Origin of the sequence: Pseudoalteromonas sp. MMG024, assembly GCF_021654175.1 — a bacterium.
In the GTDB taxonomy this organism is placed as follows: Bacteria; Pseudomonadota; Gammaproteobacteria; order Enterobacterales; family Alteromonadaceae; genus Pseudoalteromonas.
Genome location: NZ_JAKFZO010000027.1, coordinates 1 through 51,275 on the forward strand (window position 1 = coordinate 1; position 51,275 = coordinate 51,275).

The 51,275-nt window shown below is 41.2% G+C and carries 37 protein-coding genes and 3 pseudogenes; 17 read left to right on the forward strand and 23 right to left on the reverse strand.

The window, feature by feature from the left end; translation table 11 throughout:
* Both L1068_RS19115 and L1068_RS19120 read left to right on the forward strand, forming a co-directional pair.
* Positions 1-251, forward strand: a pseudogene (locus L1068_RS19115) (AMP-binding protein); the annotation flags it as partial.
* An 80-nt stretch (positions 252-331) separates the two neighbouring features.
* Positions 332-595: pseudogene (locus tag L1068_RS19120) on the forward strand (DUF1275 family protein); the annotation flags it as partial.
* A gap of 49 nt (positions 596-644) precedes the next feature.
* On the opposite strand, the gene L1068_RS19125 reads toward L1068_RS19120, so the two are convergent.
* From L1068_RS19125 to L1068_RS19145, 5 genes and pseudogenes are all read right to left on the reverse strand, one after another.
* Positions 645-959, reverse strand: coding sequence for a hypothetical protein (locus L1068_RS19125; protein ID WP_054981276.1), 315 nt, complete (start codon positions 957-959; stop codon positions 645-647).
* A gap of 192 nt (positions 960-1,151) precedes the next feature.
* A complete protein-coding gene (locus L1068_RS19130) occupies positions 1,152-2,858 on the reverse strand; it encodes a GspE/PulE family protein (protein WP_237131498.1) in 1,707 nt (568 codons plus the stop codon).
* A gap of 2 nt (positions 2,859-2,860) precedes the next feature.
* Positions 2,861-3,283, reverse strand: a complete 423-nt coding sequence (locus L1068_RS19135; RefSeq protein WP_237131499.1) for a hypothetical protein — start codon at positions 3,281-3,283, stop codon at positions 2,861-2,863.
* A gap of 843 nt (positions 3,284-4,126) precedes the next feature.
* A pseudogene (locus tag L1068_RS19140) lies at positions 4,127-4,270 on the reverse strand (prepilin-type N-terminal cleavage/methylation domain-containing protein); the annotation flags it as partial.
* Between the two features lie 266 nt (positions 4,271-4,536).
* Positions 4,537-5,754: a glucose/galactose MFS transporter gene (locus tag L1068_RS19145; protein ID WP_237131529.1), complete on the reverse strand. Its 1,218-nt coding sequence runs from the start codon at positions 5,752-5,754 to the stop codon at positions 4,537-4,539.
* 479 nt (positions 5,755-6,233) lie between these two features.
* Here L1068_RS19145 and L1068_RS19150 point away from each other — a divergent pair, with 479 nt between their 5' ends.
* From L1068_RS19150 to L1068_RS19160, 3 genes are all read left to right on the forward strand, one after another.
* Positions 6,234-8,888, forward strand: a complete 2,655-nt coding sequence (locus tag L1068_RS19150) for a glycoside hydrolase family 16 protein (protein WP_237131500.1) — start codon at positions 6,234-6,236, stop codon at positions 8,886-8,888.
* A gap of 60 nt (positions 8,889-8,948) precedes the next feature.
* Positions 8,949-11,906, forward strand: coding sequence for a TonB-dependent receptor (locus L1068_RS19155; protein ID WP_237131501.1), 2,958 nt, complete (start codon positions 8,949-8,951; stop codon positions 11,904-11,906).
* Positions 11,907-11,996: 90 nt separating this feature from the next.
* Positions 11,997-15,704, forward strand: coding sequence for a two-component regulator propeller domain-containing protein (locus tag L1068_RS19160; RefSeq protein WP_237131502.1), 3,708 nt, complete (start codon positions 11,997-11,999; stop codon positions 15,702-15,704).
* Between the two features lie 49 nt (positions 15,705-15,753).
* On the opposite strand, the gene L1068_RS19165 is transcribed toward L1068_RS19160, so the two are convergent.
* Both L1068_RS19165 and L1068_RS19170 read right to left on the reverse strand, forming a co-directional pair.
* Entirely contained in the window at positions 15,754-18,237 is a 2,484-nt protein-coding gene (locus L1068_RS19165) for an exo 1,3/1,4-beta-D-glucan glucohydrolase (RefSeq protein WP_237131530.1), read from the reverse strand.
* 46 nt (positions 18,238-18,283) lie between these two features.
* Positions 18,284-19,510 (reverse strand): sugar MFS transporter, encoded by a 1,227-nt coding sequence (locus L1068_RS19170; RefSeq protein ID WP_237131531.1) that lies wholly within the window; start codon positions 19,508-19,510, stop codon positions 18,284-18,286.
* Between the two features lie 208 nt (positions 19,511-19,718).
* On the opposite strand from L1068_RS19170, the gene L1068_RS19175 reads away from it, so the two are divergent.
* Genes L1068_RS19175 through L1068_RS19185 form a run of 3 tightly spaced genes read left to right on the forward strand, consistent with a single transcriptional unit; the run spans position 19,719 to position 23,667 of the window.
* Positions 19,719-21,059, forward strand: a complete 1,341-nt coding sequence (locus L1068_RS19175; protein WP_237131503.1) for a GH1 family beta-glucosidase — start codon at positions 19,719-19,721, stop codon at positions 21,057-21,059.
* A gap of 42 nt (positions 21,060-21,101) precedes the next feature.
* Positions 21,102-22,112, forward strand: coding sequence for a LacI family DNA-binding transcriptional regulator (locus tag L1068_RS19180; protein ID WP_237131504.1), 1,011 nt, complete (start codon positions 21,102-21,104; stop codon positions 22,110-22,112).
* Positions 22,102-23,667 (forward strand): sugar porter family MFS transporter, encoded by a 1,566-nt coding sequence (locus L1068_RS19185; protein WP_237131505.1) that lies wholly within the window; start codon positions 22,102-22,104, stop codon positions 23,665-23,667. The genes L1068_RS19180 and L1068_RS19185 overlap by 11 nt, the downstream gene beginning before the upstream one ends.
* A 4-nt stretch (positions 23,668-23,671) precedes the next feature.
* On the opposite strand, the gene glsB is transcribed toward L1068_RS19185, so the two are convergent.
* The 4 genes from glsB to L1068_RS19205 all read right to left on the reverse strand — a co-directional run bounded on the left by glsB (position 23,672) and on the right by L1068_RS19205 (position 26,205).
* Positions 23,672-24,589, reverse strand: coding sequence for a glutaminase B (gene glsB / locus L1068_RS19190; RefSeq protein WP_237131506.1), 918 nt, complete (start codon positions 24,587-24,589; stop codon positions 23,672-23,674).
* Between the two features lie 116 nt (positions 24,590-24,705).
* Positions 24,706-25,569 carry a DNA alkylation repair protein gene (locus L1068_RS19195; RefSeq protein ID WP_237131507.1) on the reverse strand — a complete coding sequence of 288 codons (864 nt, stop codon included), beginning with the start codon at positions 25,567-25,569 and terminating at the stop codon, positions 24,706-24,708.
* Positions 25,570-25,800 (reverse strand): hypothetical protein, encoded by a 231-nt coding sequence (locus L1068_RS19200; RefSeq protein WP_105172516.1) that lies wholly within the window; start codon positions 25,798-25,800, stop codon positions 25,570-25,572.
* An 84-nt stretch (positions 25,801-25,884) separates the two neighbouring features.
* Complete coding sequence (locus L1068_RS19205; RefSeq protein ID WP_237131508.1) at positions 25,885-26,205, reverse strand: hypothetical protein; 321 nt, start codon at positions 26,203-26,205, stop codon at positions 25,885-25,887.
* A 34-nt stretch (positions 26,206-26,239) separates the two neighbouring features.
* On the opposite strand from L1068_RS19205, the gene L1068_RS19210 reads away from it, so the two are divergent.
* From L1068_RS19210 to L1068_RS19225, 4 genes are all read left to right on the forward strand, one after another.
* Positions 26,240-26,716 (forward strand): GNAT family N-acetyltransferase, encoded by a 477-nt coding sequence (locus L1068_RS19210; protein WP_237131509.1) that lies wholly within the window; start codon positions 26,240-26,242, stop codon positions 26,714-26,716.
* Positions 26,713-27,021, forward strand: a complete 309-nt coding sequence (locus tag L1068_RS19215; RefSeq protein ID WP_237131510.1) for a DUF2007 domain-containing protein — start codon at positions 26,713-26,715, stop codon at positions 27,019-27,021. The genes L1068_RS19210 and L1068_RS19215 overlap by 4 nt, the downstream gene beginning before the upstream one ends.
* 288 nt (positions 27,022-27,309) lie before the next feature.
* Positions 27,310-27,942 (forward strand): hypothetical protein, encoded by a 633-nt coding sequence (locus L1068_RS19220; protein WP_237131511.1) that lies wholly within the window; start codon positions 27,310-27,312, stop codon positions 27,940-27,942.
* 368 nt (positions 27,943-28,310) lie between these two features.
* Positions 28,311-28,904: a hypothetical protein gene (locus L1068_RS19225; RefSeq protein ID WP_237131512.1), complete on the forward strand. Its 594-nt coding sequence runs from the start codon at positions 28,311-28,313 to the stop codon at positions 28,902-28,904.
* Positions 28,905-28,942: 38 nt separating this feature from the next.
* Here the strand turns inward: L1068_RS19225 and fghA are convergent, their stop codons facing one another.
* Entirely contained in the window at positions 28,943-29,782 is an 840-nt protein-coding gene (gene fghA, locus L1068_RS19230) for an S-formylglutathione hydrolase (RefSeq protein WP_237131513.1), read from the reverse strand.
* A 66-nt stretch (positions 29,783-29,848) separates the two neighbouring features.
* The gene (locus L1068_RS19235) at positions 29,849-30,997 is read right to left on the reverse strand and encodes an S-(hydroxymethyl)glutathione dehydrogenase/class III alcohol dehydrogenase (RefSeq protein ID WP_237131514.1); all 1,149 of its coding nucleotides are present in this window, start codon (positions 30,995-30,997) and stop codon (positions 29,849-29,851) included.
* Between the two features lie 176 nt (positions 30,998-31,173).
* On the opposite strand from L1068_RS19235, the gene L1068_RS19240 reads away from it, so the two are divergent.
* Positions 31,174-32,049 (forward strand): LysR family transcriptional regulator, encoded by an 876-nt coding sequence (locus L1068_RS19240; RefSeq protein WP_237131515.1) that lies wholly within the window; start codon positions 31,174-31,176, stop codon positions 32,047-32,049.
* Between the two features lie 81 nt (positions 32,050-32,130).
* Here L1068_RS19240 and L1068_RS19245 read toward each other — a convergent pair whose 3' ends face one another.
* From L1068_RS19245 to L1068_RS19265, 5 genes are all read right to left on the reverse strand, one after another.
* A complete protein-coding gene (locus L1068_RS19245) occupies positions 32,131-32,550 on the reverse strand; it encodes a chemotaxis protein CheW (protein WP_237131516.1) in 420 nt (139 codons plus the stop codon).
* A gap of 12 nt (positions 32,551-32,562) precedes the next feature.
* Positions 32,563-34,569, reverse strand: coding sequence for an asparagine synthase (glutamine-hydrolyzing) (asnB, locus tag L1068_RS19250; RefSeq protein WP_237131517.1), 2,007 nt, complete (start codon positions 34,567-34,569; stop codon positions 32,563-32,565).
* A 14-nt stretch (positions 34,570-34,583) separates the two neighbouring features.
* Positions 34,584-35,657 (reverse strand): aspartate carbamoyltransferase, encoded by a 1,074-nt coding sequence (locus L1068_RS19255; RefSeq protein ID WP_237131518.1) that lies wholly within the window; start codon positions 35,655-35,657, stop codon positions 34,584-34,586.
* Between the two features lie 120 nt (positions 35,658-35,777).
* On the reverse strand, positions 35,778-37,190 hold the full coding sequence (locus L1068_RS19260; protein WP_237131519.1) for an urea transporter: 1,413 nt from the start codon (positions 37,188-37,190) through the stop codon (positions 35,778-35,780).
* 601 nt (positions 37,191-37,791) lie between these two features.
* Entirely contained in the window at positions 37,792-38,241 is a 450-nt protein-coding gene (locus L1068_RS19265) for an RDD family protein (RefSeq protein WP_237131520.1), read from the reverse strand.
* A gap of 458 nt (positions 38,242-38,699) precedes the next feature.
* On the opposite strand from L1068_RS19265, the gene L1068_RS19270 reads away from it, so the two are divergent.
* On the forward strand, positions 38,700-40,781 hold the full coding sequence (locus tag L1068_RS19270) for a S8 family serine peptidase (protein ID WP_237131521.1): 2,082 nt from the start codon (positions 38,700-38,702) through the stop codon (positions 40,779-40,781).
* A gap of 117 nt (positions 40,782-40,898) precedes the next feature.
* Here L1068_RS19270 and L1068_RS19275 read toward each other — a convergent pair whose 3' ends face one another.
* Entirely contained in the window at positions 40,899-42,905 is a 2,007-nt protein-coding gene (locus L1068_RS19275; protein WP_237131522.1) for a winged helix-turn-helix domain-containing protein, read from the reverse strand.
* Positions 42,906-43,022: 117 nt separating this feature from the next.
* Between L1068_RS19275 and L1068_RS19280 the strand changes: the two genes are divergently transcribed.
* Both L1068_RS19280 and L1068_RS19285 read left to right on the forward strand, forming a co-directional pair.
* On the forward strand, positions 43,023-43,904 hold the full coding sequence (locus tag L1068_RS19280) for a prolyl oligopeptidase family serine peptidase (protein ID WP_237131523.1): 882 nt from the start codon (positions 43,023-43,025) through the stop codon (positions 43,902-43,904).
* 1 nt (position 43,905) lies between these two features.
* On the forward strand, positions 43,906-44,721 hold the full coding sequence (locus tag L1068_RS19285; RefSeq protein WP_237131524.1) for a hypothetical protein: 816 nt from the start codon (positions 43,906-43,908) through the stop codon (positions 44,719-44,721).
* A 79-nt stretch (positions 44,722-44,800) separates the two neighbouring features.
* On the opposite strand, the gene L1068_RS19290 is transcribed toward L1068_RS19285, so the two are convergent.
* Both L1068_RS19290 and L1068_RS19295 read right to left on the reverse strand, forming a co-directional pair.
* Positions 44,801-47,854, reverse strand: coding sequence for an efflux RND transporter permease subunit (locus tag L1068_RS19290; RefSeq protein ID WP_237131525.1), 3,054 nt, complete (start codon positions 47,852-47,854; stop codon positions 44,801-44,803).
* A gap of 11 nt (positions 47,855-47,865) precedes the next feature.
* Entirely contained in the window at positions 47,866-48,966 is a 1,101-nt protein-coding gene (locus tag L1068_RS19295) for an efflux RND transporter periplasmic adaptor subunit (RefSeq protein ID WP_237131526.1), read from the reverse strand.
* Between the two features lie 108 nt (positions 48,967-49,074).
* Between L1068_RS19295 and L1068_RS19300 the strand changes: the two genes are divergently transcribed.
* On the forward strand, positions 49,075-49,698 hold the full coding sequence (locus L1068_RS19300; RefSeq protein ID WP_237131527.1) for a TetR/AcrR family transcriptional regulator: 624 nt from the start codon (positions 49,075-49,077) through the stop codon (positions 49,696-49,698).
* A 43-nt stretch (positions 49,699-49,741) separates the two neighbouring features.
* On the opposite strand, the gene L1068_RS19305 is transcribed toward L1068_RS19300, so the two are convergent.
* Both L1068_RS19305 and L1068_RS19310 read right to left on the reverse strand, forming a co-directional pair.
* Positions 49,742-50,653 (reverse strand): DUF2268 domain-containing putative Zn-dependent protease, encoded by a 912-nt coding sequence (locus tag L1068_RS19305; RefSeq protein ID WP_237131528.1) that lies wholly within the window; start codon positions 50,651-50,653, stop codon positions 49,742-49,744.
* Positions 50,654-50,830: 177 nt separating this feature from the next.
* Positions 50,831-51,202: a hypothetical protein gene (locus tag L1068_RS19310; protein ID WP_042766364.1), complete on the reverse strand. Its 372-nt coding sequence runs from the start codon at positions 51,200-51,202 to the stop codon at positions 50,831-50,833.
* Positions 51,203-51,275 lie beyond the last annotated feature (73 nt).

A 51,275-nucleotide genomic window follows, 5' to 3' on the forward strand; every position in this document is an offset into this window, starting at 1 on the left:
TTACGATACCTGAAGGGACGCAAAAAGTTACTTTTACCTCTGGTTCAACCGGTACTCCAAAAGGTGTGTGTTTAAGCCGTGATAATCAGTTAACCGTTGCCAAAAGCTTAATTGATGTGATTGGTTTAAGTAATCCAAAGCACCTGAGCTTACTGCCATTTAGCACCTTGCTTGAAAACATAACTGGGATTTATGCGCCACTACTGTGCGGTGGTACGGTCAAAATGATTTGTGACAGTAAGCGTGGTTTTTAACCAGTGGCTCACACAATGGTTACTATTTTGCGTCAGCCGCGTGTGGCTTACAAAACGCGCTAGCAACAACCTACAGCGGCGCTATTATTCGAACGACGCATGTAACGGGTATTTTTACAGATTTGGGTATTATGCTAGGTGCCATCTTTAGAGGAGACAGACTTGATAAGCGAAAAGCGAAACTCTTCGGTTTTATTATTCTCGGCTTTATCTTTGGCGGGGTATTAGGCGCGTTATGCTTTTCTCGCTACCAATTTATGGCGTTACTATTACCTGCTACTTTATGTTTATTGCTATCAGTTGCGTACCGCACATATTTAAACAGAACATCAAATAGTTAGTGATTTTTAAAATCACTAACTACAGTTAAAATACACAAATTTTTTTTCGTTAGTGCACTGTAATAGCTTGATCGTTTACCACAAGAGACTGACCATTTTTTTGCGCGCGATTAAAGCTAGAAATCAATACACTATTGGATAGCGAGTTAATATCCTCTACTTCTTCCACCATGCAAAACATAATAGATTCCCAGCCTTTTTGCTTAATAAAGCTTTTGTGCTGTTTGATATTTTCTTGATAGTTTTTATCGGTAGTTAACAGGCCGATAGAGTGTTTATTACCAAGTTTGTACTTATCATTGTTTGAAGTTGCGCATTTTGCATAACCGCTCAATACATACACTATACTTTCTTGTTTGTTCATGGTGATAACTTTTGAAATTTGTTAAATGCATACAGCGTTTTGTATGCATTTTTTAAACCAAATCACCCAAGAACGTTAAAATCATCTGATATGCCTTTAAAAGCGGCTAAATGAAATTACTTTATGTGGATTCAATAGGCAATATGCCCATAAATCGTCAATTTTTTGTTGTGATTTAAAATGCACTTGCAGTTATGGCTTTTCACTGCATGCTTTCCAAAAGGATTCTCCTAATACTCTATTAATTTCTTCAGCAGAAGTGTGCCCCTTAGAAATAGCCTCAATAGCTACTTGGTAGAGGCTTCTAGCACCGTTTTTAGATGCCATCTCTCTGAGCGCACTTGAACTTTCGCCAGCTCTGACTGCATCAGCTAAGTTTTGGTCCATCGTGATGATTTCAAATAAAGGCATACGGCCTTTATAGCCAGTTTGGTTACATTTATCACAACCGACGGGGGTCATAATATTAAGTTTTGGAAAAATGCTTTTAAGGCGTTTGCCATATTCATCTTCGGTACTTTCTTTACAACAGCAAGAACAAAGTTTTCGTACAAGTCTCTGCGCTGCCACACCTTTTAAGGAATCAGCTAGGATAGGCCGGGAGACACCTAATCCAATCAGCCTCGGGATAGTTGTGATGGCATCACTGGTATGCAAGGTGGTCATGACAAAATGCCCAGTTATAGCTGCTCTAAAAGTTATTTCTGCTGTTTCTTCATCACGCACCTCGCCCATTAAAATGACATCTGGATCTTGTCGTAAAATACTTCTAAGCGCACTCGAAAAAGTAAGATTTTGACTTGGGTTGATATTAACTTGGGCAATACCTTCAATCTCATATTCTACAGGGTCTTCAACAGTGACAAGGCATTTTTCTGGGGCATTTATTTCTTTAAGAGCAGAGTAAAGTGTGCTGGTTTTGCCTGATCCCGTAGGGCCTGTTATGATAAAAATCCCCTCGCTGCTATGGAGTAAGTTTTTAAACGTTTTGAGCTCTTTGTCTTGAAGGCCAATCTCATCTATTTGATTTACAGCTGATTTTATTAGAAGTCGAATGACAACTTTTTCTCCGCCTCGCACCGGTAATGTGGATACACGTAAATCAACATCTTGGCCCTTTAATTCCAAACTTACACTACCATCTTGAGGAACCATCTTCTTAGCCAAATTTAGATGGGAAATTGCTTTAATACGCTGAATAATGGGAATGAATACTTGAGAAGGTAACTCTGAAATAACACGCAACATACCATCAATGCGATAACGAACTACGCCACCTCCCTGAAAAGGCTCAATGTGTATGTCACTCGCTTTTAGAATAAATGCTTCCAAAAGCATCTCAGACACAATTTTAACTATGGCTGAGTTTGCAGAAATAGATTCTGCCACTGAGGATGATGTATTTGCTTGATTGGATTTTATAACAAGATCATTCTGCGATAATGCATCGTCTTCATAAAATAGCTCTGTCCACTTTGCAATAACACTAGGATGAGCCAATTGAGACGAGACATGAAGACTTGTTAAAAATTCAACCATTGATTCCATGTCTGAATCAAATGGGTGAGGTGAAGCTACTATGAGTTGACCATCGGTTAAACTTAGCGGAAAAATACCATATTCTTTGGCTACTTTAAGAGGCACGAAATGCAACAGCTCTTCAGTTATATTTTGTGGGCTATCGGCAATATCCAACTCAAAATGCTTTGCGACCATGCTCGTTAGTGTATTCGCATCAACTTGGAGAATTGATTCTGCACTTTCCCAAGCATTGAGAGCACCATTGTTTTCAAAGAGCTCGTCAATATTAAGCTCTTTATTATTTATATGCTCATTGCAAAAACGATGAAGCCAATGAAACGTTTGATTACTTCGATGAATTTCATTATTTTCAGCCATAGTTAGTCCATGTAAATTTTATCGTCTTTGGCATCAAATGTAATCGTTGAATCGCCATGAGGCATGGTTAAACGAAAATGATCCTTGCTAATTTTCTGATATGAAACATCGATTACTGAAGCAATAGGACTCGGTAATTCGTCGGGAAGCTTGCCATAGTTTGTTTTATAGTGCTCTACGTCTTCAGCTACCATTAATAAAGCAACAGAACTGCCGGTTTGGTAATCCCTGTCATAGTTTGTTTGATGTGTTTGTACCCCAGTAACAGCGGTTTTAGCAATTAAAAATCCGAATACAATGCACACTGCGTATGTTATCCAGCTTGGTAACATAATTGTTGTGTTATTATTCACTGGTTGTTTGTTTTGAGTTTCATTCATTGCTTCAGCAATATTCTCTTTCCAACGTTTGTTTGTAGAATCCATTTTTAGCTCTCCAATTAATTAATGATTACCATGAAGTTGACCCTGATGTTTATCAGGATGTTTCACCCAACCCGGAGGCCAATTTAAGTGAGAACCTGCATTACTTTGACTGCCTGTATTTGATTGACTATTAGCACTACTTGATGAGCTAGAACTGCCAGCATTGGTTTGGCTGTTGGAGCTACTCGATGAACTTGATTGGCTTCCAGAGTTGCTTGCGCTAACACCATTACTTGCTGGCAGTGGCTTTGTTTGGACTGGAGTTGCACTTTGGCCGTTATCACTACTCCCTCCACTGTTAGTTGTAACACTTGGTGGAGGTGATGAATGACACGTTCCATATTGTTGCCCTTGCTCGGGTGGCCAAAGATAAAATCCTGGATTACAAGGAGAGTTATGTGGTTTTTGTGTTGTGATTGGGTCGGGCTGTGGTTGACTCGTTGTGGTTGCTACAGTTTGCCCACTTGTTTGGTGTGTTTCAAATGGAGTTGCTAATGCAATAATCATTATATTTGGTGTCACAAAAGAATGTTGTAACTTAGTGACATGATCGAGGGCATTAAGCACATTTTTTCCGTTTTGGTCATTGGCTTTTAAAAACAAAACAGGGAAAGCTTCATGGCCCGTGTAGTGAAAATAGCCAGAGTGATTAACCAACTGGGCAGAAAATTCAATATTAAACTCTTCTGTGAACTGACTCGCTAAGCCTGGTAAGTAGGCAGGAGGTGCCCCAAATTTCTCACTGGATAGCTCATCCGGCTTTGCTAATGCGCCTGGAGCTGTAGCAATAACATCTTGGTAGGCAAGGCCTATAGAGTGAACTCGGTATAAAAGAGAGGCGGCTTTTGATTCATTCACATAGCCTTGGTAATTAGGAAGCGCAACCATTGCTAAAATACCGATAATCGATATAACCAACATTATTTCGATTAACGTAAAGCCCTTATAGTTATTTATTAGGGGCTTATGTGAAAAGTTTAATCTCATTAATACTGTCCATTGTTGAAACAAATAATTCCTTAAAGTTTAGACAACATTAGCTAACTTTCTTCTTTGTGGCTGATTTTTAGTCAAATAATACCTAGATCTCGGTAATAGATCATAATTCTGATTTGCAGAAAAGTAAGAAAGCTAATTTGGTGGCGGTTAGACTAGAGAGTCTTATTTATTATTAAAACTGCTCACGTGTTAACCATAATCTAGATAAAAAAGGCCACATTATGTGGCCTTTAAAATACTGGATTTTTGAACGCCTAAGCGTCTGTTTTATGTCCTTTCACACCGTAGAATACGATAAACACGTAACAAACGGCAGGAATAATAAATGAGCGCGTCAGGCCAATGGTATCAGCGGCCATACCTTGGAGCACAGGGATAATTGCACCGCCCACGATAGCCAAACATAAAATGCCCGAGCCTTGTGAGGTGTGCTCTTTTAAGTTGTTAATCGCAAGACTAAAAATAGTTGGGAACATAATTGAGTTACATAAACCGACAGCGAGCATGGTCCACATGGCGATAGGGCCAGAACTTAACATTGATACCACAATCAATACGATAGCAAGGGCCGCATTAAAGGCTAATACTTTGCCACCAGATACTTTTTGCATCACAGCAGCACCAATAAAGCGACCGACCATGGCACCGCCCCAATAATAAGCGATGTATTTGGCAGCGGTGGCTTCAGTCATTTGCGTTGCACTGGCACTTGAAATGTAATTGATTAAGGTACTGCCAATCGCTACTTCGGCACCCACATAGACAAAAATACCGATAGCACCGAGCACTAAATGCTTGTGTTGCCATGCAGAGCCTTGAGTAACTTGAGGCGTTTCTTGATTAGCGATTTTAGGTAACTTTAATACTAAAAAGATAAGCGCTAATACCAATAACGACGCGGCTAAAATTAAATAGGGTAGCTGTACGGCGGTACCGTCATGACTTTGATTAGCGCTATCAGCTGAGAAAAACAACGCGGCCCCAAATAATGGCGCTACAGTGGTACCTAATGAGTTAAATGCCTGAGTTAATGTTAAACGAGAAGGCGCTGTTTTAGGGTCACCTAACGCACTGACATAGGGATTTGCAGAGACCTGTAAAATCGTAATACCACTGGCTAATACAAATAGCGCCATTAAGAAAAGCGCATAGATGCCAGAAGTTGCCACAGGGTAAAATAACAAACAGCCCACACAGGCAATGGCTAAGCCTGTCACAATGCCTTTTTGATAACCGATTTTCCCGACTAACTTACCGGCAGGTAGCGAGATAATAAAATAGGCACTAAAAAAGCAAAACTGAATAAGCATTGCTTGAGTGTAATTAAGGGTAAAGGCCTCTTTTAGATAGGGAATTAAAATGTCATTAAGACAAGTAATAAAACCCCACATAAAGAAGAGGCTAGTTAAAGCAACGAGTGCAAACTGAGTGTTTGAGGTGTTGCCAACATCAACCTGAGCGGTTTGATTAATTGGGTTAGGTGAGCTCAATGTTATTTCCTTTAATATGTTGTCAGTTTTTTGTAATTTTTAATATTAAAACGCTAAAGTATACAATATAAAACAAGCTGAAAAGCATTACATACGATTGCATTAATTTTATAAACACAACAATTGATTAAATAGTGTTTTATTGTGCTAAGTATCATTAAATTACAGGTTCCTTTAATTCCATTTAATTCATCTTTTATAACGTTTGCTCTATTTTTGACCGGAAAATGCTGATTTTGGGCTAAAAGAATGATGCAATAAATGCATTAAAAAAGAAGCATTGTTTAACTTAATTGTAAAAAAATTTGATCTTTTGTACGCAGTGACTTAATTTAAATGAAAGCGCTTACATTTCCGTGCTTTTATTTTTAACTAAAAATGAAAGCGCTTACATTTGTTTTTACAAAATGTACGACAACTAAACTATATTAAAAATAAAATCCTCTATCGGGGCGAAGATCATGAAACACGCAGCGAGACATATAGCTTCCTATGCGTTGGGATTATCGGCAATAGCTTTAACGGGCTGTGGTGGTAGTACCAACACGGATACAGATCTTACCAAAGTTGACCCAAGTCAGCCGGTAAGTGATTGGGTAATGGTTTGGAATGATGAATTTGACGGTACTAGTATTGATGCCAATAAATGGCGTCATGAAGTAAATTGTGCCGGTGGTGGCAACAACGAAAAGCAATGTTACACCGACAGTGACGAGAACTCCTTTGTCGCGGATGGCATGTTGCACATAGTGGCAAAACCTGCCCCAGAAGGAAGCGAAAAACCTTATACTTCAGCGCGTCTAAATACGCGCTACAAAGCTGATTTTAAATATGGCCGTTTTGAAATGCGTGCGAAACTCCCAGCTGGGCAAGGCGCATGGCCTGCGTTTTGGATGATGCCAACCGATGAAGTTTATGGTGGTTGGCCGCGTTCGGGTGAAATTGACATTGTTGAGTCGGTCAACCTAAAAGCAAACACCGCTGAGGGGCAATCCGAGGCCTATGTGCATGGCACGCTCCACTACGGTCGAGAATGGCCTAACAATGCAAGTTCAGGCAAAGCCTACTTACTACCCGATGGTATGAATCCCGCTGACGATTTCCATGACTACGCTATTGAATGGCAAGAAGGTGAAATTCGTTGGTATGTTGATAACTATCTTTACGCAACACAGCGCCAGTCTGAGGTGCGCTATAACAGTAAAGATGAAGCGGTAGGACTTGCGCACAAAGGTTGGTTTACTGAATATTTTGATCAAGTAACCGGTGAGTTAAAAACGTTCTGGACAAGCGCACCGTATGATCAGCAGTTTTACATGATTTTAAATTTTGCTGTAGGTGGTGATTGGCCTGAAAATGTAAACGATCTTGGTATTGATGAAGCGGCGTTTGCAAACGGCAATAGCTTTGAAATTGACTATGTACGTGTATACGAATGTGCAGCAAATCCAGATACTGGTAAAGGGTGTGAAACGGTACGTCCGGGTTATGATAAGTTAGACGATGCACTCGTTGAAGGTGCAGCGCCAACGCCGACATTACCTCCCGTTGGTGGCAATACAAATGTGATGATTTTTGATGGTGTACTTAACCCTAACTGGCCTGCATGGGATTGTTCTGGTGGCTCAACGCCTAGCATTATGAGCGATGAAGAGCGTGGTGACGTAATGCAGTTTACTGTGGGCAATCAGCCAACAGTAAATGGTTTTATTTCGCGCGATGAATTTATTACTGATGCTGAAGGTAAGGCATCACCGTTTGACGCCTCAGGTGTGATTGAAACGGGATCTGTTAGTTTTAAAATGAAAGTGACCAGTGCACCAAGTAATCCAGATGCAACCTGGATGTTTAAAATAGAAAGTGTTGGTGCAAGCACCGCCTATGAAGTGCCACTTAACACCAGCGTTGAAGGTGTTGACCCAGTTGTTGGTCAATGGCAAGACTATACTTTCCCAATCAGCGTGCTGGCTGAGGCCGGAATGGATATTAGCGCTTTAGATGTAATTATGATCTTCCCAGCATGGGGCACAGGTGAAGGCGCTGAATACCTTGTTGACGAAGTACAAATCGGTGCACCAAGCACCTCACCAGAGTTAGTACTGTTTGCTGATGGTGAAAACCCTGATTGGCCGATGTGGGACTGTTGTGGTGGCTCAACGCCTACTGAAGAACTTGACGACGATGCCCATGGTTTAGTCGCTGAATTTAAAATTGGAGCAAGTCCAACAGTAATGGGCTTTATTACCCGCTCAGCAAATGGTGGCAGCGATAAACCTTTCGATGCATCAACAATTATTGAAAATGGTGTATTGAGCTTTGAAATGAAAGTAGTGGATGCACCGCTAAGCCCAGACGCTTCTTGGGTAATCAAACTAGAATCTGATAATGCAGCCAGTGCAGTTGAGTTGCCAATTACTGATGCAATTGAAGGCGTGGCGCCAACAACAGGGCAATGGCAAACATACACATTCCCAATTAAAACATTAGTGTCGAAAGGCCTTGATGTTAGTGCGATTGACGTGGTGATGATTTTCCCTGCGTGGGGCACAGGCGAAGGTGCAATTTATCGTGTTGATAATGCAAAGATTCACGACCCAACAGCGACAAAACCTGCGGGCGGTGAACTCACTTTATTTATGAATACCGTTGCTGACAATTGGAGCATTTGGGATTGCTGTGGCGGTTCTACACCGACTGAGGAACAAGATGATGATGCACATGGCACGGTAGCACAGTACGTAATTGGCGCACAGCCAACGGTGATGGGCTTTTTTGCCGAAGATAGTGTGTATTTTGATGCCGCTAACTTACTTGAAGCGGGTGTAGTTCGCTTTGAAATGAAAGTGGTTGATATGCCGATTAATCCAGATACTCAGTGGTTATTTAAAATTGAGTCTGGTGATGCATCCACTGCCGTTGAATTACCACTATCAGCCAGTCTAGAAGGCGAGATGCCGCGCACAGGCGAGTGGCAAACGTATACCTTTACGATGCAAGAGCTGTTTAGCCGTGGCTTAGATATTAGTGCTATCGATGTGGTCATGATATTCCCTGCGTGGGGAACGGGTGAAGGTGCGGTTTATCGCGTTGATAACGCAGTAATTGCAAATCCGTAACGATTATTGGTGGCAAGCGTTTCGCTTGCCTAAAGTCAAATCAAGATAAGTAGAAAGATTATGAAAACAACAAGCTATAAGAAAAGCCAAGTAGCAATGTTAGTGGCTGGCTTACTAGGTACAAGTCTTGCGACGCCAATATACGCAGAGCAACTAGCGCAAAACAAAAATGCGGAAAAAGGCGTTGAAGTTATTGAAGTTAAAGGGATCCGTGGCAGCTTAATTCGTGCAATGGACCTAAAACGCGAAGCGTTTGGTGTAATGGATGCGATCAGCGCTGAAGAGATGGGTAAATTCCCAGATACAAATTTAGCGGAATCACTCCAGCGCATTACCGGCGTATCGGTTAGCCGCTCAAATGGCGAAGGCAGTGAAATTACAGTGCGTGGTTTCGGGCCGAGCTTCAACTTGGTTACACTTAATGGCCGTCAAATGCCTGGTACGGGTAACTCGCGTTCATATAAACTTGAAAACCTCGCCGCAGAGGGTGTTAGCACGTTAGAAGTGTATAAAACCGCGCGCGCTGAAAAGCCAACTGGGGGGTTAGGGGCAACGGTAAATATTGTTACCGCTAAACCATTCCAACGCCCAGGACAGCAAATAACTGCAACTGTAAAGGGGATTTACGATAGCTCAAATGAAAACGGTGATGATGTAACACCAGAAATTTCCGGCATTTACAGCAACACCTTCTTTGATGATAGATTCGGCTTTGGTGTGTCGTTTTCACGTCAAGAACGAGATTTTCAGCGTCAAGTAGCCAATATTCAAGGTTGGCAAGCTAATGTTGACTTACCAACGTTAGAAGAGGGGTCGTTTGTTGATCCGCGAGCGTTAGACAGCAAAGGCAACCGCATTGGCAACCATTTCTTTCCAAAAGATATGAACTACAGCATTGCTGATGTAGAACGTGAACGCAGCAATGCACAAGTGACCTTCCAATATGAACCTATAGACGGCTTAGTTGCGACGCTAGATTACACATACACCAATGCTATTACGGCAACAGAAATTGCAGGCTGGGGCATTTGGAATGAGTTTGGCGGCAATATTAACGGCTATGAGTTAGACCAAAATGGCACAGCTGTGTTTGCCGATATCAGTGGTAACGATGGTTCGTTTACGGCAAGTAAAGACACCACAGAAGTCGATTCTAAATCAATTGGTTTAAATCTTGTTTGGGAAATCAGTGATGATTGGAAAGTAGAACTTGATTATCACGATTCAAGTAATGAAACCGACAATGGTAAAGACAAAGGGTTAGGTAGTTCTGGCCAAGTTATTCTCGGCTCAGATCAGCTGGTTAACAAAATATATGACTACCGCACTGGTGATATTCCGCATGCAATGATCAACTGGCGAAATGGATCAAACGAATTACTACCAAGTGAAATAGATTCTAACTTTAGCCAATTTATTCACTCGCCAGGCAAGTCTGAAATCGAGCAATTGCAACTGCATACAACTTGGTTTAACGACACCTTTGATATTCCACTCGTCACGGTTAAGTTTGGCGGTACATTTACCGACCAAACTATGAGTGGCTCTAACGCATGGAGTGGTTTACGAGGTGGTCCAGGCTTTAATCCATCGTTTAGCGAAATTTTCCCAGACAGCATGTTTACACGTCATGATACCAGCGACTTACTGGATGAATTTGCTGGCGGTGGCAGTGATTTAAACCCGCATTATTTCTACCGTTACGACTTCGATGAAGCGGTTGCGCGCCAGCTTGCTTATTTAACTGAAGATATTATGGGTGGCGATGTTTATTCAATTGACCCGTATTTTGACGGTATTGATGCACAAGGTGCTGTTACCGAAGAAACCATGGCATTTTACCTACAAAGTGATTGGCAATTTGAGATAGCAGACTACGAAGCGCAGCTAATTGTTGGCGTACGCTACGAAGATACTGACGTAACTAGTAATGTTCGTCAACGCGTTGAAACACAGGTGAATTGGGAAAGTGCCTCTGAGTGGATTATGCAGTATGAAGCCGGTGGCAGCGATAACTTCCTTGAGAAAACAGGCGGGTACGATGTATGGCTACCTATGATGGATTTACGTGTCAATCTGACTGATGATTTAGTCACACGTTTTTCTTGGGGTAAAACGATGTCTCGTGCGCCACTTGGCGATTTAGCTGGGGTTCGCTTACTAAGTGGTAGTCCAAAACCTGGTGCTCGCACAGGTTCTCAAGGTAACACCAACTTGTTACCGTTTGAGTCAACAAATTTAGATCTATCGCTTGAGTATTACTATGGCGAAGGCAGTTATGCATCGATTGGCTATTTTAGAAAAGATGTGGATAACTTTATTCAAACCACGATTACCGAAACGACTATCGACGGCTTAAACGATATTTACAATGGCCCACGTTATTTACAGGCGATTGCCGATATAGAAGCCCGTGGTGAGCAAGCAACCAGCACCGCAATTTTTGAGCAAATGTTGGCAAATGGTCATGGTAATGCAGATGGTAAAATTGAACCAACTGCAGGCGACCCACTAATTGTGTGGAATATTAGTCAGCCAACCAATACCGATAGTAAATCTGTTGATGGTATTGAATTGGCGGTTCAGCATTTAATTGGTGATACCGGCTTTGGTTTAGGTGTAAATGCCACTTTTGTTGATGGTGATGTTGAGTTTGACGTTAACAGCCTAGTGCAGCAAGCGCCGCTAACAGGCTTAAGCGACTCGGCAAACTTCCAAGCGTTTTATGAAAAACACGGTCTGTCGGTGAAACTCACTTATGCATGGCGTGATGCATACTTAATTGGTGTTGGCCAAGCACAAGGTTCATCGGATGCGCCACCGCAATTTGCGAAAGAATTCGGTCAAATCGATATGAGTGTGAACTACGACATTAATGAAGACTTCACCGTGTTTTTTGAAGGCATTAATTTGAACAACGAAACCGAGCAAGGCTATGGTCGATATGAAGAGCAATTCTTATTTGCTCGTCAATATGGTCCGCGCTACACCTTTGGTATGCGTTATTCATTTAACTAATACTCCCTTGTTGTCAGCAAGCCGCATTTCGATGCGGCTTTTTTGTGGCCAAAATTTGACGGATTTTGTAACGCTAACCATTATTAATTAATGAAAAAAATTGTGATTACGCGCCTGCAACGCGCTTCAAAACAAGACCTTTTCGCACACATTGCTGGCGTTACTTTGCTGCTATTAAGTTTACTGCCAACGTTACTAAGCGCTGCGCCAAAACATACGGTAGTATTTGATGATATTGCCCAAGTAATGCAGCAATATGATTTTGATAATGGCCTCAGCCAAGCTTCCGTTACTGCAATCACGCAAGATAAATTTGGTTATATTTGGCTCGGCACGCAATCAGGGCTAAATCGCTTTGACGGTAAACGCTTTAAGCACTTTTTCCCCGCACAACCACTTTCCAATAAACTCGCAGGTGGGTTTATTACATCGCTTTGTAGCCAAACAAACTATTTATGGATAGGTACACAAACAGGGCTGTCACGATATCATCTCGAAACCAGTGAGTTTGAACGAATCAGTATTAATAAAGAAGGTGAGTCTGTTGAGCGCATTAAAAGCCTATCGTGTAATGATGATAGTTTAGTGATCACCAGTGATGACGGTGAGTTATATGTGTATCAAACTGAAAAAGGGTTGCTGTTAGGTAAAGACATTTTTGATGAGTCGAATGTTAGAGCTATTCATCTAGCACAATCTCAATGGTTTGCAGTTACAGACGAAGGTATTGTTACTAAACAAATTGGTGCAGCAAAAAGTGAGTTGTTACTGCCAGGTAAAATAGAACAAATCGCAGTAAAAAATAACGCGTTAGTGTTATTAGATAATGCGTTGCAGGTTTGTTTCTATCAGTTAGCGCCATTACAAAACATGTGGTGTAAGCCGTTGCCTATTTCTCATATGGCCGAGGTATTTCAGTTCAGTTTACTCGACCATGATTTACTAATCGCATCAAGCCAAGGTGCTTTTCAGTTATCGCACTCAGGCGAGATTTTACACCACTTCAAGCGCCAAGCGGGTAACCAAAAGGGATTGGCTGAAAACACGATTCTAGCTATATTTAAAAGCCAAGAAGGTGACATTTGGCTTGGTACCGAAACCCAAGGCTTGTATCACTATCGTGAGTTAAGTAATGCATTTGGCCATGTTTATAATTTTAAAGATACTGCTCGTAGCAGTGATTTTTATGATGTGAGAAGTTTTGAATTTGATGCTAGCGGCACCCTATGGATTGGCACATCTAAAGGCATTTATTTGTATTCAAATAAGCGATTTTTTGCCGCTGAGAGTATTTACCCATCTTTAAAAACTTTTAATAACACCTTTATTACCGACTTAACCATTTTTAACGACAATGTGTGGATCACCAGTCGTGGTGCGGGCTTGGCCAAGTTTGATTTAACCACAGGGCAAACTTGGTTGGTGAAACCTAAAATAAACAACCAAGAAGTCGAAAGCTTTAACTCAGTGATTAGTTATAAAGGCGAGCTAGTTTTTAGCTCTCGTAGCCAAGGTTTGCTCACTTTTAACCCCAACACCAAGCAGTTTAGCCATTTTATTAAAAATAACGAAAATGCGCCCGAACACGCAACAGGGCTATACACCGATGGGGAACATTTATGGTTTGGCAGTATTGGCATGGGGTTATTTAAATATGACGGCGAAACACTGGTGTCAATAAATCAAGCGCAAGGGTTGAGCTCTGATTTGGTGTTTATGATCGACAAAGATGCGCAAAATCGCATATGGGCCGCTACCGATAAAGGTCTCAGTATTGTAAATCCAGATATGACATTAGCGCGCATTGTTGAGCGTAAACATGGTCTTGCCAATAATGCCATTTGGGCACTTGTAAAAGACAATAATGGTAATTTTTGGGCAGGAACCAGTGGCGGGTTAAGCCATATTCAAAGTGATGATTTTACGATTCGCAATTATTTACGTAATGATGGCATTCAATCAAACGAATTTAACTTTAATGCGGCATTAAAAACCCAAGAGGGTCGATTATTTCTCGGCGGTTCAAACGGTTTTAATCAGTTTTATCCAAATGCAATTGAAAGCGCCCGTAAAAAACCAAATGTGCAATTAAGCGCAATCAAGGTGCTTGAAAATGAGCTCACGCCGAATAACGCCAAAGAACTCTCCTCTGTGCCTGAGCTGACGCAATCCCTTACGCTAAAAGCTAAGCAAAACATTCTCTCGCTTGCGTACTCATCAACAAGTTTAGCGTCTGATCGCCTTTCCCATCTTTATTATCGCGTGATTGGTTTAAGCGATAAATGGATCAAACTGGAACAAGGGCGTAATCAAATTGATTTAATTAACCTCACGCCGGGTAATTACACAATTGAAGCCTATTTGGTGGACCGTTTTAATAATGCCTCTGCTGCGCACCAGCTAAAACTGACTATCGTGCCGCCGTGGTGGGCGTCGAATGTTGCGAAAGTAAGTTACCTGCTTTTTGCATTGTTAATTGGCTCGTTAATTGTGTATTCACGGGTTAAACGCTATCGCCAAGTGCTAAGTGATAACAACAAAATGAAGCAATTGAACGAACGTTTTGAAATAAGCCTTTGGGCCAGTGGTGATGATTTATGGGATTGGCATATTGCCAACAATACCATTCATCGTTTTAGTGTAAGTAGCCAACTTGATTTCGGTGAGTTAACCGATGCCGTGCTGTTAGATGAGTTACATCGTTATGTGCATCCGAAAGACTGTATTTTATTGGAAGATAAGCTAGAGCGGTGTATCTCGGGTGAAATTGATAGCTACGAAATAGCGATTAGAATTAAAGAAAAATCAGGTAAATTTCGCTGGGTACGCGACCGTGGAAAAGTCGTAAGCAGAAGCAGTACCGGTGTTGCTGAGCGTATTGTAGGCGGAATTCAAGACATTCAAAAGTTGAAAGAAAATGAGTTTGCCCTTGAGAAACTGAATCAGTCGCTAGAAGAGAAAGTGCAAGAGCGTACATTGCAACTTGAACAAAATAATCAGCAATTGCTGCAAACCTTAGATGAGCTCGAAAAAATGCAGCAAGACTTAATTGAAAGCGAAAAAATGGCGTCGCTGGGTAATTTAGTGGCTGGTGTTGCCCATGAGATTAACACGCCACTTGGTATTGCGATTACCGGTGTATCATCAAATCAAGAAAGCATTGAACTGATCGAATCGCAACTGAACAATAAAACCCTAAATCAGGCGACGCTAATAAACGAAATTGCAAAACAGCGCGAAGTGTACCAATTGGTGCAACGCAATTTAGAGCGCGCCGAAGCGCTTATCGCTAACTTTAAACAAGTGGCGGTTGATCAGTCTTCAGAGCAAATGCGCGAAGTGCATGTACGTGAATACCTTGAACAGTTGCGTACATCGTTAGCACCACTGACTAAAGGAAAAGATATCACTGTATCGATTGCATGCTCCGAGAGTCTAGTCGTGGAAACCTATCCCGGCGCTTGGTATCAAGTGATGTCTAATCTTATACAAAACTCGGTAACTCATGGTTTTGAAGGTATAAATAAAGGCAATATTGCGATTTCCATAACACTTAATAACGGCAAGCTTGTTGTACTGTATCAAGATGATGGTAAAGGTGTTTCAGAAGACGTTCGGGAGCGTATGTTTGAACCTTTTGTTACCACTAAGCGTAATCAAGGTGGCAGTGGCTTGGGAATGCACATCGTTTATAACTTAGTAACTCAGTTACTTAATGGCGAAATCACTAGCCGACGCGTTGAGAATCAAGGCGCGGTATTTGAAATTGAGTGTTTTGTGAATGTCATAAATGAATAAAGCCCCTTTCACGTCACTTGAAAAGGGCTTTAATGTGGGGGCAGTTAACCTACTGACACATTTGCATTGCAGGTGTCTCTGATTGTGTAATCTTAATGTTAGCAAGGGATAGCGTGAGTGCACTCGATGAACCAATTTCGAACGGCACAACTAGCTGATTAAACTTAATGCCTTGCTGAGTAAAGCACGCTAAATCAACGGAAAGGGTATGCCATTGACCATCTGCTTTGGCGCTTAGTAAGTGAGTAATATCCATTTTGCTATGGCAGCTTCCCGGTACATCTGCAGTGCCTTCGCAGTTCATGGTTAGCCACACATTTTTAATGTTTTGGCTATCAACTTTTATATCAAACACAAGTTGTGCTGTACCTGATACTAAATTGCTTAAGTCTTCACGGAAATGGCTTTTACTGGCAAAGCGCAGACCTGCAGGTTGCTCGCCACTGATTGAAATTTTGCGCGCATCTTCTTGAATTACTTTATCAATGGTACGGTAATTAATACCGTCAAGATTCAAAGTGCTTGAGGTGATTTGTTCGCTGTTGTCGCCTGAGAACAACCAAGCTTGCCATGGCTTTTTCACTTCACCCTCAAGAATAGACACACTCTTAATATCGCCCGCTTTACGCTCAAATTGTTCAGGTAAATCGTTTGCTAGAGTAGTATTTGATTTTGATGTTAATCCATAGCCGTAAGCAAAAAGCGGTTTTTCATTACTGTTTTTATAAAAATCTACATGCTGATTTGGATTCATTGGCCAACTAAAGGGTAGTTTACCTTTAAAATCAATATTAATACTGTCATCTGCCTTACGAAGCAGTACATCGGCAATCGCTGCACCTTCCGAGCCAGGTAGCCAAGCTGCAACAAATGCAGTTGATGCATTGAGTTCAGCATTAACCCACATAGGGCGGCCGCTAATAAACACGGCGACAACTGGAATACCGGCAGCTTTAAATTTGTTTAATAGGGCAAGATCGCGTTTTTCACCCGCTTGGTACTCAAGGGTTGCGCGGTCGCCATGGCCTTCAGCATAAGGCTCTTCCCCAAATACCACAATCGCGACATCGGGCTTCGCTGAGTAACTGCCATCAAGGCTGTAATCGAGTGTACCGCCTGCAGCAGTTACTTGACTGCGTAAGCCATCCAGAATTGATGAACCATCTGGGAAATCACTATTTTGGTTATTCGTTCCTTGCCATGTAATTGTCCAGCCGCCTGATTGTTTACCAATATTATCGGCTGCATCACCAGTCACTAAAATGCGCTGTTTAGGTGATAACGGTAAGAGTTGCTGGTTGTTTTTCAACAATACCAGCGATTCGCGCACTGCTTGTGCAGCAACGTCACGATGCGCTTTTTGGCCAATTAACTCTGTTTTGCCTGAAAGTGCTCTGTCTTTTGGGCGTGGCTTATCAAATAAACCCGCGCGGAATTTTACGCGTAAAATACGGCGCACGGCGTCATCAACACGCGATTGTGCAATTTCGCCTGCGTTTACTTGTGCGATGGTATTTGCCATTAAAGCTTTCCAATCAGAAGGCACCATAAAAATATCAAGGCCGGCATTAATTGATTGTGCGCAACTTTCATTGCTACAACCAGCCACTTGCCCATGACCATTCCAGTCGCCCACAATAAAGCCATCAAAGCCCATTTTTTCTTTTAGCACATTGGTAAGTAGGTATTTATTCCCATGTACTTTTTCGCCATGCCAGCTGTTAAATGATGCCATTACAGATTGCGCACCAACATTTAAACCGCCAACATAGCCTTGCGCGTGAATATCAAATAAGTCTTGTTCAGACGATAAGTTATCGCCTTGGTCGTCACCATTAACGGTGCCACCATCACCCACAAAGTGTTTTACGGTACTAATTACGCGCTCATTGCCTAAAAAGTCTTTACCCACTTCGCCTTGTAAGCCTTTTACCACTGATGCTGCGTAACTTCTCACAAGCGCTGGGTCTTCAGAGTAGCTTTCATAGGTACGGCCCCAGCGGTCGTCTTGCACAACGGCAACCGTTGGTGCAAACACCCAATCAATACCGGTAACCATCACTTCTTTTGCTGTGATAGCCGCGATTTGTTCCATCAATTTGGGGTTATTTGCCGCCCCTAAACCAATATTATGTGGGAATAACGTTGCCCCAATTACATTGTTATGGCCGTGCACTGCGTCAGTGCCCCACATAGTTGGGATCGTAGACCCATCAAGTGAGTCATCAATTGACGCCACATACATATCGTCGGCGAGCTTAATCCAGTCTTCTGGTGTAGCGTGTTTATCGCCATTAGGGAACGAACCGCCCCCATTTAGATAAGACCCAAAACCATAACGACGCATATCTTCAACAGTGATATTGCGGATTTCAGGTTGGATCATCTGCGCGATTTTTTGCTCTAGCGTCATTTGTGCTAGCAGCGCTTCAACCTTACTTTCAAGCGTTGCATCGTATTTCACAGGGCTTGTGATTTTTGGCCAAATATCGTTTTTAGTGTTTGTTGGTTTGGCATTATCATTGCCCGACATACAGCCGCTCAGAGCCAAACAAAGTGCTGAGAGCGAAAATAGCTGTTTATTCATTGTTTTGTCCTTGAGTAGTTGATGGCACATGTCCTTTCACACCGTAGAATACGATAAATACGTAACATACGGCAGGAATAATAAATGAGAGTGTTAAGCCAATGGTATCAGCAGCGATACCTTGGAACACAGGGATAATTGCACCGCCCACGATAGCCAAACATAAAATGCCCGAGCCTTGTGAGGTGTGCTCTTTTAAGTTGTTAATCGCAAGACTAAAAATAGTTGGGAACATAATTGAGTTACATAAACCGACAGCGAGCATGGTCCACATGGCGATAGGGCCAGAACTTAACATTGATACCACAATCAATACGATAGCAAGGGCCGCATTAAAGGCTAATACTTTGCCACCAGATACTTTTTGCATCACAGCAGCACCAATAAAGCGACCGACCATGGCACCGCCCCAATAATAAGCGATGTATTTGGCAGCGGTGGCTTCAGTCATTTGCGTTGCACTGGCACTTGAAATGTAATTGATTAAGGTACTGCCAATCGCTACTTCGGCACCCACATAGACAAAAATACCGATAGCACCGAGCACTAAATGCTTGTGTTGCCATGCAGAGCCTTGAGTAACTTGAGGCGTTTCTTGATTAGCGATTTTAGGTAACTTTAATACTAAAAAGATAAGCGCTAATACCAATAACGACGCGGCTAAAATTAAATAGGGTAGCTGTACGGCGGTACCGTCATGACTTTGATTAGCGCTATCAGCTGAGAAAAACAACGCGGCCCCAAATAATGGCGCTACAGTGGTACCTAATGAGTTAAATGCCTGAGTTAATGTTAAACGAGAAGGCGCTGTTTTAGGGTCACCTAACGCACTGACATAGGGATTTGCAGAGACCTGTAAAATCGTAATACCACTGGCTAATACAAATAGCGCCATTAAGAAAAGCGCATAGATGCCAGAAGTTGCCACAGGGTAAAATAACAAACAGCCCACACAGGCAATGGCTAAGCCTGTCACAATGCCTTTTTGATAACCGATTTTCCCGACTAACTTACCGGCAGGTAGCGAGATAATAAAATAGGCACTAAAAAAGCAAAACTGAATAAGCATTGCTTGAGTGTAATTAAGGGTAAAGGCCTCTTTTAGATAGGGAATTAAAATGTCATTAAGACAAGTAATAAAACCCCACATAAAGAAGAGGCTAGTTAAAGCAACGAGTGCAAACTGAGTGTTTGAGGTGTTGCTAGCCTCGACTTGCATAGTCTGATTTATTGGATTGGGTGAGCTCACGATGATCTCCAGTTGATTTTTTTGTTGTAAGCGCTTACATTTAAATTATGTAAGCGCTTACATTTATAGTTTGATAATTGCAGAAAGCATTTAAAATATCAAATATAAATCAGGTTTTGATTCGCTTTTAGGTAAGTGCTAACAAGTAAAGTAGCCATAAAACAAGGTGTTAAATACCATGAAGCATTTTCGCTTAGCCACAACGAGTAATATGATGCAGCCAGATTTCATTTTTGGTGTGGCAACATCGTCGTATCAAATTGAAGGTGCTCGAAATACTCGATTAAAGGCAAACTGGGATTCCTTTTGCGAAAAAGATGGCGTGATTGCCGATAGCAGTAATGGTGATCTAAGTTGCGAACATATTGCGCACTGGCAACAGGATGTCGCAATAATGACCGATATTGGTGTTGATGCATATCGCTTATCATTGTCATGGTGTCGCGTTATGTTGGAAGACGGTACGGTAAATCTTGAGGGTGTTAAGTTTTATATCAACTTGTTTCAAGCGTTAAAAGCGCAAGGTATGAAGATTTTTGTTACCTTTTATCACTGGGATTTACCAGATTACCTTGATAGCCAAGGGGGTTGGTTAAATCGTCAAACAGCCTATGAATTTGCCCATTATGTAGAAACAATCACCCCTTACATTTCACCGTATGTTGATTCTTTTGCAACCTTAAACGAACCTTTTTGTTCAGCGTATTTAGGCTATGAACTAGGCATTCATGCGCCTGGGCATACCAGCCAAAAGGCCGGTAAAATTGCTGCGCACAATTTACTGTTAGCACATGGCTTAGCGATGGAAGTATTAAACCGTTTAAGCCCAAGTACTGAAAACGGTATTGTGCTTAATTTCTCGCCGTGTTACCCATTAACCAATTCAGACCAAGATGCACTTGCCTGTCGTCATGCCGATGAATATTTGAACTTGTGGTATTTAATGCCGCTACTTGAAGGGCGATATCCAGATATTGCTGACGTATTGCCTGACGATGTAAAACCAGAAGTTACTGAAGGCGATATGGCAATTATCGCTGCACCACTCGATTTTATAGGTATTAACTACTACACCCGCAAGGTGTACCAAGCGGGAAACAATGTGCTGTTTAAAGAAGTAAATACAAATGAATACGCAAAAACAGCAATGGGTTGGGAAATTGTTCCAAGTGCATTTTTTGATTTACTGACCGACTTAAACAACCGATTTGAATTACCAAATATCTATATCACTGAAAATGGCGCGGCGTTTGATGATGAAATTTTGGATGGTGAAGTGAATGACTTGGCACGTATTGATTACATTGACGAACATTTATTGGCGGTTGAACAAGCAATTCAGCACGGGGTGCCAATAAAAGGCTATTTTGTGTGGAGTTTATTAGATAACTTTGAGTGGTCAGAAGGGTATACTAAGCGCTTTGGCATAGTGCATGTTGATTATAAAACGCAAAAACGCACACTAAAGCAAAGCGCACTTGCGTACAAAGCACTAATAAACGCTAGAAATTCAAACTAATAACCATTAAATTTATTGAATGTAGACACAGTTTTCTTTTTTATGGCAACTATTTACGAAGTATCAAAAGCCGCTGGCGTATCATTAGCGACCGTTTCACGAGTGATTAACGGTAACGCCCGAGTTAGCGAGCGCACAAAAGAAAAAGTGCACAAAGCAATGGATGCGCTTGGCTACAAACCTAATGCGATTGCACAGTCACTCGCCTCTAATCGCACTAATAGTGTGGGATTATTGGTGTCAGAGCTGCATGGTTCATTTTTTGGCGACATGATGAGCTCAATTGAATCCATGCTGCGTGATGCCGGAAAACATGTGGTGATCACCGCAGGCCACAGTGAAGCTGAAAAAGAAAAACAAGCCATTGAGTTTTTGATTAGTCGCCGTTGCGACGCGTTAATTTTAAACGCTGAGGCAGTATCTGAAGACTATCTAAAATCGTTACTCGAAAAAAACATCGAGATCATTCTGATCAACCGTGATATCGAATCTCTAAAAGAGCGTTGCATTGTACTTGATAACCAATTAGGCGGTTATTTAGCGACCAAAGCGGCAATTGCACAAGGGCATACTGAAATCGCCTACATCAGTGGTCCTCATTTAAAAGAAGATGCACAGCAACGTTTAGCAGGCCATAAACAAGCGCTACAAGAAGCAAACATCCCATTCGATAGTGACTTATGCTTTGAGGGTGGTTATCACGAATCGGAAGGTCAAGCTGGATTTAATGTGCTGCGCTCAGCCAATCAATCATTTACAGCACTGGTTTGTGCAAATGATGAAATGGCCTCTGGCGCAATGACGGCGGCACGTGAAAATGGGCTCAGTATTCCTGACGACTTATCGATTATTGGCTTCGATAATGTGTTATTTGCCCGCTATTTATATCCAAAACTGACCACGGTAGATAACCCAATTGCAAAAATGGGTGAAATGGCAGCGAATTGGGTACTTAGTAATATTTATCAGCAAAAAATTAATACAGAAATCACACATTTGTTTAAACCTGAATTAGTGATTCGCGACTCGCTAGGAGCCGTGCGTGCTGGCTAATCGGATCTCTCCCTCAGCCAAATTTGCGCTTATTGCGTCGTTTGGTGGGTTTGTATTTGGTTTTGATGCTTCGGTTATTTCCGGTGCAATTGGCTTTATTTCAGAACAGTTTTTTCTCGATGAATGGCAACAAGGCTTAGTAGTGAGTGCGCCAACCTTAGGTGCAATTATTGCCAGCTTTTTTGCCGCGTTTTTAAGTGACCATTTTGGTCGCCGTAATACCTTAATTGCGGTGGCCTTGTTATATATTGTTTCCGCTTATTTCTCTGCAATAGCCAGTGATTTTGAAAGCTTAGTGTTGGCGCGCTTTATAGGTGGATTGGCGTTTTGCTCATTGCTTATTACGCCAATGTACATTGCGGAAATTAGTTTAGCCAAATCGCGTGGTAGATTAGTGTCGATAAACCAATTAAATATTGTGATTGGTTTATCGGTATCGTATTTCTCAAATTACGTATTGTTACAGCTAGGGCATGCCGAGGGGAATACATTAAGCTTGTTAGGCATACATGCTGAAACATGGCGCTTTATGCTGGCACTCGAATTAGTACCCGCTATGGTGTGGTTTTTCGCTTTATTTTTGCTGCCAAAAAGCCCGCGTTGGTTAGTGCTTAAAAATCATCAAGCCGATGCGAAAGCGGTACTTAATCGGTTGTTTTCTAAAACGGAAGTGGATGCGCAGCTACAAGAAATCAGCGTAATTGAAAATCAGCAGAGCGCGTTTTTTACCCGTTTTAAAGGGCTTTTCACAAGTAAGGTGCGATTGGCTTTGTTAATGGGAATTACCCTAGCCATTGCGCAGCAGATATCAGGTATTAACGTTATCTTTTTTTATGCGCCTGTGATATTTGAGCAAAGTGGTATTGGCACTGATGCCGCATTTTTACAAGCAAGCTGGATTGGTGCGATTAATGTGTTGTTTACCCTTGTAGCGCTGATCACTATTGATCAATTTGGTAGAAAGCCATTACTTACCGTTGGTTTGGTGGGGGTATGTATCAGCATGTTTATTTGCAGTTATGGTTTTAAGCAGGCAACGTATCAAATTAATAATAAAGATGTTGCTGCGTTAGTGGCAACCCATCAGAACCTAAATACCTCACGTTTTTCACCTCTTTTATCTAAAGTCTATACATCTGACATTGCGTTTAAAAATGCAGTTGTCGAAGCCATTGGCGAGCAGCAATTTAGGCAAGTGGGCAGTGAATTGTTAATGCGTGCGACCGACATCAATGCAGGTCTTGTGCTTTTTGGTATCACTGCCTTTGTTGCATCGTTTGCAATGTCGTTAGGACCTGTGATGTGGGTGTTCTTTTCCGAAGTATTTCCGAGCGAATTACGCAGTGTTGGCATTTCGCTTTTGGCACTAATCAATGGGTTTGTGAGCTTTTTAGTGCAGCTGGTTTTCCCGTGGGAGCTAGCAACCTTAGGAGCGGCAACCACATTTTTAATTTATGGCGTGTTTGCGTTCTTGGCGCTGGTAATCATTATACGTTTTTTACCAGAAACAAAAGGCCAGTCGTTAGAGTATTTGAGCCAGCCAAACAAGTGCTAATCGCCTAAAAAAGCTGTATTTCCATTTCTTTTGCAAATAGCTCTAGGGCATGTAAGCCAGCCACCGAGTTACCATATTGGTTTAATTCAGGTGACCATACCACCACAGTGTAACGCTCAGGTACCACGGCTAAAATTGCACCACCGACACCTGATTTACCTGGCATACCAATACGATAAGCGAAATCGCCTGCTGCATCATACAAACCGCTGGTAAACATTAAAGAGTTCATTTGTGAGTTTTGCTTACGTGAAATAAAGGTCTCTTTTGTGGTTTGTGAAACCCCTTTATTGGCCAAAAAGCTGAATGTTTTAGCCAGTTCTACTACGTTCATTTCGATGGCGCAGTATTTACAATAATTACTGAGCACGGCGTCTACATCGTTATCAAAGTTATTAAATGACTTCATTAAGTTAGCCATTGCGGCATTACGAAAACGGTGCTTAAACTCTGATTTTGAAACTGACTTATTAAAATTGATTTTACTGTTGCCTGAGAGCTGACGCACCGTTTCTAAATAATGATGCAATGGGGCACTTACACGTGATTGTAGCGCGTCACATACGGCAAGCGCGCCTGCATTAATAAATGGGTTGCGCGGTACGCCGTTTTCCATCTCAAGCTGAATAAGCGAGTTAAACGCAGTGCCTGATGGCTCTTTGCCAACACGTTGCCACAGTGATTCGCCATAGCGTTGCAGTGCGAGCGAAAGGGTTAATACTTTTGAAATAGACTGAATGCTAAAGCGTGTTTTGGCATCGCCAGTAGTGTAGATTTCACCACCGACAGTGAGTACCGCCATGGCAAATTGCTGAGGTTTAATTTTGGCAAGTTCAGGAATGTAATTTGCAACTTGGCCTTGACCAAACAAGCTTCGACATTCTGAATTTATAGTGTTAAGCAGCGACGTAATCTGATCCATTGTAAAACCTCTAACTCTGGCATTAAGCTCATCACTATAAATGAGTTTAGCGAGTTGTCACCAACGAAAAGAACTTATTTGAACCAATTAATATAGCTAATGAGCAAAGGTGCGTGTTATTTAGCGGCAATTCTTAGTGCCAGTGCGCGAGCATGATCTTTTTTGGCATAGTAACGAACAGCATGACGAATAAGCCATTTGAGCTCAGTGTTAGCTGAACCTACCCAAGAATCAAGCAGATCGAAAACTAGCTCGGGATGATCTTTGGCAATATCTCCTAAACTATTGGCTACGCTGCGCCTAACGTACAAGCTGGAGTCGCCTTTTAAATGGCACAAGAAGGGGATTATGGGTGTTGGATCGCTAATAATCGCAGGTAATCGTTTTCCCCACGGTAGCTTTGGCCGAGTACCTTCTGACACTAAACGGCGAATATGTCGGTTGCTATCAAATTGCCATTCATTCAGGGTTTCAAGGGTACGCGCTTGTTGCATTATTAAAAAAGGCCGAATGCAAAACTCAGCGCTAAAACGTTGAGTAAGCTGATATTGCGCTTGCATTGATACATCGAACGGGTCGCTTCCATCATTGTATTTTGCATCTAAGCCGTAGTTTGCGATGTAAAAGCTAAAAGGTAAGTAATAAAAACCCGCCAGTCCGAATTCTTCTGAGCTTTCGTCAGCATCAATCAAAGTGCGTAATAAAATGTCAATCGCAGTTTGGTAATGTGCGGGAAGGTATTGATGCAACGTAGCTGCGATAAATTGGCCTTTTGCCATTAATGCCAAATCACTCGGTGCTAAACGACAGGCTTCCACAAACTGCGTGCTATTAAATTCGCCATAGACAAGTTCGATATTGCGCGCCAGAAAGCAAATGGCGTTATCGTTTAGTAGGTCGGCTAATGAGCTGCCTTTTGCGATAGCGCGTGGCGCATTGGGAATGCTCGCTGTGGTAAATGACGGCAGTTGTACTGACATTTAAGGTTGTTCGCTATCGCTTTCTTTTTGGTCGTTTTTTAGTGCTAATTTAAACGCTAAAATAACCAATGCAAACATTAAAAACGGCAGTGCTGCAAGACTGTATTCTGCCCACGCTTTATCGTAAAAAATGGGTTTCATAATAAAGTGTCCGGCAATTACCAAAACGATGGCAACCAGTAGTATTGGAATTGTGATTAATTCGCTTTTAATTTGTCCCTTGCTTCGCATAAGAACACTTTGTAAGTTATGAATAATCCGTAGTTTATCTGCTTTTTTGTAAAAACAATATAATGTAAATCAAGTTTGTGGTATTCACTTTATAAGTGAATACATTTTTTTGATTGACGCAGGTGAAATTCCACCCATCATGTCATCGTTAGTTAGCGCAAAAAGAAAGTCGTCGATTTCATTGGTATCGATTGCTGTTTGATTGATTAGTACGGTAGCCCACAGCATTAAGTCATCGTCATCAATTTGCGCTGAGATATATAAATTAAGCGCATGTTTTAGGTGCTGTTTATAAACTTTTAACGGCAAGATTTGTTGCTGTGTTTGTTGAGCAAGTACACGATATGCATTATTAATATCGCTGCCGTAGGTAATGAGTTGATTTAATGCTTGCTCGTAGGTCATTTTATTTTCTTAAGCTGATAAAGGAATCGTTAAATTGCAACAGACAGTCATAATTAGAAAAGCCGAACATCAGGATGTTACAGCAGTGCTTAATGTACGAAAACAAGCAATTTTGGCTGGCTGTAAAGATGCATATGATAGCACACAACTTGATTTGTGGACCGGCGTCAGCGCCGATAAAGTGATCACCGATATGATTGTAAATTCATTTTATGTTTCACAAATGGGTAACGAAATTGTCGGCACGGGTAAAGTAGATCTTACGACAGGGCAAATCGATGGCATATTTGTTTTGCCGTCGCATTTTGGTTTGGGATTAGCGCGCGCTATGTTGACTTTTTTAGAGCAAAAAGCAAAAGCGCACGGTTTAACAAAGCTATTTCTTGACGCCACACTAAATGCGGTAAATGCTTATAGTGCCTATGGTTTTATTGCTGATACGCCACGCAACTATGAATCGCCAACCGGTGCAGTGCTGCGTTGCGTGCCAATGCAAAAGGAAATTAAATGACACTTGTATACACTCATGAAAATTTGGCCTTAGTGGTTAATGTAAGTACTGCATTGCAAAATGCGGGTATTAAAACGCAAATTAAAAATCAGTATGCAGCGGGTGGGCGTGGCGAAATTCCTTGTTTTGAGACATGGCCCGAGGTTTGGGTAGCTTCGCAGTTTCAAGTGAAGCAAGCGAAAGAGATAGTGGCACAGATCACGTTAGAGAGTACACAACCTGATTGGCAATGTACTCACTGTACCGAGCTAAATGGGGCAGCATTTGATTTTTGTTGGCACTGTGATAGCCCTAAACCACGCTAAATTTGTTGTCATCTATGACCACCTAGCGATACCGCTTACGTGATTGTTACACCACGCTAAACACATTTCACATACAGTTACACAAACAGCGTTTTATGCGTTGTATAAGTGTAAACGCTTCAAAAACGCCACTTTGCAATTATTTAACGTATTGAATTTAAATAATAAATTTAATTGTAATTAGTTCATTACAATTAAAAGTAAAATAGTTGTTACTTTTTATGTAAATTAGGTTAATAATATAAGTACTATACCTTTCGTAGTTTTAAAAAAGCAGTTTGAGGCGTTATGTCTGCATTTATTATTATTTGTATGTTGCTTAGTATTATCAGTACCTTATATTTTGTGATTGGCTCTAAAAGTAGTCAGCAAAAATATATTGAGCATGTTGAATTTCCAAGCGCAATTAAGCAAACATTGCGTGCAAAGTATAGTTCGCTTTCTGATGAGCAGTGTGAACTAGTTTTAGCGAATTTACGCGAGTATTTTTTGATTTGTCACATGGCAAAAGGGCAGCCAGTTGCAATGCCATCAAAAGCGGTTGATCTTGCGTGGCATGCGTTCATATTACACACGCGAGAGTATAAAACGTTCTGTAAAAAAGCATTTGTTCGATTTCTACATCACACACCTATATCGACATCGACAAATAGCCAAGACGTTGATGCAAGCTTACAACGTACGTGGCAGTATTCTTGTCAACGCCACTTTATTGATTATTCAACTCCAGAAAAACTGCCATTTTTGTTTGCGCTTGATGAGATGCTCGCTATTGAAAATGGTTATTGCTACTCGTTAGATGATTCACCGCAAGCTGGAAAAATCAATGTATTGTCACTAACTAATCGTGTTACATCTTCGCATCAACCGAATGTGCAAACCCCACACATAATAAGTTGTGGCGGGTATGCAAGTAGTTAGAAACCGCCAACTAAAACTCAGTTTGACGTATTGAAACTGAGTTTTGGGCCTTTACACTATAATTTTAAATCTACTTATCGCTTCTGACTTGAGCATATACCTGATGAGGTTTTCGAACGATTGGTGCTCAACCACAGCCCTCAATATTTGCTGCTTGCTTTTGTTAAACGTCAATCGCAAGTGATACAATAACGCTACTTTCCTTTCTCTTAACGCAATAAAGTAGTTGTTTATAATATGATAGATACGGTTAGTCCGGCCCTGTTGGTGGTGTTTATTCTGGCGTTTTTCAGTTGGTATATTGCGTTTGTATTGTTTACCACTCGCGTAAAATACAACAAAAGTCAAAAACCTAAAGGGCTGTAGCTGTGTACGAATCATTTGTTGATTGGTATTGGTCTATATTCGGTGTTGGCGAGAATAATGTTGCGTTTGGCAGCAAAATTGCGGCCCTGTATTCTTGGCTAATGTTACTTGCTGCGGGCTTAACCTATTTAAAATACCTTAAACAGCAAGTCCCTAAATTTGTGTGTTTTGCATTTGCTATTGTTGCATTGTCATATTCATCAACCGACTTGTTAATGGCCGGGGTAAATGGCTTTTATCGAAATTTTGATGAAGGCGATAGTTTTCGTGCCATCGCGGTAAGCTATACGCTGCTCGATAGTTTAACCGCCATTTTAGTGATGTTAGTGGTGCAGCGCATGTGCAAACAAGCCAACCCTTTTTTGGATGTTGTCGATATTATGGTGATGATATTGCTCTATAACGGCGCAGCTCATTTCTTGGTAAATGGATATTACATGGTAGTTGAACAAGGCAGTGTCGATTGGATTGCCATGCTTTATTCGGCAACCATTATTATTACAGATGGTGTGTTGGTTTTGGTGATGTTTTTCCCAGCGCTGGGGGGGTGGCTCAAAAATATTTCACTGCGTTCGCAATTAAAAAGTGCAAGCTAGCTTGCACTTTTTAGTCATTACGTTTTAAGCCAAAATATCTACGCCTTTAGATATTTGCTGTGAAACGCAATGTGTTCGTCAATAAAGCTTTGAATAAAAAAGTAACTGTGGTCGTACCCAGCTTGCATACGAAGTGCTATTTCACTATTGCTTTGCTTCGCAGCAGCAATCAGGTTTTCTGGCTTTAGTTGCTCTTGCAAAAAGTTATCAGCGTCACCCTGATCAACCAATATAGGTAACCTTGATTGAGCACTTGCCAATAGTTCAGATGCGTCGTACTCGCGCCAAGACTCTTTATTCGAACCTAAATATTGTGTAAACGCTTTTTGTCCCCAAGGGCAATTCATTGGGTTTGTAATGGGACTAAACGCTGAGATAGAGCTGTACTGTTCTTGGTTTTTAAGGCCAATAGTTAACGCGCCATGTCCACCCATGCTGTGGCCTGAAATCGATTTTGTTTGAGTAACCGGAAAGTGCTGTTCCACTAACGCGGGTAGCTCTTTCACAATATAGTCATACATTTTGTAATGACTTGCCCACGGCGTTTGTGTCGCATTGAGATAAAAGCCAGCGCCTTTACCTAAGTCGTAGCCTTCATCGTCGGCAACATCGTCACCTCGGGGGCTGGTGTCAGGAGCAACAATTGCAATGCCAAGTTCAGCAGCTTTTTTAAATGCGCCCGCTTTTTGCATAAAGTTTTCATCTGTACAGGTTAAACCAGATAACCAATAAAGAACGGGAACAGGGCTTTCTGCTGATGCATTTGGTGGTAAAAATAGGGCAAATCGCATGTCGCAATTTAAGCTGATAGATTTGTGGCTGTATTGTTTATGCCAACCGCCACACACTTTGGCTTTACTTATCACTTCTAATGACATGTTGTTTCCTTTTAAAAGCGCCTAACATTTGTCGGGCGCTTTAACTAAAATTGCGGTGAATTTAAACTACTTATCCATATGCACTACAGAGCGAATGCTTTCGCCTTTGTGCATTAGCTCAAACGCCTCGTTAATCTCATTAAGTGACATGGTATGCGTAATAAACTCTTGTAGGCCAAAGTCACCGGCAAGGTATTGTTCAACAATGCCAGGTAATTCTGAACGACCTTTCACGCCACCAAATGCAGAGCCACGCCATACGCGACCTGTAACAAGTTGGAATGGACGTGTTGAAATTTCTTGTCCCGCGCCGGCAACACCAATAATCACTGATTCACCCCAACCTTTGTGACAGCACTCAAGTGCTTGGCGCATTACGTTTACATTGCCGATACACTCAAATGAGTAGTCAACACCACCGTCAGTCATTTCAACAATTACTTCTTGAATTGGCTTATCAAAGTTTTGTGGGTTGATCACATCGGTAGCACCAAGTTGTTTTGCTAAATCAAATTTTGATTCATTGATATCGATACCAATAATGCGACTTGCACCAGCCATGCGAGCACCAATAATTGCCGATAAACCAATACCGCCTAGGCCAAAAATAGCCACGGTATCGCCTTTTTCAACTTTTGCAGTATTAAGCACTGCACCCATACCGGTCGTAACACCACAGCCTAGTAAACACACTTCTTCTAGTGGTGCTTCTTGGTTTACTTTTGCAAGAGAAATCTCTGGCAGTACTGTGAACTCAGAGAAAGTTGAGCAACCCATGTAGTGGTAAATTGGCTCGCCATTAAGTGAAAAACGAGTCGTGCCGTCTGGCATTAAGCCTTTACCTTGTGTTTCACGTACTGCTTGGCAGAGGTTTGTTTTACCCGATTTACAGAACTTACATTCGCCACATTCAGCGGTGTAAAGGGGGATTACATGATCGCCTACTGAAACGCTTGTTACACCTTCGCCAACCATTTCAACAATACCGCCACCTTCATGGCCTAAAATTGATGGGAAGATACCTTCAGGATCATCACCTGAAAGTGTAAATGCATCGGTGTGGCAAACACCCGTTGCAATGATGCGAATAAGTACTTCACCTTTTTTTGGTAGTTGTACGTCCACTTCTTCCATTTTTAATGGTTCGCCTGCTGCCCAAGCTACCGCAGCTTTTGATTTTATTGATGTTTGGCCTGGTTTAAGATCTAACGCCATAATATGTTTCCCATATGTGATTTGACGAACTAGCTGAAGCTATTAAGGCTAGTTCATTTGCTACTTTGTTGGTAACTAGTTTATTTATTTCTTATTAAAAGATAATTACCCTAAATTGAAAATTATTATTTCATATATGTAATAATGTGTTCAGAATAGCGATGAGATAAAAAAGAATGGATTGGACTGGGGTAAGTGAATTTGTTGCGGTGGCAGAAACACAAAGTTTCACCGCGGCAGCAGATAAACTAGGCAGCTCTGTGGTTAATGTGAGCCGTAAAGTCAAAGCATTAGAGCAACGCTTAGGCGTTAAACTATTGCAACGGACAACGCGCAAAGTGTCACTCACCGAAATGGGGCAGCAATATTATTATGACTGTAAACCGCTGGTGGAAGGCTTAGCACTGGCAGAGCTTAATGTGAGTAATATTCAGCACGGTATTAGCGGGCAAATTCGCGTCACCGCTCCGGTTACCTTTGGAGAGCGCTATATTGCGCCGTTGGTGAACGAATTTTTAGCGTTGCATGGGCAAATTGAAGTCGACTTAGTGTTAACCAACCAAAAACTCGATTTAATTGATAGCAGTATTGATGTTGCTATTCGTTTAGGTCACCTAAATGATTCAAACCTTATTGCAAAAAAGCTCGCAACACGGCAAATGTTTGTTTGTGCAAGCCCTGATTATATTGCAACCCATGGCGAGCCACATACCTTATCTGAACTTGCCATGCATCAATGCTTGGTTGGCAGTAATCAATATTGGCGGTTTTTACAACAAGGAAAGGGGCGCAATATTCGCGTAAACGGGCGATTAAAGTGTAACTCAGGCGTGAGTTTATTAGATGCTGCAATAAGTGGTTTAGGGCTTGCGCAACTGCCTGATTATTACGTTGGCGACGCATTAGTGCGGGGCGATTTGGTTGAAGTATTACCGAGTTATCGCGATAAAGAAGAAGGAATTTGGGCGCTTTATGGTCATAATCGGGCGCTGCCTTCGAAGCTCGATTTATTTATTCGCTTTTTACAGCAGCATATAAAAAAGCCCGCTTAACGCGGGCCAAGATTAGGAAGTCTATTTGCTGCTAAAGGGCGCTATTAGGATGTTTTACTACTAAATTGTCAGTATGAGCTGCTAGCATTTGCCTTCTTGATAAACTGCGAAATTTACTGCTGTCATCAGGGTATTGTCTATTTTATAAGTGCCAATTAAGTAAGGAGAGTTTGAATCCAATAGTTCAATATCATCGGGATTAAGATTGATAACACCATGTACTGCATTGATGGTTATTCCAATTTTAGCTTCTTTAGTTTCAACGAGCATAATGTGATTAGCTTGAATTTGCTTATCCGAGCTTTTTTCGGCAAATGAATAGCCATTAAAAATTGAAATGATTTCACCTCTGACGCTAATAATACCCAAGTGGCTTTGTTCACTACCTGGTACCGGCTGAGGTGGTTTAAATTCGATTACTTCTTTTACAGACTCAACCGGATGAATAAACGCAGATTTGCCAATATAAAAGAAGATCCATGTACAATTAAGTTCTTTCATTTCACACTACCTCTAAACGCTCCAGCCAAGAGACCGAGCTTTATCATAGGCAATTTCAGTGAGGTTATTCATAATAAAATGCTTGTGTAAAATCATGATGCCTAACACATGATTTAGTAGTGCATCATTTTGAATTTTTTCAGCATCAGTAGTGTCTTGGCTCTCTTGTCGGCTAATCAGATGATCGAGGTACTCCGAGTCTATGAGTTTGGCTTCTTCCAATTGTTCTGGTGAAGCATATTTTGCTATTAGTGCTTTAAGTTTTTTCCATTTATCTTGATCTGTATGGGCAGGGGGAGCCATAAATGCAAACTTTTCTCGGTTATAAAGTGTTTCTGGGATCACACCTTTTACAGCCTCTCGTAAAACATGCTTTTCACGGTTACCTTTAATACGCATTTCAGGAGGGATCAGTGTCGCAAACTCGGCTAATTTGTGATCTAAGAATGCAGGTCTTGCTTCCATCGAATTGGCCATATCTACGCGATCGCCCCCCCAAGTTAGAATTTGTCCTTCTAACATCGTCTTAATCCAAACATATTGAGCTTTATCTAGAGGGTGCCGATTGTGAAGAAACTGACTGTCTAGTTTGTCAGCGATAGCGACACCGGGGTCGTAGTGTTTTAATTCAGCTTGACGTTCTTTATGAATTAGCTTTTTGGCTACATCTCGGCATCCTAACCAAGGTTGTAAGCAACTTGGTGTAAAGCCTACTTTATCGTTTAGTCCAGGACAGGTATATTCATCTTTTGGTAACATAGCGCCTTGAAAAAGCGTGTTGTTTGCCTCTAGAGTTTGTTGCCACTCTTTAGCCTGTTGTGGATCTATACCGTCGAGTCCATGTAAAAACATATCTTTTCTAAATGCAGGGTAACCTGCAAATAATTCATCTGAACCTTCACCAGTAAGTACTACCTTATAATTTACGTGTCGAACTTGTTGCGACATCATCAATTTAGCGACGGCCAAAGTATTATAAATAGTTCGTTCAGTGTGCCATATAGTACGCTCAAAGTTATCGTAAAGTAAATCTGCATCTAGAGACAATATTTCATGCTCACACTCTACCGAGTCGGCCATTTCTTTTGCGATAGGCGTTTCATCATACTCATTGCTATCGAAAGCAATAGTGAATGCTTTTAGTGGTGTTTGAGATGATGATGATGCTAGTCCTAAAATACAACATGAATCAATACCACCGGATAAATAACAGCCTACTGGGACATCCGCATTTAGGCGTAATTGAACCGCTTCAATGAGGTGCTTTCGTACGCCTGATATATAAAATTCATCTGACTTTTTAGGTCTTAAGGTATTTTCAGGAAAATTCATATCCCAATATTTAATCGTATCGATATGAAATTGCCCGTTGGCACGCGTTATTTTTAGCATGTGTCCTGGCTCAATTTGATTAATTCCTTTGAACGCAGTAGTGCCAGGTACCATAACTTGAATCAATTGATGAAAAAGGCCTTCAGTGTCAATTTCAGCGTTTACTCTGGGGTGTGAAAGCACCACTTTCACTTCAGAACCAAAAATAATCTCATCATCTGTTTGTGTCCAATACAAGGGTTTAATGCCAAAGCGATCGCGAACTAAATATAAAGTGTCAGATTGCTTATCATAAAGGGAAAAGGCAAATTCACCACGTAGATACGCTAAGGTTTTTTCCATTCCAAAAGCAGAAAATAACTTCGGAACAACCTCAGAATCACTTTTTGTTTTGAATTGGTGCCCTTGTGCACTTAAGTCGGCTCTAATATTTTGAAAATTATAAAACTCTCCATTATGTGCATAGATAAGTTGATTATTAATATAAAAAGGTTGCTTGCCGCGTTTTTCGTTTAAATCAATAATGGATAACCTCGAATGACTCATACCAACACCTAACCCATCAGGGTTACAGTATCCGAAGTTATCAGGTCCTCGATGGTGTTGAATGGCAGCCATGTTAACGAGTGTTTGTGAGTCAATAGATTCGTTTTTGTTGGCGTTGAATATGCCAGCAATTCCACACATATACTTCTCCAAATTTAAATAATGTCGAGCACTCGTTTTGCTCTTAAAACAAGGCAAGTTAGTAAGGCTTGTCGCATAAAAACAGCCCCTCGGGCTTGTGCAAAGTACCAATTATGTGGTGTTTTATCTAATGTTGGGCAGAGTTCCTCGCCACGTGCCAGCGGATGTAAAATGATTGATGACTTTTTGAGCGGTGATTGACTATTTAGCTGAAAATGTTTCCCATACTCTTTAAATGTATCGTCTTCCCAAGCAATCGCATTGATATAAATCACGTCTTTGTTTTTTATACTTTCGTGAAATGCACCCGTTACTTTGAGTCTGATCCCAGCTTGTTCGATTTGTTCTTGTTGTCCTTGAGAAAAGACTTGCTGTTCATCTTGATTTGCAATAATTGTAATCGAGTGGAATGCGTTGGCGAATGGAATAATTAATTTTAGCAAGCTGCGAACAGTGCGCATCTTTGAGGGCATCCCAATAATACATAGATCTATCGGCTCTGAGGGGACATCATCTAATAAATCAGGTCGCCACTTAAAAATAGTATAAAGATCTGCAAGTGCTTGTGTTGGATGTTCATCGAGTCCATTACCGGCGTTGATAATAGGGATTCTTAATGCATCCATCATTTCTTTTACTGATTGCTCATTTGAATCTCTTAGTACGACACAATCGCCGTAGTTATTAAACATCTCCGCGACATCACGCAGGCTTTCGCCTTTTGCGATACCCGTAGTGGAGCGATCCGTAATAGACATAATATCGCCACCTAGTCTGTGCCATGCACTTTCAAATGATAAACGCGTTCGAGTGCTAGGCTCATAAAAAGCCGAAATAAGAATCTGTCCTTGTAATGAATTTGAAAAGCGATCAGGATTAGCCTCATATTTTGCGGCTAAACGAAACAGTTGCAACAATGTTTCACGGCTAAACTGTTCTGCAGAATAAATATGCTGGTTGGCAAGATCTTCTAGCGGTGTGCCATCTTCCATTATTGCACGCAGTAAATATTTAGGATGTGCATTGCCGTATACATCTGGCTTTTCGCGATTAAACTGAATAATTTTGTTGAGTTCGTTACTTACCATAAGTGTCTACTTCTGATGTCTTTAAAGAGTAAATAAAGCAAAGCTAAAGGGCTGATAGCAGTTATTGTTAAAGCTGTATAAATCATGCAATACAGCGCAATTTCAGTAATATACATGATCCTACTCCTTATCAGTTTGCCATTGGAAAGCAATCGCCTTAAAACGCATAAAGTAAATACAAATAAAATACGAAATAAAACAAGAGCTGATTGCAGCGGTATAAAAACCAATTTGAAAATAACAAATTAGGCCTGTGATAGTGCCCATTATCATTGCTGTAAACGCACCATTACCTGATAGTGTTTTACCAAACAATCCATACACAATAGGCCAAATAGTTGATGCCACAAAAGCGCCGGTAAAATTGAGTAGCGCACCAAGCGTGGCTATTTTAGGGTAGCATAGAGACCAAGTGGCCAATCCCAATAACAATATCATTAGTCGATTTACAGATAATAACTGTTGACTTGAAGCGTTGGGCATCATCAGCTTTTTATATACATCGTTGCTTAATAAATCTGAAGTTGCAGCCAATAATGAATCCATACTTGATGCTAGGGCTGAGAAAATAATTATAAAAACAATAATAGCCCCTGAGGCTCCCAGAATTTTTGACGCAACTAATGGCCCAACCATGTCAGGTGAGGAAGGAAAAATCCCGAGCGAATTTGCTGATAATGCAATAAAACCGGTGACAATGGGGATAGGTAGCCACAGTAACCCTGCTAATATAAAAGAGCGTTTTCCCACACCATCAGCAAAAGCAAATGCACGGGACCACCAAACATTAGAATGGAAGATCTCACCTATCCCAAAAAAGATATTATTAAACAAAAACAATAAAGCTGCAGGAAAAAGCAAATTTAAAAGTTCAGGCTGCGTGGATGAGACCGAATGATAAACTTCACTGCTGCCAATATCAGTCAAGCATTTGTAAGCGATGTAAGTAACACCACAGATAATTATTAATGTTTGTAAAAAATCTGTAGCAATAACTGCGCGCAAGCCACCCAATAAGGTATAGCTTACACATACAACAACAATAATACTTACGCCAGTGTGATAACTAAGGGGGCTGAGAGTTGAAAGAAGAATGCCGCCTGCCATACCTAGGCTGACTAACCAGCCTAGGGCATAGAAAAATGAGATAGCGATAAAGACAAACCAAGTTAGCTTGCCAAAGCGTTGGTATATAAAGTCGCCGCTTGTGATGCCTTGAGGCATTAGGGCTTTGATTTTTTGGGCTAACGGTGCAAAGAAAATTAGCCCTAAGCAAGCTAAGCTATAACCGACCATTCCCCATATACCAAATTGATACGTTAATTGTGGAGCAACTAAGGTGGTATTACTTGTTACCCACGTAGCCATGGTAGTAGCTGTTGCTAGAGCAAAGCCTACGTTGCGTCCTGCGACTGCAAATTCATCGGATGTTTTTAGTTTTCTGCCAATAAACCAAGCCCACAGTATCCAGATAAAGGAGAAGCAGAACAATATCAAGAATGCTGTTTGACTTGAAAAGTGTGTACCACTCATTGCTGTTTGTTGTACCCATTTTTAATATTTATAATTAGAGTACAAAGCATAAAAAAGCCGAGTGTTAATAAGGGGAACACTTCAGAAAGCGAGTAGTGTTCAACAGAAAATGAATCTATGGGAACGTGTTTATTATTTGCGTTAGTTACTGATACAGTGTAGTGGCCATTACTTAGCCCTGATATCGTAACCTCAGATGAAATGATGTCCTTTATATTTAATTTATAATTGTTTTCTAAGTTTTTAATCTGTAATTCTTTACATTGTGGTACACAATATTGGTCTAAGGATTTTATTGTATAGTAGCCTTCTTTTGATATTGTACTAGCATGAGTGTGCGTGCAAAAAAAAGTAAAAAAGAGTGCATATATTAATTTCATAAACCAATAGCCACTTAGCTTGTCGCATTAAAAATAACCTAGCATTAGTTTGAGTTGTAATCAAATTTGATTTGTTAATCATGCCTGTTATCTATACGCGGGTATTTTTCTTTTTAGTTGGCTCCATTTACAAAGGAAAATAAAAAAGCCCGCTTAACGCGGGCCAAGATTAGGAAGTCTTTTTATATTTAACCTGAACTCAGGTTCGTTAAGTTATTCTACTATGCGTGTTTTACAACCACAGTACCGGCGAGTAAGTCGTGCCATGCTCGGTTTTTCTCATCAATGGCTGCCCAAATAAATCCTAAACCAAGCGGTAACGCTGAAACATAGTAACCCACGTAACGAATAATGCTTTGCACTACGGTTGGTTTCGCGCCCGTTTCGGCATCAACTACTTTGCTGTCTACTGCCATTTTTCCTGGGGTTGCTGCTTTATATACCCAAAACATTACGGTAAGTATAAAAGGCAGTACTTCGTGATTCATAAACTCTTTAAAGTCGAAGAAGTTTAGTGGCGTCCATGGCAAATAATCATCGAAGAAGGTAAAAGCGAATGCGGCAATTACCAGTGAAAAAAGTAATCCATCTAAAATAAGTGCGGCAAAGCGTCTAAAAAAACCGGCGTATGCAATACGGGGTTGAACTGTTTGATAATCTGAATATGTCATGGCGACCTCTGTATGCTTCCTGTTGATGGGTTCATACTAGTCGGTCAGTTATTTTGTATTGCTGAAAAATGAATAACGGCGAATTTAAATTGCGAACGGCATAATACGTGTTTTGATAAATCGTTGATAATCTAAGCTGGACGTTCACTTGATTATTAATAGATTATTTTTGTACCTAAAAAGTGTTTAAAAGATGATTTTGCTATATCCAAAGTAACAATAAATTTACATTTGAATTGGGTAGAGTTTTTGCTCTTCGTTTTAAACCCTTTAATCGGTACAGATAAACATTATCTCACCTTGTAAAGCCAGTTTTACGTGCCAGCTTTTGCATTTATTTTCATTTGTTTACATTGATAATTAAAATTGACAACGCTGTCTTTTTTCTGCTTTTTTGAATGTTGTAAATGGTTTGTTAACTATTTGCGTGACTTCACAACAACAAAAAGGCAAACGTTATGAAAGCAAAATTTAATAAAACAACACAGGCTTTATTACTTTGCAGTACCTTCGCAGGCACAGCACTTGCGGCGGATAAAGTGTCGCTTGATACCGATAGTTCAGAGCGATTTATTGTTACCCTTAAATCTGATTCACTGAAAATGGGTTTACCGGTTACAGCAGATGCACAGCAACAACAGGCTTTTAAGCTTAATAAACTGCAATCGTTAGCTAGCAGTGTTACGTCTCAGGCAATTCATGTATTACCTAGCACTAATTCGGTAGCACTTAAATTAACTCAAGCTGAGCGAGAGCAATTATTGAATCGCAGTGATGTGCAATCGGTGGAGGTTGATCCAAAACGCTACTTACTTGCCGAAAGCACCCCTTACGGTATTGGTATGGTGCAGGCGAATCAGCTAAGTGACAACCTCACAGGTAATCGCAAAGTATGTATTATGGATACCGGTTATCAATTGGGTCATCCAGACTTACCATCAAACGGCATCACAGGTAATGATGGTTATGGCAGCAATGATACTGGTAACTGGTATAACGATGGTAACGGCCATGGCACGCATGTTGCGGGTACTATTGCGGCAATTGGCGGAAATGGCCAAGGCGTCGTTGGGGTAAATCCTTCTAATCAGTTAGGCCTTCATATTGTTAAAGTGTTTAACGATCAAGGGCGCTGGGCTTACGGTTCTGATTTAATTCGTGCGATTGAGCAATGTCAGCAAGTGGGCGCCAATGTGACCAGTATGAGCTTAGGTGGTTCGGGTCAATCAAGTGCTGAGCGCCAAGCCTTTGCAAACAGTTATGCGCAAGGTATGTTGCATATTGCAGCAGCAGGTAACGACGGAAATAGTTCGATGAGTTATCCTGCGTCGTACGATGCAGTGGTATCGGTTGCTGCGGTGAATAGCGGTGAAAGTAAAGCATCGTTCTCACAATATAACAGCCAAGTAGAAATTGCTGCGCCAGGTGTGAGTGTGAATTCAACATGGATCAACAGTGGCTACAAAAGCATTAGCGGTACATCAATGGCTACGCCACATGTATCAGGCGTGGCAGCATTAGTATGGAGCCACTTTCCAAACTGTTCTAACCAGCAAATTCGTGATGCGTTAAACACAACGGCAAAAGATAAAGGTGCAGCAGGACGCGATACCTCTTATGGCTATGGTATTGTGCAAGCCAAAGCGGCGTATGATTATTTAGCGAGTAGCAGTTGTGGCGGCGGTACAGGCGATGCAAAGCCTGTTGCCAATTTTGCGGTACAAGTTTCTGGCAACACTGCACAATTTTCTGATAGCTCGACTGATGACAAAGGCATAACCAGTTACGCATGGGAGTTTGGTGATGGCGCGACTAGCAGTAGCCAAAATCCTAGCCATACCTACAATACGTTTGGCGATTACACCGTAAGCCTCACGGTTACCGATACTAAAGGCCAAACTAATCGTAAATCAAGCATCGTCACAATTAGTGATGGTTCAAGCGGTGGATGTAACGGACTAGCGAATTGGTCGGCGTCAAAAGCGTATAAAGTGGGCGATAAAGTGGCTTATCAAAGCAATCAATACGAAGCAACTTGGTGGTCAACAGGGGCGCAGCCAGATGTGTATACTAATGTTTGGAAAAACACAGGTAAATGCAGTGGCGATGGCAACGTAAATCAAGCGCCTGTTTCAAACTTTACATTTAGTGCAACTGGATTAACTGTAGCGTTTAGCCAAACCGCTACAGACGATAAAAGCGTTGTAAGTTATGCATGGGACTTTGGTGACGGCACAACGAGTAACGCTACCAACCCGAGCCATAGTTATGCGCAAGCGGGCAGTTATACCGTAAGTTTAACAGTTGCTGATAGTGAAGGGTTAAGTAACTCAAAAAGCCAATCAGTAGTTGTAAGCAGTGATACTGGCGCAGGTTGTAACGGTGTGGTTGCATGGAGTGCCGGCACAGTGTTTCTAACTGGAGAGCAAGCATCTTACAATGGTCGTTTGTACTCAGCTAAATGGTGGACCCAAGGTGCAAACCCAGAGCAAAACTCAGGCCCTTGGGATGTATGGCAAGATGAAGGTGCATGTAACTAACCTAAACCCATATTTAACCTAAACTTAGGGTTAGAAGTTAACCAACACTTTATGATCCCGAGGTGAGGTTATCTAAACCAAACCCATTCTCAAATGGCAACCATCAGGTTGCCTTTTTTAGTGCTTGCTTTCGCTGATATCAATCTGCCAAATTTGGCTGATTTGGTTATCCAGTAATGCACAAAAAAACTGCTGATTGACGTTAGACTGACGGCATAAATTACGACCATATTTTGCCAATGAGTTGATGCTAGTCGTTTGCTTAGACGCTAAATCTAGCCGTTTGTAACCAAGGCTACTGCGATAAACAATGCTGTTATTCGCATACTGCCAATCGCGCCACTGTAATAGTGCAAAATCTTTAACTAGCACCCTTTCCTCATTTGTTACGAGAGCACGAGCGAATAAACCATCTTGACTAAATTTACTGTAATAAAGAGTACTTTCAGCAAAGTAGAAACTGTAGCCGCCATTAAAGGTAATTTGTTTGGCTTGGCTTGATGCCGAATAGAGTTGCCATATATTCCACTCTTGATTTTGCTCAGCACTCACAAACAGTTGGTTGTCAGCATTAAAACCAACAAAGTGAATAGTATCAAATGTGTGATTTATCTTTTGCCATTGTGATTTTGTCATATCGTAGCGATAAATTTGATCGTTAATATTGGCAACAAGCGCAGTTGCGTCAAATGACCATGCGATATTACCGACATACTCAATGGTATTGTCAAAACTAAGGGTTTTGCTGGTGTGTTTGTCAGCCAGTTTTATGCTCAACTTACCGTTGAGTGATTCAACGTAAACGAGTTGGTCGTTAGTAGGGGATGGTGCAAATTGTAAAATGCTGGCTTGGCGTTTGGTAATGGCTTGAGGCGCTTGATTATCGGTAATGTGATAAAGGTTTGAGATTACGGCGTAGTGCTCGGCAAAAAGCACGTCTTTACTGGCAAAAATTCGGTTAAAGGTATCAGAGTAATCTAGCTGGGTTAGTGTGTTTTGCTCGCGATTAAACTGATACAGCCCATCTTTTGCCGAAATAAGCAAAATATCATTAAACCAGCTTAATGATTGCACGTGATCAATTAAGGGTACTTCAAAGAGTGACTTAGAATCATTTAGCGTTTTAATCACTAATCTATCGGGTTTATTTGCATGGTAATTTATATAAGCAAGTTGATTGTTGCTGATAGCAAATATGCGGTGCCCCAAACTGTTTCCGCTATTGTCAGGAAAGCTCAATTGTTGTTGGCGAGCGGTACGAATATTAAACGCCATTAATTTATAAGGTGCCGAGGCACTTTCTCGATAGGCATAAACTAAACGATTATTGCTATCGAGCGCCATATTGGTCACAACACTGGTACCGCACGAAAGTAATTGAGTTAGCTGCCGCGTCACTAAATTAAATTCAACAATGTTGCATTGTCGTTCAGTTAAATTAGAAAGCCTTGCCAAATACAGAAAATCGCCGTTAGCGACTACATCGGTGTAATAGAAATTATCGTTTAAAAGGGGCGCTAAGCTGCCGTTTTGCTCGAGCTTCACTACCTTACTGATTGCAGCGTTATTGCTTTTATGCAGGGCGTAAAGTGTTTGTGAACTCTCGTCAAAATAAGGGTTAAACGTCATGCCTAATTGTTCTGTCAGTACGTGACGATTCGTTAATTTGAGCTGGTGATTGGGTTTACTTAAAAAAGTAACCACCGATAAAATGATAAGCACGATCATCGCAATTAAGCCAATTAGCCACTTAGTTTTACGTGTAGCTGGGGGCTGCTTAACTTCATTGTCGGGCGAAGTTGAAGTTAATGCACTGGGTGTGACCGCAAAGCGATATCCCACTTTGCTTACTGTTACAATATAAATAGGCTTTGTTGGTTCGGGCTCAATTAATTTTCTGAGCTGACTAATTGCGCGATTTACAGCCGCATCACTCACCACTCGGCCTTGCCAAACATGTTCAATTAGTTCGTCACGCGATAAGGCTCGTTGGCTGTTACGGCAGAAAAAAATCAGTAACTCAAATAACTTCGGCTCGCATTCAGTCATCTTTCCATTGATGGTTAGGGTATTTGTTTGCGTATTAACTTGAATAGCATCGAAGCTAAATGAACCTTCTATCATTATGATTTTACTAGTTATTATAATTTCATTATCAAATTATCATAACTTAATTAAGCAACAATAACAGCTTTTACATAGTTTTAAGGCGGTCTTTGAACTTCAGATTGAGATAAAATAATGAGAAAAATTACAAAAATCGCAGTGCTAGCAAGTTGCTTAATTTCGGGTTGTGGTGGCAGCAGTAAAACAACAACCCCAGTGAGTGAAAATAATTCAAATGGGCCGAGCTTATGTGCTGCACAAGCTATTCCTGATGGTGCAGTATGTGTTGGTGTCGATGGCCGCCAGAATTTAATTTTTGGCGAAACGAGCAAAGAGTACAAAGGGCTCATTATTACCTTACATGGCGCGCCGGGATATATGGCAAAAGTAGCCGATATTTTTAATGCAAACATGCTTGAAGAAAAAGGGTACTTAGTCATTAGTCCAAATGGCAATGGCAGCGCATGGCAGTGGGATAGCAATACAGATGCTAACATCGGTGATGATAGCAATTACATCGCCAATTTAATTGATTACGCTCATGCCAATTATACAGTTGAAGGCGATAAAGCACGTATCTTCGGTTATTCTGCGGGTGGTTTTATGGCTTATACCTTAGCGTGTCACATTCCTGAAAAGTTAGTTGGTATTGTTGCATTGGCGGGGCAATATCGTGGTGATTTTGCTGCATGCTCAACCACCACGGCAGTAGCAATTCATCATCTACATAGCCCAACAGATATGGAAGTGCCGGTTAATGGCCGCGCCAGTGGTAACATTAAAAGTGTAGAGGATACGATTAATCACTGGCTTAGTATTAACGGTTGTGCCGCGCAATTTGAACAAATAACTCACCCTGCGGTCACTACTGACAGCAGTGGTACCGTTACCAATAGTTGGCAACAGTGTGCGACACCTGTAGCATTCTCTAAGTTGTTCACCGTGCCTCACGAATCAGATTATTTATCAGATGCGCTTTACGAAATTTACCAATCGAGTATGGCATTGGAGAACTAACATGCGTGCATTATTTGGGTTAATGTTTTCATGTGCATTGGTTGCATGCTCAGATTCACCAAAATCATTTGATGACATTAGTAAAACAATTGATGATATAAACTGGCAACTTAAGCCTAAATACAACGGCGAAGTTCCTAACAATCAAAGTGTTAATTCGTACCGCGTTGCAATAACGGGCAATAGCCATGTTGCAGGGCTAGGCGCTGATATTAATAAAGTGATTACTCAGTTAACTCCCCAAAAACAGACAGTATCTGAAACTATTGGTAGTGGTTTTTTAGATGATAGCATTCGAAGTAGCAGTGCAACTCAAGCGCTAGAAAACGGCAACTGGACGCACATTATTTTGCAAGGGCAAAAATATTCGCAATCACGTAAGACAACGTATTCAACTACGGCGGCAGAAAAATGGATAGCCAACGCAAAGGAGCTTAATGTGATGCCGATATTATTTCCTGAGCACCCGCAACGTGGCGACACAACAGAAGCCCAATATGTTTATGGTCTGCATTCCGATATTGTTGCCAAGCAAGCGAGTTGTCTTGCTCCGGTAGGCCTTGTTTGGGATAGTGTTTTGCAGTTAATGCCTAATCTTAGGCTGCATGCTAGCGATGGTAATCACGCTGCGCCATTGGGTAAATACTTAACAGCACTAGTGTTTGCTGAAGTGATCACCGGACAACGAGTCGACTCAGTGATTTTAACGCCAGTTAATGGTGTGCGCGCTGACGAGCAGCTCCTTATGGCTCAGGTAGTATCAGAAGTAATTTATCAACTTCCTCCGTGTCCTTTTTCTGAATCCTCAAAGAATTAGCGCATGCGCTGATATCTCTAGTAGCAAAGCACAAGGTTTGCGCTAAGCAAACTCTTGTGCTTTTTTACATGCGTTAGTCCTACTTTTGAACGCGGTAGAACCCAGCATAAAGCGCAGGTACTACACCCAAGGTTAAAACTGTGCCTACGCCTAAACCAAAGGCAATTACACAGGCCATGCCGTAAAATAGCGGATCTTGACCAATAATAAGTGGCAGTAATCCCATCATGGTAGTGATGGTGGTCATGGCAATTGGGCGAAGGCGTGTTAAGCATGCATCAATAATGGCTTGATACTCGCTTTTACCCTCGGCTTGCTCTATCGCAATACGGTCAATTAACACAATCGCGTTATTGATAATAATCCCCGCAAGGCTATAAAGGCCAAGTGTTACCATAAAACCAAATGGGGCTTGCATCACTAACAAACCAATTACCGCACCAATAAATGAAAGGGGAATAGTGAGCGAAATCACCATGGCTTTTCTAAACGAGTTAAACTGCGCCACCAATAAAATAATAATAAAACCAAGCACCATAGGCATATTGGCACTCAGTGCTTTTTGCCCCGCTTTTGATTCTTTTATTACACCATCGTATTCAATCGTGTGATTCACCGGTAAGTCATGCTTAAGTAGTTGAATTTGCTCATCAACAAGTGCTTTAAAATCTTCTGCTGAAAGCTTGGTGTTGCGTGCTTCAATACTAATGGTGCGGAACATATCTTCGTGATGAATAATTGAAAACTGGTTCACAGGCTCAAAGTCAGCAACTTGAAATAACGGTACAGCACGGCCAGATTTTTCTGAATACACATTTAACGTACGCAGTCTATCAAGGCTATTTCGCTCGTTTTCACCAGCGCGCAGCACAATAGGGATGATCTCATCCTGATCACGAAAGTTAGTAATTACACCGCCGCTAAAGTAGCTATCAAGCGCTTGCGCAATTTCACTTGACGTAAGGCCTGCACGCTTTGCACGGTGCTGGTCAATTTTAACCGAGATCTTGGTGATCAGGTTTTCCCAATCGGTGCGCACATTAAGCGAGTTTGGCGCAGCATGTAATACCGCCATAATCTCTTGTGCTTTTTGATAAATAACTTCTTTATCAGGGCCTTTTACCTGCACTTTTAAAATAGACGAATCCGATGGGCCTAAAAACATTTTACGCACGCGTGCAGCAGTATTTGGGAAACGCGCTTCAATTTGCGTATCAAGTTCTAATACCCGCGAGGCAATATCTGTTTCAGGCGTTACATTAAGTACTATAAAGCCTTTATTTTCAGCAGGGTCTTCAGGGTTAAGTGAGAGTACAAAACGCGGCCCGCTAAAGCCAACATAACCCGAAAAGCTCTCGATATAATCAAATTGTTCTTTGTTATTGAGCCATGCGAAAATTTCTTGCATTTGACGGTTAGTTTCCCGTGATGACGTACCACGTGGTAAATCAATATTAACCAGTACTTGGGTACGATCTGAATTTGGGAAGAACTGCTTAGCGACAAATTTCATAGATGCGCCAGCGCCAATAAATAAAACAAGCATCGCGGCCATAAACACCGCTTTATGTTTCAGCACCCAATGTAAAAATTGCTCATATTTTCCATAGTAACTGGCCAATTTGCCAAACTCATTGCTATCACTAGTGGTTGTTTTGGGTACTTTAATAAAGTAGTAACTTAAAATGGGTGTAACGGTCAGTGCTAATACCCAACTGCTTAGCAAGGTAATTAAAATCACCAACGAAATTGAGCGAGTGTACTCACCTGCCACATGCTGTGCTAGCATCAGCGGTAAAAAGAATAAAATGGTGGTGGCTGATGAGCTAAGTAACGGAACTGCCAGCTCTTTACATCCTTGCACCATGGCATTGTAGCGATCGATGCCTTGCTCCAAGCGGCGTTTAAAGTCTTCGGCAATAACAATGCCGTTATCAACTAATAAACCAAGTGAAATAATCAGCGTTGCTAAGCTCATACGCTCAAGTTTAATACCGCTGTATTGCATAATCGCAAGTGTAACGAGCATCACCAGCGGTACAATGGCACCTACAATTAATCCGGTGCGCAGCCCTAAAAACAAAATGACCACCACAAGCACAATGGCCAGTGTTTGCAGCACATTAATTGATACGCCTTTCACGGTTTTTTCAACTTGATCGGCTTGGTAAGTTGCAATATCGAGTTGATAGCCAATTGGTAATGTCTGTTCAATTTCAGCTATTTTGGCTTTAAAGCGCGGCGCAAATTCTAAAATATTGTATTCGGGCAACATCGCATTAGCGAAGAAAATAGCTGGTTTTCCATTAAAATAAGCCAATTTATCAGGTGGGTCGATATAGCCTTTTTTAATCGTCACGATGTCTTTTAAAGCGATAAAATCTTCAGTGCCCGGAATGGTGATATAGGTATTTTCAATATCAGGAATGCTGTTAAAGTTACCGCTTGGCTCAATAATAAAGCTGCGGCTACCAGTATCAACACGGCCACCTGACTGCACAATATTTTGGTTTTTAAGTTCGTTGATAAGCGCTAAAGGCGAAATCCCTAACTGTGCTAATTTGGCATTGGACGCTTCAAGGTAAATACGCTCGGCTTTGGCGCCTAAAATTTCAATTTTTTTAGTGCCTTCAACACCATAAAGGGTATCGCGAATATGCTGTGCAATATCGTACATTGCGGCCATATCAAAGCCATCGGCGGTCAGCGCTAGGGTGATCACCGACACATCACCAAATTCATCGTTTACATACGATGGTAACGTACCTTGTGGCAGTTTTCCTTGGACATTATTCACCTTGTTGCGTAAGTCTTGCCAGATATTGTCGAGGTTAAAATAACGGTCGTAAATTTTTACGTGAATGGTCGAAAGCCCCGTAGATGACGACGACTTAATTTCTTTTACTTCCGGAATTTTGCGGATTTCTTCTTCTAATTTTCGTGTGATTAATTGCTCGACGCGGTCAGGTGCCATACCTGGAAACTGCGTGCTAACAATGGCCTCACGAATCGTAATGGTGGGGTCTTCCTGTGCTGGCAGGGTGAAGTAGGCAAAAATGCCGTTTAGCATTAATAGCGCCACCACAAGTAATACGGGTTTTTTATAATTAAACGCCAAAGCGGTTATATTCATTTTCCCGCTCCTTAGTTAAAACGTTGCACGGCGTTATCAAGCAGCGATACTTTTTGCCCGTCGCGCAAAAACGCAATGCCTGCAGTGGCAATAATCTCGTCATCTTTTAACCCGTTCGAGATAATCACTTGGTTATTAATAACGTTTTCGGTTTGCACAAAGCGTTTTTCTAACAGTTGCGTGTTAGGGTCAAACACAAAGACAAATGCCTTTTGCTTGATGTCGGCGCCAAGGGCACTTACTGGAATACGAATACTTGGGCCGGTATAACCAGTGCGGCCAACACCTTGATAAACAAACTCCACTTCGGCAGTCATTCCGGCACGCAGCACAGCGTTTTCTTCATCTAAAATAACCGTAACAGGGAATGCATTGGCAGATTCAGCGCGGGTGCCTTTTTCAGAAATATGCCCTTTCATTGAAAGCCGCGGCATTACAGGGTAGGTTACTTTTAAGGTCATATCGCTGTTTAAGTCATGGATTATACTCTCAGGCACCATTACACGTACTTCAAAGCCGTGTTGGCCTTCAATTTCAAATACGGATTGGCCTGCGGCAACTTGCTGTGAGGGTTCAATTAAACGTTTGGTGATAACGCCATCGTAAGGTGCCAGTAATTCACTATCTTGCACGTTTTTGCGCGCAATATTGAGCTGAGCATTGGCAACATCCACAGCACTTTTGGCAGATTCAAACGCTGATTTTGAATTATCAAAACCTGATTTTGATACTAAACCTTGTTCACTTAGCGTTTTGTAACGCTCGTATTCATTTTGCGCTTCTTGCAGAGTTGCTTCGGCTTGTTTCACCTGCGCTGATGCAGATTCAAAACTTAACTGAAACGTGAGCTGATTAAGCTTGACAAGAGGTTGGCCTTTACTCACCGTATCACCTAATTTCACAAACACCTTTTCAACTTTACCGTTTACTTCAAAGCTTAAGCTGGCATTTTCAACGGGGGCAACAATGCCTGAAAGCGTGCGCACTTGTTCAAAGTTTGAGGTTTTTACCGCTGTCCATGCGATTGGGCGGATAGGAGGTTCAGAGTGTTCGATTTCTTTTGAACAGCCAACAAGCGTGATAATACACGCAATAACGTAAAGTAAACGCATAACGGTTCCTGTAAAAGGTGCTAATTTTATAAGCACAAATTGAGTAAATTAATTTGGTACTATGCAGTACCAAAGTCAACCATGTTTTTACAATTAATAGGTACAGTCTTGAGTTTAGAACAAATTTTAAATGCAAAACCGTTATCAGAGCGCGGTAAAAAAATCCTCGCAGTAGCACAAACGCTATTTTTAGAACATGGTTACGACAATACCTCGCTCGAAATGATTATTAGCGAATCGGGCGGCTCAAGGCGCAATATTTACAGTGAGTTTGGTAATAAAGAAAAGCTACTGCTTGCTGTTATTCGTGAAAAAGCCGAAGTGCAAGTGGGCACTTTGCTTAATATCGATTACGACTTGCCGCCGCAACAAGCGCTTAGTCAGGTGTGTTATGGTTTTGCTCAAGGCTTTTTATCCGAAACCATGGTGAAATTGTTCCGCTTAGTGGCCAATATTGTGCCCAAACTGCCGGAAGTAGGCGAGTTGATTTATCACTATGGCCCACTCAGAGGCAGCATTCCGCTGGCGAAATACTTAACCCATTTGCACCAGCAAAATATGCTTGATGTAGACGACGCCGAATTTGCCGCAAAGCTACTCATCGAAATGGTCAAAGGGCGCTTACACATTAAAGCGGTATTGCTACCAAACAAGCCAATTAGCGAGCAAGAAGTGCAAGAACATGTTGATAAAGCCGTCGCCCGTTTTTTAAAAGCGTATGCAACGGCTTAGTGCCATTAGCTGTCATTTTTCCTTTTGAGCAACTTGTTATAATTTATGCCGGATTATATCCACTGCTAAGTAAAATAGATTGAGGGTCCTTTAAATACAAAAGCTCCTTTAGCGCTTTCTTTTTATCTTTCGCTTTTTCATAATATGCTTGTGCTATCCTTTTACCTATCCAATAACCTAGATCATTTGGTCTTCCTTCTCCACTAGAACCATACATCCAAGGTTTAAAATCATTTCCATTCATAACAGCTTTAAATTCTGCCCAAATAACCCCTTCATTTTTAACACCAAAGTTATGCCTTTCAATTTCAGATTGAGTAACCTTTCCCAACACTCTGTAAGATATAAAGTCAGCAAACCCTTCGGTTAATGCTTGGCGTAATAAGGTGTGTTTTTGGGTTTTATTTTCAGGGATGCGTGATTGATATACATGGACAATTTCGTGCGCAACAAAGCCAAGTATCACTTCGATGGCTTCATCTTCTGTTTCAGCAAAACGACAAAGAACTTCTAAACCAAGAGAGAGACCTTCTCTACTAGCTGTTCCACCTGAATTGTCAGCTCCAAATAAGATATAGGTTGGGGCCAACTTTTCTTGTTCTAGTAGAATTTTCACATCATTCAATACTTGTTTAGCATCACTAGCTATTCTTCTCGCTGCAGGCAAGCATACTTCTATTCCTTTCTTATAAGCACCCGAATTTTCTGATATTGCTCGTAAAAGATTTTTTTCATTCTTGATTCTATATGGAGTAAATATTTCCAAGCCTTTAGTACCTAGATTCAAGTATTTATTCTTAATCTGTTTTTCATCAAGCTCAGATGTGTGAGTAAATAACTTAGCGAATCGTTCAGCGTCATCCAAAATATAGCTATTCGCCGAAGCAGAGGTAAATTTCCCTATCGAGATGCAAATTAAAGTTACTAAAATTAGACTCAATTTATTACTTTTCATTTGTAAATGATTTCCTTTCTATAGACACCAAAATTTGATAGTGAGGTAAATTATAACGCCGCGTTAAGTGGTGAACAACGCCAACCACCCTAGCTAAACCATTGTGCCGTAACCACTTAAGCTGAATCAAACCGAAAATGCCAAGCGTTGTGAATCCGTCTTAAACGCTTTGTTATATTAATCTTTGTACTCGACTTTATTATTAGTCAGCTTAACTAACTTCCTATGTTGGAGTTCACTAACAATATCAGAGACTTCGGCTTCAGAAATACCACCTTGAAACTGAAACATTGCTTTGATTGAGTTCGTTAGCGATTTTGTTTTCACTGGTCTTAATTTAAGCAAGCGTTCATATACATAGGAAATAGTGTCAATTTCTTGCTCTTCGACAATGGCTTCAGGAACAGCAGGCTTTGGTTTAATTGTTCGATCTTGAGGGTTAACTGTTTCTTCTTCCTTTCGAGCAGTTTGAATTAACAACTGTGCAAGCCGCAACTTATCGCGATAATCTAGTTGCTCGCATGCTAAGGCAATAACATCATAGTTCATAGAAACTCCTTTTGTGCTCGAATCATTTGATTAATATAGACATAATGACTCCCACACGGTGCTAGCCTCCGCC

Excerpts from the sequence above, each read along its gene's own strand:
- L1068_RS19125 (WP_054981276.1), bottom strand. The coding sequence starts at position 959 with ATGAACAAACAAGAAAGTATAGTGTATGTATTGAGCGGTTATGCAAAA.
- L1068_RS19130 (WP_237131498.1), bottom strand. The coding sequence starts at position 2,858 with ATGGCTGAAAATAATGAAATTCATCGAAGTAATCAAACGTTTCATTGG.
- L1068_RS19135 (WP_237131499.1), bottom strand. The coding sequence starts at position 3,283 with ATGGATTCTACAAACAAACGTTGGAAAGAGAATATTGCTGAAGCAATG.
- L1068_RS19150 (WP_237131500.1), top strand. The coding sequence starts at position 6,234 with ATGAAACACGCAGCGAGACATATAGCTTCCTATGCGTTGGGATTATCG.
- L1068_RS19155 (WP_237131501.1), top strand. The coding sequence starts at position 8,949 with ATGAAAACAACAAGCTATAAGAAAAGCCAAGTAGCAATGTTAGTGGCT.
- L1068_RS19160 (WP_237131502.1), top strand. The coding sequence starts at position 11,997 with ATGAAAAAAATTGTGATTACGCGCCTGCAACGCGCTTCAAAACAAGAC.
- L1068_RS19165 (WP_237131530.1), bottom strand. The coding sequence starts at position 18,237 with ATGTCGGGCAATGATAATGCCAAACCAACAAACACTAAAAACGATATT.
- L1068_RS19170 (WP_237131531.1), bottom strand. The coding sequence starts at position 19,510 with ATGCAAGTCGAGGCTAGCAACACCTCAAACACTCAGTTTGCACTCGTT.
- L1068_RS19175 (WP_237131503.1), top strand. The coding sequence starts at position 19,719 with ATGAAGCATTTTCGCTTAGCCACAACGAGTAATATGATGCAGCCAGAT.
- L1068_RS19180 (WP_237131504.1), top strand. The coding sequence starts at position 21,102 with ATGGCAACTATTTACGAAGTATCAAAAGCCGCTGGCGTATCATTAGCG.
- glsB (WP_237131506.1), bottom strand. The coding sequence starts at position 24,589 with ATGGATCAGATTACGTCGCTGCTTAACACTATAAATTCAGAATGTCGA.
- L1068_RS19195 (WP_237131507.1), bottom strand. The coding sequence starts at position 25,569 with ATGTCAGTACAACTGCCGTCATTTACCACAGCGAGCATTCCCAATGCG.
- L1068_RS19200 (WP_105172516.1), bottom strand. The coding sequence starts at position 25,800 with ATGCGAAGCAAGGGACAAATTAAAAGCGAATTAATCACAATTCCAATA.
- L1068_RS19205 (WP_237131508.1), bottom strand. The coding sequence starts at position 26,205 with ATGACCTACGAGCAAGCATTAAATCAACTCATTACCTACGGCAGCGAT.
- L1068_RS19215 (WP_237131510.1), top strand. The coding sequence starts at position 26,713 with ATGACACTTGTATACACTCATGAAAATTTGGCCTTAGTGGTTAATGTA.
- L1068_RS19220 (WP_237131511.1), top strand. The coding sequence starts at position 27,310 with ATGTCTGCATTTATTATTATTTGTATGTTGCTTAGTATTATCAGTACC.
- fghA (WP_237131513.1), bottom strand. The coding sequence starts at position 29,782 with ATGTCATTAGAAGTGATAAGTAAAGCCAAAGTGTGTGGCGGTTGGCAT.
- L1068_RS19235 (WP_237131514.1), bottom strand. The coding sequence starts at position 30,997 with ATGGCGTTAGATCTTAAACCAGGCCAAACATCAATAAAATCAAAAGCT.
- L1068_RS19240 (WP_237131515.1), top strand. The coding sequence starts at position 31,174 with ATGGATTGGACTGGGGTAAGTGAATTTGTTGCGGTGGCAGAAACACAA.
- L1068_RS19245 (WP_237131516.1), bottom strand. The coding sequence starts at position 32,550 with ATGAAAGAACTTAATTGTACATGGATCTTCTTTTATATTGGCAAATCT.
- asnB (WP_237131517.1), bottom strand. The coding sequence starts at position 34,569 with ATGTGTGGAATTGCTGGCATATTCAACGCCAACAAAAACGAATCTATT.
- L1068_RS19255 (WP_237131518.1), bottom strand. The coding sequence starts at position 35,657 with ATGGTAAGTAACGAACTCAACAAAATTATTCAGTTTAATCGCGAAAAG.
- L1068_RS19260 (WP_237131519.1), bottom strand. The coding sequence starts at position 37,190 with ATGAGTGGTACACACTTTTCAAGTCAAACAGCATTCTTGATATTGTTC.
- L1068_RS19265 (WP_237131520.1), bottom strand. The coding sequence starts at position 38,241 with ATGACATATTCAGATTATCAAACAGTTCAACCCCGTATTGCATACGCC.
- L1068_RS19270 (WP_237131521.1), top strand. The coding sequence starts at position 38,700 with ATGAAAGCAAAATTTAATAAAACAACACAGGCTTTATTACTTTGCAGT.
- L1068_RS19275 (WP_237131522.1), bottom strand. The coding sequence starts at position 42,905 with ATGATAGAAGGTTCATTTAGCTTCGATGCTATTCAAGTTAATACGCAA.
- L1068_RS19280 (WP_237131523.1), top strand. The coding sequence starts at position 43,023 with ATGAGAAAAATTACAAAAATCGCAGTGCTAGCAAGTTGCTTAATTTCG.
- L1068_RS19285 (WP_237131524.1), top strand. The coding sequence starts at position 43,906 with ATGCGTGCATTATTTGGGTTAATGTTTTCATGTGCATTGGTTGCATGC.
- L1068_RS19290 (WP_237131525.1), bottom strand. The coding sequence starts at position 47,854 with ATGAATATAACCGCTTTGGCGTTTAATTATAAAAAACCCGTATTACTT.
- L1068_RS19295 (WP_237131526.1), bottom strand. The coding sequence starts at position 48,966 with ATGCGTTTACTTTACGTTATTGCGTGTATTATCACGCTTGTTGGCTGT.
- L1068_RS19305 (WP_237131528.1), bottom strand. The coding sequence starts at position 50,653 with ATGAAAAGTAATAAATTGAGTCTAATTTTAGTAACTTTAATTTGCATC.
- L1068_RS19310 (WP_042766364.1), bottom strand. The coding sequence starts at position 51,202 with ATGAACTATGATGTTATTGCCTTAGCATGCGAGCAACTAGATTATCGC.